We start from the raw sequence: 56,797 nt of genomic DNA, 5'->3' as shown, positions 1-56,797 counted from the left end.
ATATCTTGATTGAGGGGCTTGATGAGCCGGAATGTTAGCAGCATTGAACTCTGGAAGAAAAGCGTTTACCTACACGAATTATGACCTTCAATCGTGTCTTTATACACCAAAAATCTTCTTTCTCTAGATAGATGAATCATTCATAAAAAGCAACCTAGTATTGTGAATATCAGTTGTTAATCGTGGTTTAAGAACAAGTTTTGTTGACGTTTTGTTAGCTACTTATCAGACTTCCATTCCGAAATCTGCGAAGGTTTCTAATAAGGCTCTCAGTTATCTTCTCTATACTTCGCGGCATCAGACCTGCCACCAGTAAAGGGACAAGGTATTTAGTTTTGTAAAGTTTAACACAATAATTAGGTGGCACTGTATGGATTTTTTAACGAGAACTATCAAGTTTCCTGCATCGATCGACGATGGCTCGATCGCTCAATTCCATCACCAAACCGAGTTGGCGCTTCAGGCGGATGCTGATGTCGTGCTAATCGATTTTAGCCGAGTAGAATTCACGAGCAGCCCCGGATTGATGGCTTTAGTAATGAGTTATAAGCGAGTCCGTGAGGCAAACAAGCGACTCTTTCTCTGCTCGGTGAGTGAGCAGGTCAGAATGCTATTGGAACTGACCGGAATGAATGAGGTTTTTGAGGTTCTCCCCAGATCTGAGGAGACAGACAGCCCTGCGATCGCTCTAGCTGCATAACAGAGTATTTGTGAATGTGATAGATCTGCATACGGACACGGCAGTGCCATGTCCGTACGGTAGGGGCACGAGATGCCGTGCCCTTTTACCGCAGTCTATTTTGACAAAAACTCGCGGATGTATTGATTGACGAGCTGTGGCTGTTCTTGTTGCACCCAGTGGCTACAGTTGGGAATGTATTTGATCTGAAAGTCTCGTACGTAAGCTTCTGTGCCGTAGGTCAATTCTTTACCTAGAGCGGTGTCACTTTCGCCCCAAATCATTAGAGTCGGAACGTCTAACACGCTCCAGTCTTGGCTTGTCAGCCCTTGCTTGAAGATATTGCGGTAATAGTTGAGGGCTGCTGTCAATGCGCCGCGCTTGGCAAACGCATCCTTATAGGCATCAATATCTTGTTGAGTAAAAGCGGCTTTATTGACTGCCATTCCTAAAAATGCAGATTCTAGAGCCTTGTAGTCACCGAGTTGAATCAGCACTTCTGGCACGATCGGAAGCTGAAACAAAAACATATAGGAACTGCGAAGCAACTGCTGAGGTGTGCGAAGCCCTTCGGCAAACTTTGCGGGATGGGGCAAGTTGAGAATGATCAGTTTTTCGACCAGATTGGGATAGGCGTAGGCAAAGTTCCAAGCGATCGCGCCGCCCCAATCATGCCCGACTAGAACGCAGCGATCGTATCCCAATTCCTCAATCACGCCTTTCACATCTGCTACAAACTCAGCCATCACATAGGCTTCTTTGTCGGCAGGTTTGTCGCTGTCGTTGTAGCCGCGGAGGTCGATCGCAACCACTTTGTGATCTTTGGCAAATTCGGGAATCTGCTTGCGCCAGGAATACCAAAATTCAGGAAATCCATGCAGCATCAGCATTAGTGGCCCTTCACCCTGGGTCACATAATGCAAGTTAATGCCATTGGTGTGAATGCACTCGTGTTGCCAAGTTTCTTCCATGAGAAGTGCGTAATAGGGACTAGATGAAGTTTAGCGACTAATCCCAATTAGCTCCCCCGTCTTAAGCCATAACTGGAGTCACAGGATACTGCTCTAAAACATGTTTGAGATATTGCCCTGTGTAGGAAGCGGGATTTTTTGCCACCTCTTCAGGGGTGCCGATCGCCACAATTTCGCCGCCCAAATTGCCGCCTTCAGGGCCTAGATCAATAATCCAGTCTGAGCAGCGAATCACATCCATGTTGTGTTCAATCACAAGCACAGAGTTGCCTTTGTCTACTAGCCGTTGCACCACGTCTAGCAGTTTGTGAACGTCGTAGAACGATAAACCTGTCGTCGGCTCGTCAATCAGGTAGAGGGTTTTGCCCGTAGCGCGGCGAGAGAGTTCGGTTGCCAGTTTGACTCGTTGAGCTTCGCCGCCAGAGAGCGTTGGGGCAGTTTGTCCGAGTCGCATATAGCCTAAACCAACATCGGCTAAGGTTTGCAGCCGAGCCGACGCTTGCGGAATGTTTTTAAAGAACTCTGCCGCTTCTTCGACGGTCATCGCTAAAACATCAGCGATCGACTTGCTTTTAAACTTGACTTGCAAGGTGTCTCGGTTATATCTTGCCCCTTTGCAGACCTCGCACTGCACATAGACATCGGGCAAGAAGTTCATCTCAATCACGTTCACGCCCTGACCACTGCAAGCTTCACAGCGTCCGCCTTTGACGTTAAACGAAAACTGTCCCGGTTTATAGCCTCTGGCTTTTGCCTCGATCGTCCCGGTAAAAATATCTCGAATCACGTCAAAAACGCCCGTGTAGGTCGCAGGATTTGATCGCGGAGTGCGCCCGATCGGGGATTGGTCAATCACGATCGCTTTATCGAGTCCGTTTAGCCCTTCGACGGGCTGCATCTCTCTCGGCTGCGGAATTTTTTGCCCAAAGTGATGCTGAATCGCGGGATAGAGTAGCTCATTGATCAGCGTCGATTTACCAGAACCCGAAACCCCCGTAATAGAAACCAGCTTACCTAGCGGAATATCGACATCAATATCTTTTAAGTTATTGCGGGCAGCACTGCGAATCTTCAGCGATCGCCCGTTTCCTTCTCGGCGATCGGCAGGTGTATGAATGCTTTTCCGTTTAGATAGGTAGGCTCCAGTCAACGATTCTTCAGTGTTAAGCAGCGTTTCTAAGTCGCCCTGAGACACAATTCGTCCACCGTGAACGCCCGCACCGGGGCCAATATCCACCAAATAATCAGCCGCTCGAATCGTTTCTTCATCGTGTTCGACCACGATCAGCGTGTTGCCCAGATCGCGCAGTTTGGTGAGTGTGTTGAGCAGACGAGTGTTATCACGCTGGTGCAGCCCGATACTGGGTTCGTCTAGAACGTAGAGTACCCCAGTTAACCCTGCGCCGATTTGAGTAGCCAGACGAATGCGTTGCGCTTCGCCGCCTGAGAGCGTCATGGCAGTACGATCGATCGTCAAATAGTCCAATCCCACATCGAGCAGGAATTGCAGCCGCGCTTTGATTTCTCGCAGCACGAGATCACCGATCTGAGCTTGACGATCGGTCAACTTTAAACTGTTGACTCGATGCAGACAGTCACGAATCGAAACGCTCGTTAAATCAGTGATCCGAAACTGTCCGAGCCGCACGGCAATGGCTTCTGGCTTAAGTCGTTTGCCCTGACAGTCGTCGCAAGGCTGATCGATCAAATATTGTTCTAACTTTTGCTTATAGAGGTCAGAAGAACTTTCTTGATATTGCCGTTCTAATAGTGGCAAAGCCCCTTCATAGCGGCGGTTATAGCCTTTGCTTTCTCGATAGCGAGAGTCTGCCTCGATCCAAATTGGGTCTTTAGAGCCGTGCAGCAAGACCTGCTGATGCTCAGGGGCGAGTTTTTCCCACGGGGTCTGAATGTCAAACTTAAAGGCATCTGCTACGCTGCAAATCAGCGACAGATAGTAGGTGTTGTCTTTGTCTGACCAAGGCGCGATCGCGGCATATACAGGCAATTTCGGATTCGGGATCACCAGATCGGGCGAGAACTTGCGGTGACTGCCCAAGCCGTGACAGTTGGGACACGCGCCATAAGGTGAGTTAAACGAAAACAGACGCGGCGATAGCTCCTCCATGACTGCGCCGTGTTCAGGACAGGCGAAGTTTTCTGAAAAGACGAGTTCGGTAGGGTGATCCGGTTTTTGCTCCTCGGTTTGATAGGCTCCTCCTTTTTCAGCCGCTTTGAGACTTTGTTGTGATTTGATATCGACGACGTTGCTCGGTTCCTCTTTCATCAAGTCGATGATGGCGATGCCGTTGGAGTGCTTTAAGCAGGTTGTGAGCGAATCGACGAGGCGTTCTTCAATGCCTTCTTTTTTGACGAGCCGATCGACCACAATTTCGATCGTGTGCAGTTGATTTTTGTCTAGCTCGATCGAGTCGCTTAACTCTCGCACTTCTCCATCGACTCGAATTCGCACAAATCCTTCAGCGCTGAGGCTAGAAATCGTTTTGCGATGGGTGCCTTTTTTGCCGCGCACTACTGGAGCCAACACTTGAAATCGAGTCCGATCTAGCAATTCCATGACGCGATCGACCATCTGATCGACGGTTTGCGGTGTAATCGAACGATCGCAGTGAGGACAGTGCGGCTCTCCAGCGCGTCCGTAAAGCAGTCGCAAATAGTCGTAGATTTCGGTGACAGTGCCGACGGTCGATCGCGGGTTGTGAGAGGTGGACTTTTGATCGATCGAAATCGCGGGGCTGAGTCCTTCGATCGCATCGACATCAGGTTTATCGACCTGTCCCAAAAATTGCCGCGCGTAAGCACTTAGCGATTCTACATAGCGCCGTTGCCCCTCTGCAAAAATGGTGTCAAACGCCAGCGATGACTTGCCAGAACCCGACACGCCCGTGAAGACAATTAGACGATCACGAGGCAACTCTATGTCAATATTTTTTAAATTATGCTGTCTGGCACCTCGCACCCGAATCGTATTCAGGGATGCCGGGCTTGAGGGTTTGGCGATCGAGTCTAAGTCGTCACTTAGAGTCTTCACGTCGGGGCTGTTAGATTTGCTGACACGCTTTGGCATTGAGGACGCGATGAAATAGTCCTTAATGATTCTATCGCTCCAGCTAGCAATCTAGTTGCTGCGTACTAAATTTAGGGGTCAGAACTAATTGTCTTCTCGTCCATTGCTCATTTCGCCCAGAGCCGCCACGATCGTTTCAGCTTCCCCACTAATCCGCCACAGGGTGCGACTGGCTTCTTTGCTCACCAGTTCATATTCTCCTTTAAAGGCTTCGATCAGGGCGGGAATCGCAGACTTGGCATCGGGCCCAATGCAGCCCAAGGCGTAGGCAGCCACCCATCTCACTTGCCAATCTTCATCTTTGAGAGCGTGTGTCAAAGCGGGAACTGCCGATCGCGCAAAATGATTGAAGCTAGAAAGCACCCAAGCCGCCGTGCTGCGAACGTGAGCAGGTTTGGCTTCTAGCGCTGCAATTAAAGCCGGAACTGCCCCGACTCCTAATTTGCCCAAACTCGCGATCGCTTCTCCACTGACGCGGCGATCGTCATCTCCTAGACGCTCTACTAGCGCCGGAATTGCGGTGCGGGCTTCGGGTCCAATCTGTCCGATCGCTCTAGCAACTTCGCGACGAATCTGCCAATCACGGGCTTGAAACTCTCGAATCAGCGCCGGAAGAACCGCTTTAGCAGCCGAGCCAAGTTCTCCAAGCTCACAGATAGCGTCTAGCCGCACTTGCAAATCACCGTTTGCCAAACTAGGAGCAAGGCGACGAATTCGCTGTTCCACCTGGGTGCGTCGGAGAGTCTCTGCACTCAAGCCGACTCGTTTGCCCAATTCTTCTAAAACCATGTCGGGCACATTAATCTCGGCGCTGCGGGTGAGGCAACAGTCTCTCATTGCCAGCAAAAAGCCTTGAATGCTCTCAGGGGCACCGGGCATTGCATCGGCTTGAATCAGCCACTCTTCCCAGAGTTTTTTCTGATCGCGATACAGCTCCACCAGATAGAGCGCTGCCAAACATTCGGCTAACGGATCGAGGGCAAAGCAGATTTGATCTTGGGCAGGCCCGATCGCTTGCACAATTCGCAGCCGCTTTTCTAAATGTTTGAGCCGCGCTTTCACAACTTCACTTTCTGCGCCCGATCGCGCTGCCATTTCTGCCAGAATTGCCTCTCGTTTAGCCGGGGCGGGATGGTAAGACTGCCTCAAACACTCCCAGGCGATGATTTGAGCATCTTTGTGAATGGTGGAATTGTCAGGCTCGTCTTCTGCGGCATCGCGATTGAGTTCGTTGAGATAACTCAGCATCAGGTCTGGAATGTTGTCAGGCAGGTTATCTTCGCTAATTCCTTCTTCTTTGGCGATCATCTGCTCGGCGTAAAGTTTTGCCAGCAGAACGGTAATATTACGCTGACCAACCAGTTTGGAAAGTTGACTACAGGCATCAAAATATTCGGAGTCGGTGAAGAGTTCGCGCTTGCTGCGTTGAGTCAGATAGGCCTCTAAGAACGATGAAAGGCGATTGCCCTCAATCCGCAACGGTTTGACCGTCGTTTTAGGCACTTCGTCTAGGGTTTCTTCAACTCGCGACGTGACGATCAGCGCGTTTGCCGGGAAGTCAGGATGTCCGGGACGAATTTGTTCGCGAGTGGCTTCGCTGAGTTCAGAAAGCCGATCGACGATCACTAAAATTCGTCGCTGTCTCAGCAATTTTTCTAAGAACTCATCTGAAATCGGTTCGGCAGCATCAATCAGCGCTTGCAACTGCCCCCGAATCGCTTCGCGAAACGGTTGTTTATCGGCGGGCAGTTTAAAGTCGAGTTCTTGCTCGATCAAGACAGGCAACATCTGATGCCGACACAGACGCGAGGCGCGATCGTCTGCCATTGCCCATTTTGCTAGGTTACATGCCAAGCTGGTTTTGCCGATGCCACCTTCGCCCCAGATCAGTAGACATTGCCGTCCATCCCAAAAGGTTGAGTGCAAATCTTGGCTCGCTAATTCTGCGATCGTGTTGCCATCGAGTACTACGGGAATGGGAATATAAACTTTACAATCGCTCACCGTATTTTTACGAATAAAAGCTTCACGGGCGACTTCAATCTGTTCTGCGACCCACGCATCGAGTACGCGAGGATGGTAGTGAAACATCGCCAAAAACAACACGGATCGTAGAGGCACTTTGATGCTGCCGCCTAAAGGACTGGGAACCTCAAAATCGGTATAGGGCTTGAGCAGATGGTTGAGTTTCAGTAACCACAGAGGGCGAATCAGCAGCAGCAGACCCCAGAGAGACGGCATCGCCCCTAGGTAGAGCAACACGCCTGCGATCGCCGGATTTGAGCGACTCCACTCAAAAAAGCGCTCAAACAGCCGTGAATCTTTTTGGGTTTTGAGCACACTCAGCGATCGTCGCACCGACGCTAAAACGTCAACATTTTTGGATTGTTCTAAGATCGGCTGGGCAGATTCTAGAGCGGCATAAGCCGATACCAATTCGCTAGTGGTTAGAGACGATGCTGTGTCTTGCAAACTACCTGAGATGTGATCGATCGCGCTGGCTGAACTTAACCGCACGTCAAAATTTTCGTCTTTGAGCGTCTTAACCAGTTCTGAAAGGGCTGATTGAGCTTCAATTCTGCCCAGGGAAGAAGCGGCTTTCGATCGCACATCTTTTTCGGGATCGGACAGTGCTTTCGTCAATTCTGGAACCGCCGATTTAGCGTTGGTGCCAATTTGACCCAGTGCCATTGCTGCCAAAAAGCGTGTGGTGCGATCGCTGTTGGCAAGTGCCTTGGTCAATTCTGGAACGGCTGCACTGGCATCGGCTCCGATTCTACTCAGGGTGCTTGCAGTGGCTACGCGAATTTGGCGATCGGGATCTGACAGCAGTTGAGCCAGGGGCTGCACCACAGGTTTAGCGTCTTGACCAAATCGAGCCAGGGCTTCGATCGCAGTGAGCCGCACCAATTGAGACGGATCTGACAGAGCGGGAATCAGTTCTGGGATCGCCGTTTTTGCATCTGATCCTAAATTGGGAAGCGCATTGATGGTTTGCACTCGCACCAATTTACTAGGATCGTTTAAGGCATTGATCAGATCGGGAACGGCTGCTTTGGCATTGACCCCGATGCTTCCCAGCGCTTTTGCCGCCGCCTGACGCACTTGCTCATCTGAATCTTTGAGGGCATTTCGCAGGTCAGGAACCGCCGCTTTTGCATCGGTTCCCATTTCTCCGATCGCGCTGATCGCAAACAATCGCACTTTTGGCGGCTCTTTGCGGTCTTTGACGACGTAGATCAGTGTCTTGATCGCGGGTGCGCCTTGCTTTTTGAGGGTAGCGATCGCCGAGTCAGACGATGGGCTGTTAGCGAGTTTGTGAATTTGAGCCGCGAGTCCAGCGGTGCTTTGCCCCCGCGCCTTTTGAGGGGTTGCGACCCCTGAAAAGCACAGAAGACTCAACTGAAGCGCTAGAAAAAACGAAGATCGGTTGCGCGTTGCCATGCCGAAACGCCTGCAAGGGGATGAAGGGTACTCATTGCAGGACTGCTGGCAAGCTATTAAATGGAATTTACAGACGCAAGATCACTCTGTCGATGCCGTTGATTAGTCTCGATCGCAGCCCTGATTGGCTCAGTGTTCCCCCAGGAGGCGGATTGATCTCGCAATCTTCACACAGCTATGGGCAAGGTGTGGAATCTACGGAGACAACTGCGATGAATTCCTTAAAAATCTTTGGCAATTTTAGCGCTCGCCTAACTGATCGATTGCATACCGCGCGATCGCCAAACTCATTCGTGCTTGTTCGGTTTCGGACAGATCACTCCAGGCGATCGCCCGAACACTGTTGACCGTCGCATCGACCACATCTGCCCCATCGCTTCGCATCGCATAGGCTAAAGGACGCGCCAACACTTGCAGATCGTCTTCTGCCCAGGTAGGAAGAACGTCTTGAACACACTCAATCAACTGATCAGCGAGGGAATTAGAAGTCTCAACGACTTTTTGAGCTTGCCGCGCAATTGCTGCCAATAGAGCCTGAGGCACCGATACAAATTTTTGAGCCAGGGTAGTCTTTAAGTCTGTTGCTGACCACCGGGCATCTAGATGGCTGAAGAACGACTGCGATCGTTGAGCAATCTCACCGTCATCCCAGTCATCTAAGGAAAATTCTCGTTCGAGTTCTGAAAGAAATGACTCTGCGCTCGGATCGCTCGGATTCCAGGGATAGGATATTTTGCTGGTGGGGGTTTCTGCCACCTCAATCTCAGCCGTATCGATGGATTCGTTCGGATTCCACCGTAGGGTCACATCTTCGGTTTGAAGAAGTGCATTTGCCAAGTCTTGCTCGGTTTGAAGACCTACGATCGAACGAGAACGATTTACTTCACTTGCCATACTGTAATACCCGCATCCACTGAGTCACTGCTGTTGGTGATATCTACAAGTTGCCCGTTACCAATTCCGTAACGATGAATAAATTAGCCCGATCGGGTGATTGATTTGGCTGCGTTTATGCCGAGTCAGGCATTACGGGAGCCGTGATCAAAAATTCTAGCGTAGAATTCTGCGATCCCCCAAATTTTAACTGCACACCTGACTGAAGCAACACCTCTTGGTGATGAACTTTTTGCCACCCGCCACCCGTAAAAACCCAGGTGCCATAGCGAGAAAAGTCACGTAAAAAGTAGGTGGGTTGCCCCGTATCTTGAGAAGCGTTGCGATAAAAAATCTCAGCGTGTTTGCGAGAAATGCCCGGTTCTCCTGGCAAAACCAGGTCATTATCCTCACTCATCCCGACGCGCATCAGCCCACCGCGCACCGTCCAGACTTTTGTTGTCACCAACGATCGCAGAGACGCGATCGCCGATCGTTGTCCAAACTGGCTAGGGTTGGGCGGAAACTGAGTCGCTCCTTCATCCAACGGCTTCAGTAGCTCGCCGTCAAATTCTGGGTGCATATAAAGAACGGGCAGTGTCCAAGCCTGCTGATTAAACTTAAATAATGTCAGGAGATGCTGTCTTGCCACGGCGACAGCTTGGTCGATCGGCATCCGATCTGCCAGCGCTTGGGCAAATGCTTGAATAAAACTGAGTGCCTCTTGATCAGTAATGGGCTCCCGCATTGCTAACACCGCCGGAACCCCGTGATGCAAAAGCACTTCAGCTAAACTGCTGCGCGGAATCGCCTGATAGTTTTGCTCATCAGGTTGTGCCCCCCAGCAAGAGTTAAACACCGCCAGCTTCACCCGACAGCGCGTCAGCACTTGCGCCAACTCTGTGCCATTGATTGCCATATCAGGACGCAGAAAGAGCAAGCCGCCATCGGGCGCAGGTTCTCCATGCCCTGCGTAGAATAGGACGTTGTAGCGATCGGTTTCTAGCTTCTCGATCAGATCCGCCGGAGTAGGTTGGAGTAAAACATCCACCTGACAGGAAGCCGCATATTGGTAAGCGTTGCGATCGGAAGGGTCGCCCAACTTTCCCGGATTTTGCAAGATTTGAGACAGGGCAGAAGCTTCTTGCTCTAGCTTGAGTTTTTTGAGCAACGCCTGACGATCGCGCAATGCCCCGGAAGGTGCATCCTCCAGCCCCCCAGAGATAGACGGAATCGCGGGTGCGGCATCCTGTCCCAACACGAGCAAAATATTCAAACTCTGATCGGTTCTCAGATGCGGCAGGGCATCGACATCGCTGGTGGTGCGACTAAACAAAACTTGTTGACTCAGAGAGATGGCTTGCCTACCTGCCTGACTCTGCATAATCTCCCACGGAATCGCAATCAAATCGGGGTCACGAATATCGAGACGCAGGCGCAGAGATTTGGTTTGTCCGAGCGCAATGCCCTGACTCTGATCAAAACTGCTCTGAATCGACCCTCCCAGTAACCATGCCCACAGATCAATCCCCAGAGTCTGCATCAGTCGGACACCGCGCGAGACGGGCTGCCCCAAAGGAGCGATCGCTTCAGCCGCAGGCAGTGATGGCACCTTAACTTCAGAAACGTGAGGCACTGGCGGCAAGCTGCGGGCAGAAAACAATTCTCTCCAGGCGTGCCAGGTTTGCATCAGTGACTCAGACCAAATGCAGTCACGCAAAACATAGCCACCTTTATAGGGAGCCTCGATCACATGAATCGCAAAGTGACTGGCCTCAGTGGCCCGAAGCCGTTCGATCGCCAGACTTAAACAAGGAATTTCAGACAAAGCCATTCACAACCACAACCCATTCCAACTTATTAAATGGTAGTTGAATCACTCGTTTCGTGAAGACAGCGAACCATGACACCCAATGTTTCATTAGTTTACCGAGCTTCGCCGAAGTTTGCGCCTTAAATCCTACGAGTGGCTCAAGGCGTAGGTGCAGGACTGGCTGACGCAGCGGGAGGAGCACATCGACCTAACTGAGCAGGTTTGAGACTCAGATTTTGGGTGACAAAAGGCCCGACCGTGCGTTCTTCTTGCCAACCAAAGTCTCCGGGCTTCACCGCATTAGCAACTTTACTGCCTCCGGGCACAGAGCAGACTTCAAGCCTCACCCACGAGATGCGATCTTCGGTCGCCTGCTGGTTCACCACCCGCGCGATCGTCCCTGGCACCACGCTGCCGATCGTTTGGTCTGACGCAGGCGGCACCACAGCGTTAGGTTGACGAACCAGTGAGAACAACACAGGAGGTTGAGGGCTGCCAGTAGTAGGACGGTCAAGCAGAATTACCATTCTTGCTTCTAGAGCAGAACTGGTTGAATTGAATGGGGTTGGCGGATCGGGTGAAAGGCTGACGGTCGGAATCGGGGTCGGAAACGAACTTGTCGGCGGCAGACTAACTGGATTTAACGCCACCCGAATTTCGGGCACCAGCAAAACTAGCAGACCCCCGATACCAAACAGCGCCAACAGCATCACCAATAGGGGCAAAAATCGGAAAGACGATCGCGGTCGTTGAATAATTTGGGTCTTCAAAGTAGAGGGTTCAGACGGTAACTCTTCTAAAGACTCGGCAGACCGCGATCGTGGAGATAAAGACGAGGGTTCAGAACTTTGTGAAGTAGCGCGATCCCAATCGATCTGAAGCGGCGCGATCGCCGTCTGATTCAGCGTCACCTGACAGTAAACCAAGCCAACCGTGACGTTATCATGCCCGTTTCGAGTGTTGGCAATCTCGACTAATCGACGGCTTGCGGTTGCTAAAGCAGTGGTGCCATCCAAAATTGGGACAATTTCCTCTTCCCAGCATTCATCGACGCGATCGTGGTCACTTAACCCATCTGAGCAGAGCAAAAAGACACAATCCTCGTCCAAAACAAATCGTTGCACTGTCGGATGGAGAAAGTTAGAACTACTCATGCCCAACGCCTGCACAAGAGCGCCAGAAGAGGGCTGTTGCAGAGCATTTCGATAAAGGGCATACCCTAACCTGACTTCTCTCGACGCGACATCATCATCTAAAGTGACCTGATAGCAGCCAGTTCGGGTAATTCGATAAGCGCGGCTGTCTCCAACGTGATTGATCAAAAGCTCATGGGCGTGGGCAAGTGCCATGACGACGGTCGTTCCCATTCGCTGGCGTTCTTGACGATGTTCTTGATCGTTACGTTGCGAAATTACGTCGTTTGCGGACAGGGCAGCTTGTTCTAGCCCACTGACGAGGGTAGCTGCATCGGGGTCTGTTTCTGAGAGTAGCGTTTCAGCTTGAGTTTGCAGGGTGGCGATCGCTAACCCCGATGCCACTTCTCCGCCTTCGTGTCCGCCAATTCCGTCACAGACAATCACTACAGGGTTTGAAGCTGCGTCTCCGATCTTGAAGGAAAGATGACTTCCACTCGCGGGATAGCATGCGTCTTCGTTACTCTGGCGACTCGGGCCCTGGTCAGTAAAGGTGGCAATTTGAATCGTTCTAGTTTGACCCTGACCATAATGAGTCATTCCCTGATCCAGCCGATCTAATAATTGATCAGCAGTTCTAATCTGCCCCTGGATCATTTGCTGACAGAGTTGAGTCAAAAAGTCTGAGATCGGATCAGCAGGGTTTTGTTGCCACTGTGCCCAAAACTGTCCCAACTGGGTTAAATCAGGAGTTCCTTGAGTGTCGGGCTGCAAGTCTAACAATCGGACAAAAGAGGCATCCACCCGCAGCAAATCCGAGGTCAGCAATGTAGAAGCCACGTTCTCTCGGCAAAACGGCTCCCACAACTGGGCGATTTGCCAGAGCCAGTTAAGCTGCCGTAACGGGTCGCTCTCTGTCCAGAGACTCGTCAATTTTGGCATCAGACTGCCTGCAAGCTCATTTCCTGACTTTAGCTTTGCCCCATCTGGATAGATTGCAGCATCTTCTAGCAAAAGCAGCGTAGAGGTCGATCGCGGTGCTGTCACCATTCCATAAATCTGCGGCACATGCAGTCGAGATGGCGACAACCGCAAATAGACTTCCCAGCTAACCGGAATTTCGACTGGACTTTCAGGCGGAAACCCTGGTTTGGTATCCAGTAAAACTTGACCCGTTTTGAGCAGATAGCGATCGCCCACCAACTCCCTAGGCTTAAATATTTCTAACCCAGACCCTACTGCCCACAAATACCGTTTAATCAGCGGCGATCGACACTTATGACAAAACTGATGGCTTTCTGAATTGAGAGCCTGACAGAAAAAATTAGAACACTGAAGAATGGGCGGGTCGTTTTGCATTGAGGTTGATGGGTGTTGTCTTGCAATTTGGCTCGACGGTTCACCTAAAGACGGTTCTTGACACCCTCTATGTTAAACGCAAGCCTTTCGCGCTTGACCAACAACCCTCTAGAATTAAGTCACAATAAGTACATATACACAGTCTAGGAACAAATTATATGGCGCAGAGCGAATCTCAAGCGCAGGCACCGCTCTCCGATCGGGAACTGCAAGTCATTGAGTTAGTAGCTGCTGGCTTAACTAACCAAGATATTGCTGAAAAGCTAGAAATTAGCAAGCGCACGGTTGACAACCATATCAGCAATATCTTAACCAAGACTGAAACAGACAATCGGGTGGCGCTCGTGCGCTGGGCGTTGCAGTGGGGCAAAGTCTGTCTTGACGAAGTAAACTGCTGCGTTTTGCCTCCTTACCGAGAAAACGGCACTGCTCTCTAGATGAGACAATTTTGAAGAAGTGTCTAAACTAGGAGCGTTGGAGTTGAAATATCAGGTTCAGTGTTTAGGGTTGCCGTTGGCAGTTTATCGAGAAGTGGCAGCGCATTTGTCTCAGGTTGATGGAGTAAAGACTGGTTTGGTATCGCAGCGATCGTCACAGTTTGACTACAACCAGAGTCAGATCGAAAGTTTGTGGATTCAGGTTTTAGACTCTGCAACGTCGGCTTCTCAAGCGCGAGTCGAGCAAATTTTGGCTTACTATGGCGATCGCTATGGTGCCTGGAAAGACACTCAGACTGAGTAAAGTTTTCACTATTTTTTCAACTAAGGTTCATGAGTTCAATTCAAGCAAGCCGGGGAACGCGAGACATCTTGCCCGATGAGGTGAGTTATTGGCAACGAGTCGAAACGATCGTGCGTGAAATTCTGGTGCGGGCTGCCTATCAAGAAATTCGCACCCCGATCTTTGAGCAAACCGCTTTGTTTGAGCGCGGCATGGGCGAGGCGACTGATGTCGTCAACAAAGAAATGTACACCTTTAAAGATCGCGGCGATCGCTCCCTAACCATTCGGCCTGAAGGCACGGCCGGAGTAGCGCGATCCTATATCGAGCATAATCTCCATGCCCAAGGAGGAGTGCAGCGCCTCTGGTATGCCGGGGCGATGTTTCGCTATGAGCGCCCTCAAGCGGGTCGGCAGCGACAGTTTCATCAATTGGGTGTTGAGGTATTGGGAAGTGGAGACGTGCGGGCAGATGCCGAAGCGATCGCTCTTGCTACCGAGATTTTGCAAACGCTGGGCTTAAAAGATTTGCGGTTAGATCTGAACTCGATCGGAGATGCAAACGATCGTCAAACTTATCGAGAAGCGTTGGTCAATTATCTGACTCCCTTTAAAGAAGAGTTAGACGCTGACTCTCAAGATCGTCTGACTCGCAATCCTCTACGAATTCTTGACAGTAAAGATCCCCGCACTCAAACCATTCTGGATCAGGCACCGAGCATTTTAGACTATCTCGGTTCCGATTCTCAGCGACGGTTCGATCGGGTTCAACAGCTATTGAGTGATTTAGGCATCGCCTGCAACATCAATTCCCGTCTCGTTCGCGGCTTAGACTACTACACCCACACCGTTTTTGAGATTCAGTCTGATGATTTGGGCGCACAGGCGACGGTTTGCGCGGGGGGGCGCTATGACGGACTCGTTTCAGAACTTGGTGGGCCTGAAACCCCGGCGATCGGTTGGGCAATGGGACTAGAGCGCTTGATTTTGCTCCTGCAACAGATTCAGCCAGTCAGCCCTTCTAAAGTAGACTTTTATGTCGTGTCTAGAGGCGAGAAGGCAGAGTCTCAGGCGCTCATATTGGCACAATTACTGCGACGATCGGGCTTCACAATCGAACTCGATTTAAGCGGTAGTGCCTTTGGTAAACAGTTTAAGCGGGCCGATCGCAGTGGTGCCGTTGCCTGTCTAATTTTGGGCGATAGTGAAGCAGAAACCAAAACCGTACAGCTAAAGTGGCTGAAAAGTGGCGAACAAACGGCGATCGAGCAGTCTGCTCTTTTAGAGACGATTGCTGACCTTCGCACTAAGATCTCTCACCTGAAAGACGAAAACTAGCAAAGATTAGTGAATTTTTCTAACGCTCATGACTCGTTTTTAAGAATGCGTCCCCCTGCCTGCTTAAAATGAGTGTCAAATTCTTCTGTCACTTTTCAAAGTGTTAGGAAATATTAAACTATGACTGAGCAGCTCATTAAACCTTACAACGGCGATCCATTTACAGGGCATCTTTCAACCCCTATCAGTGACTCTCCCTTTACTCGCACATTTATTGGTAACCTGCCTGCCTATCGCAAAGGGCTATCTCCCCTGCTGCGTGGGCTAGAAATCGGTTTAGCTCACGGCTACTTCGTGATCGGCCCTTGGGTGAAGCTAGGCCCCCTGCGTGACTCTGATGTCGCCAATGTGGGTGGGCTGATCTCTGGTGAGGCGCTTGTCTTGATCGCCACTCTTTGCCTCTCAGCTTATGGTCTCGTGACCTTTCAGGGAGATCACGATCACACCTCTAAAGATTCTCTACAGTCTGCTGATGGCTGGAGCCATTTTACTGGCGGGTTTTTCGTCGGCGCAACGAGTAGCGCGTTTGTTGCCTACTTGCTGTTGACCAACTTCTCGATCATCGATGGCATCTTCCGAGGCGGATTTAACTAATCTCACCTCGACACTTAATCTGATCTGAGAGCCTGTTTGCTGACAACATTCAGGCTCTTTTTCAGTGTTTGGGCTGAGACTCAGGTAGAATGCCTGTCATGAGGCAGGTTAAATAACAGCCTAGAACCACTAAATGCGGGGTAGAAAGCTCCTCGAATATGCCTGAGATGGAGTATTGGGAATTTCTCTTACAAAAAGAAGGCGATCGCTCTTGGTTGCCCCTCGAATCTCCTGATGTGGAAATTCTAGAAGGTCGCTATCGCGTGGTGGCTCGATCGAGCCGCAAAAATAGCAATGTCGAAGTTCGGATTATTCATCAAGCGACGGTCGAAGTTCCGCCAAAACGCCGCACTCAGCAGCGATCGAATCGCACCAATGTAGATGGACTGGTGGTGGTGATTCCCTACACGACGCTTAAACCCGGCACCTGGGAACTCAATTGCTCTGGCGATTTGATGTCGGAGCTAATGGGCAATAGCTGGCAATATTCTGTGCAGCTTCATGTGGTGGCGATCGAAGCTGAAGAAGAGTGGGAACCCGATTGGCAAACGCCCTCTGAGCCAGTCGAATCGACGATCGACGTTACAGATCCGATCCCAGAATCAGCGACTTCTGATCTGCCTGAAATCCCTATTGAGCCAGACGCTGCAACGGGATCGTCAGTCGATCGCTTGCTACAAATCACAGAGCAACTCGCCCAAGAAACTCAACGAGTAGCGCAACTGCCGCCGCTGCAAATTGTCCTCACTCAAGAAACTTATATTGCTCGTCGTGGGCAACCCTTGACGCTTTCAGGTCAGATTATTCCTGTGACTGAGGCAGAAGCGTCTGTCGTGCTTGCCCAGGCTGAAATCAAAATTTGCTTTCGCGACCCCCAAAGCGCTCAAGTTTTGCTAGAAACTCGCGAATCGATTCTGAATCAACCGATTCCGACTCCGATCACCTGTCGCTTGACGCTACCTTCTGAATTTAAAACTCAGTTGATTCTAGGTGAAGTGACTCTCTATGACTTGACCTCAGACCCGCCGATCGCACTTGCCAATCAGTCTTTCACGTTGACGGCTGATGCTGATGAGTTGTTAGAGACGATCGCTAACCACCCGATCGCTGACGAAGAAGAACTAGAGCAATCCTTAGAGTCTGCTGCCAACCCCGAACCTCCGCCTGCGTCTCCTAGCCTGAATCTGACATTCTTAAATCTTGTCTCGGCTCCCAAAGAGACTCCCAGTTTCAAATACGCATCTGATCAGCCGCTTCCGCCTCAACTCCATCAGTCAGCCTCGGCTCCAGAAGGCAAAAGAGGTCTGGATCTACCATCGTTTGCTGCGCCTATTATTGAATCTGCCAGTGCTGAAGCCGCGATCGTTCCCGAAGTTGAGAATGCTGATGCGATCGCTACCCCAACTCAGCCCCAATTAACTGATGTATCCGAATTAGAAGCGCTGCCTGAAGCCCAAACCCCTGGCGCAATTTCTAAAGTGTCTCCCGTTCAATCCGCTTTTCAGGCGTTAAATATTCAGGGTCGATTCCTCGATCGTCTCAACTCGCTGGCATCAGACACAGAGTTATCTGAAGAATTAAGAGAGGCAGCTCCTCAGCCAGAAAGCGCAGTTTTAGTTGAAGAATCCGCTTCTGATGGGGCGGCTGTTCCTTCAGATAACTCTGAAGTGGCAATGTTGCCCTCGTCTCTAGAAGAAGACTTATTGAATCAAGAAGTTTTAGTTGATGAATATGAGGAGCGTGAAGAATTGCTCGTCGAAGATATCCCGACTCTTCAAAGACCGCTTCAGACATCGGCACCTCAGATTTCAAATCCCTTACTGTTACCAACCGACGAAGACGTTCCAACGCCCAGTTTAGATGTAGCGAGTGAAGAACTGATTGCGGGTCAAGCGATCGTAGTTCGGGCAAAACTCCCTAATCTGCGGCCCCGCTTCTACGTCAAGTTTTGGATCAATGACCGCCAAACCCGCGCGTTGTTAGATGGCCCCCGCTGGCTTGTCGATTTTGCACCCAACGGTTTAGGCGACTTAGAAGCCAGCACTCAGCTCACGGTGCCGTTTGGTAGTTTAGAGATTCAACTCGAAGCGATCGCCGTTGAAGTGGCAACTCAGCGCGAAAGTCATAAAGTGGTGCTCGATCGCGCCGTGATTCCTCCCGACTTACCTAATCTCTCGCTCGACGAATTTGAGGCGTGACAAAAAATAAATGTGTTAAGAATTCTAAGAACCTCGAATCTGAGACACCCTTCGCAGGTAACTTCAAAGATGGACTCATCTAACAACTAGTAGGAAAATACTTTATGACAGGTTCATACGCAGCATCATATCTGCCCTGGATTCTGATCCCCGTTGTTACCTGGCTCTTGCCGATCGTCGTCATGGGCTTGCTGTTCTTATACATTGAGCGCGAAGATCCCACTGGCATCTAAGCCAGCATCAAAACAAAAGCCGCTTATCCCTTAAGGTTAGGCGGCTTTCTTTTTGTTAAACAGATTGCTTAAACTAAGCTCAGGTCATCCTACATAGAGGAGCCTAACCCTGCATAAGCGCCGTAGAAGAAAAGACCCAAAATACCTATAATCCCTGTCCCTGCTACAGTTGCAACAATCCAAAGGGGAATTCTTCCACCAGTACCCACAGTTTTTACCTCCTAACAAGCAAGCGATTTGTAGATGACTTTAGACAGATTTGATTGTCTAAAACTTTTGATTAATTGAAGAAATAGCTAGAGAAAAGAATCCCCAGCGAAAAGATTGCCAATAAACCCAAATAGAGTGATGTTCTATTTAGCTCAACAGGCTGTTTGTTGGGGTTGGAAGATTTGACTGCCATTGCTTTTACCTATCGTTGAATAAACTGCATGGACGCGATCGCACCCAAAAAGAACACGGAAGGAATGGCTAGCGTGTGAACGGCTATCCATCTCACCGTAAAAATGGGATAGACCACGGGTTGATTGGGAGAATTGCTGGTCATAGTGTTTAAACCAATTGAGTGAAAAACTACTTCTTGTCTTTTTCGTTTATGAACTGGTCAACTTGCTGCTTTGCCTCAAAGCGGTTGTTGACGATCGGCACTTCTTGGCGGGCCGCAGGAAAATATTCGTTAGGGCGAGGCGTGCCAAACGCGTCATATGCCAAGCCTGTGCTGACAAACAACCAACCTGCCACAAACAAAGCCGGAATGGTGATGCTATGAATCACCCAATAACGAATACTTGTAACAATGTCACCAAACGGACGCTCTCCGGTAGTACCAGCCATTTAGATTCCTCCACTGACAACAATCAAAAGCCTTATAAATATCATAAGGGACGATAGAAATCCCCACAAGCAAACCTTCTAAATTTGCAATTTGTAACCGCTGATTTTCTTCAAAACTAAGCGTTAAAAAGCACCATTAACGCGCTACAAATTGCAATGGGGATCAGGCAGCTTGTGTGCTTCCTTGATATCTCAATAGCGTGCCTCGCTGACCAATGATAAAGCCTTGCTCAGGGCTAAGAAACACGATTCGATAAAGGTTAGCTGGGACGTTTTCAACCTCCTTGTCTTTCTGCCAGGTTTTGCCGCCGTCAAAACTGCCTAGCAAGTTGCCGCTGCCGCCCACAACCCAAAGCTCATCAGGGGTGCGGTAAGCCAAATCCAACAGACCCCAACTTGTGCCAAACTCAGGGTTTTGAACTTCTTGCCAGTCTTCTGGGTCACTAGAACTCGTAAACTGCACCTGTCCGCCCCGCGCCAACATCCACAGGCGACCATCTTTGGTAAAGCCCATGCTCTGCACACGCCGAGAGCTATTGCGGTTGTAGGGGTGCCAAGCTTGATCGCCCGGTTCCCAGACTGAAAAGAAGTTTCCTCTCGAAGACACTGCGACATATTTGCCGTCATCGGCCCGATCGAGACTCCGAACCACGCCAAACGCTTCAGCCACCATTGCCTTCCAGTTGCGACCGCCATCGGCTGTCTGATAAATGGCACCTAGATCGGTCGTCATTTCAGCACTATTTGCGCCCCTTGCCAGAATGGTGCTAGGTGCCCCCGGAAGCTTCTCGCTCAGAGGAATTTGCGCCCAAGATTTGCCACCATCGTTGGTATGCAATAGAAGGGAGGGCTGTCCAGTCACCCAGCCTTCTTGACCCGAAAAGCTCACCGAACTCAATCGATAATTCTGTTCACCGAGATCGAGCTTGCGCGGTTCCCAAGTCTTTCCACCGTCGTTAGTTTCTAAAAGCGATGAATTCGTGCCCACGAGCCAACCGTGGTTTGTGTCACCTGTAAAGCCGATATCTAAAAGATTTTCTTCAACTGGGAGGGAAATGATTTCCCAGGGGTTATCGCTCAAAGTCGGCAAAAAAGTTTTACAGCCAGTCGTTAGCAATGCGATCGCTAATAAGATGACAAGTTGTTTCCAGGCTCTCATAATCCACTGCATCGCTTCTAATCTCTGATACACAATTTACGTTTTTCTGTAGCGAGGATCTCAACTACTGCAACCCATAGAGGCTGAGGAATAGTAAGAAGACTAAGATCAACCCACCAAAAATCAGGAGATTCTTTTGCCCTGGCGTTAGTGTGTTGACCCCAAAGCCATACCCTAAATTCTCTTTAAACCCAGACGGGCTGTTGAGCGGACCGACATTCTGAAACTTAGAGGTGGGCACCCCGCAAACCGGGCAGCGCCAGCTAGGGGGCAAATCCTCAAAGGGAGTTCCCGCAGGAATATTGCGGCGATCGTCTCCCTTGATCGGTTCATAGACATAGCCGCAGGCTGAACACTCGTGACGATCGAGCGATTTTGGATCAATAACTTCGGTACTCATAGATTTAGGAGAGGGTAGAGGACTAGAATGCCAATCTTAAAATCTCCGTTAATTATTATGACATTATGACCTCCCCTTTTTAAGATCCAATTAAGAGAAATGATCCGGGATGGGTTTATAGAAAATTCTCGATTGATGGTGAGTGAGATTTCTTGGCTTGCAGGTGTTTCAATATACGTCAGAAGGTCACGCCCATCTATAATGTGAAATGTGAAGAAGAAGTAACACAAGCGTTTTGATTCACCCTACGAGAGGCGGCTATCACTGTGTTTGTCCTGACTGGCTACGAATATTTTCTGGGCTTCCTACTCATCTGTAGTTTGGTGCCCGTCCTAGCATTGACGGCTTCTAAGCTGGTTCGTCCGAGTCGTCGTGGCCCCGAACGCCGCACGACCTATGAATCCGGCATGGAGCCGATCGGAGGAGCTTGGATTCAGTTCAACATTCGCTACTATATGTTTGCGCTGGTTTTCGTGATCTTCGATGTTGAAACGGTCTTTCTCTATCCGTGGGCAGTCGCCTTTAGTCGATTGGGGCTATTAGCGTTCATCGAGGCCCTGATTTTTATCGGAATTCTCATCGTCGGTTTGGTCTACGCTTGGCGCAAAGGAGCGTTGGAATGGTCATGAACTCGGAACTCACTGCAAAAAATGGCTCTGCTGAGGGTTTGATTAACCCGATCGAGCGTCCTAACATTACTCAAGAACTGTCTGAAAATGTAGTTCTGACGAGCGTCGATGACCTCTATAACTGGGCAAAGCTTTCTAGCTTGTGGCCGTTGCTGTTTGGAACTGCCTGCTGCTTTATCGAATTTGCGGCGTTGATTGGTTCGCGGTTTGACTTCGATCGCTTTGGTTTAGTGCCGCGATCGTCGCCTCGTCAAGCGGATCTGATCATCACCGCAGGCACGATCACGATGAAGATGGCTCCCGCACTCGTTCGTCTCTATGAGCAGATGCCAGAGCCTAAATACGTCATTGCGATGGGTGCTTGCACGATCACAGGCGGAATGTTCAGTGTCGATTCTCCGACAGCGGTTCGAGGTGTGGACAAACTGATCCCGGTTGATATTTATCTGCCTGGTTGTCCGCCCCGCCCTGAAGCGATCGTGGATGCGATCATTAAATTACGGAAGAAAATCTCCAACGAGTCGATCCAAGAGCGAGGTGCTTTACGCCAAACTCACCGCTACTACAGCACGACTCACAGCATGAAAGCGGTTGCCGAGATTAATGACGGCAAATATCTTGCAGTCGCCGATCGACAAACGCCTGCCGCCGAACTGAGAGAAGCAATGGGTCTGCCGATCGCCCCCGCACTCAAAGCAACCGAAAAGGAGGGTCTCGATCGTGGCTGAAGAAACCAAACCTACCGCGCCTGAAACCGAAGCGGCGATCGTCGAAGCGGGCAAAACTTCAAAGTGGCTGACTCAAAACGGCTTTGAACACGAGTTTCTAGGAAGAGATGCCAGTGGTACTGAAATGATCAAGGTCGATGCGGAACTTCTGATTCCTTTTTCGACCGCGCTCCTAGCTTATGGGTTTAACTACCTTCAGTGCCAAGGTGCTTATGATTCCGGCCCTGGTCAGGAGCTGGTCAGTTTTTATCATTTGGCAAAGTTGAGTGATAACGCCGATCGACCCGATGAAGTGCGGCTCAAGGTCTTTCTGCCCCGCGAAAATCCTATAGTGCCGTCGGTTTATTGGATTTGGAAAGCAGCAGACTGGCAAGAACGCGAGTCGTTTGATATGTATGGCATCATTTATGAAGGGCATCCCAGTTTAAAGCGTCTCTTAATGCCTGCCGATTGGGTGGGCTACCCGCTCCGCAAAGACTATATCGCTCACGACTTTTTTGAGCTGCAAGACGCATACTAGCCTTTAAACCGCCGAGTCGCGTCACTCAAATCAAGCTCCTCGCTAAAGTGGGGGGCTTTTGATCTGAAGGGGAGCCAGAGAGAAGGTCTGCGTCGATTCCAACCCAAAATCTGCTTAATCATCTGTAACCCCTCAGTGATAAGCTGAGAAATGGCGGATAACACGCAAAGTTTTAGTTTTTAATTGTTTGTAATAGCTGAACCACACACTAGGGCGTAAGCATGGTCACAACCGCAGAGAAGACGAATATCGGTCACATTACTCAAATTATTGGTCCCGTTCTAGACGTTAAGTTCTCGAATGGCAACATGCCACAGATCTATAACGCCCTGACCATCAAAGGCACCAACGAAGCCGGACAAGAAGTGTCAGTCACCTGCGAAGTGCAGCAACTTCTGGGCGACAACCAGGTTCGTGCTGTTGCGATGAGCACCACCGATGGTCTAGTGCGCGGTATGGAAGTAGTGGACACAGGCGCAGCGATTAGCGTGCCCGTCGGTGCTGCTACCCTGGGTCGAATTTTTAACGTGCTGGGTGAGCCTGTTGACAACAAAGGTCCTGTAGGCACTCAAGACTCCATGCCGATTCACCGCGATGCTCCTAAGCTAGTCGAGCTAGAAACCACGCCCTCTGTGTTTGAGACGGGCATTAAAGTGATTGATTTACTGACTCCCTACCGTCGCGGTGGCAAGATTGGTTTGTTTGGCGGCGCAGGTGTAGGAAAAACCGTCATCATGATGGAGTTGATCAACAACATCGCCACCAATCACGGTGGAGTGTCTGTATTTGCAGGTGTCGGTGAGCGCACCCGCGAAGGCAATGACCTCTACAACGAAATGATGGAATCGGGCGTGATTAATAAGGACAACTTGAGTGAGTCCAAAATCGCGCTAGTTTATGGTCAGATGAACGAGCCACCTGGTGCTAGAATGCGCGTCGGTCTGTCGGGTCTGACGATGGCAGAATATTTCCGCGATGTGAACAAGCAAGACGTGTTGCTGTTTGTTGATAACATCTTCCGGTTTGTGCAAGCGGGGTCGGAAGTGTCGGCACTACTCGGACGGATGCCTTCTGCGGTTGGATATCAGCCCACTCTCGGCACTGATATGGGAGACCTGCAAGAGCGAATCACCTCGACTACCGAAGGCTCTATCACCTCGATTCAAGCGGTCTATGTCCCGGCGGATGACTTGACTGATCCTGCTCCGGCAACCACCTTTGCTCACTTAGATGGAACGACCGTTCTGTCTCGTGGCTTGGCATCGAAAGGCATTTACCCCGCAGTTGATCCGTTAGATTCGACTTCGACGATGCTGCAACCCGCGATCGTCGGTGACGACCACTACGATACGGCTCGTGCGGTGCAATCGACGCTCCAGCGCTACAAAGAGCTACAAGACATCATCGCCATCTTGGGTTTAGATGAATTGTCAGAAGACGATCGGACGATCGTGGCTCGTGCCCGTCGAATTGAGCGCTTCCTGTCTCAGCCTTTCTTTGTGGCAGAAGTGTTTACTGGATCTCCTGGCAAGTATGTCTCGCTAGAGAAGACCATCCAAGGCTTCAAGCGCATTCTTGCAGGTGAGTTAGATGACCTACCAGAGCAGGCATTCTACCTCGTTGGTGATATCGACGAAGCCGTTGCTAAAGCCGCAAAAATGAAGGCAGAAGCTAAGTAGAAACGGAATGAGTTTTGAGTTGATTTCCGACGGCTCAAAACTCACCCCTATCGACTGCTTTTATTTTGGAGAAAATTATGGTTTTAACCGTTCGTGTGATTGCACCAGACAAAACCGTCTGGGATTCTAGCGCTGAGGAAGTGATTCTCCCTAGCACGACAGGACAACTGGGTATTTTGAGCGGTCACGCGCCTTTGCTTACGGCTCTAGAAACGGGCGTGATGCGCGTTCGTTCAGCCGATAAAACTTGGGTGCCGATCGCGCTCATGGGTGGCTTCGCTGAAGTCGAAAACAACGAAGTGACTATTCTAGTCAACGGGGCTGAACGGGGTGACAGCATCGATCGTGATGCAGCCCGTGCTGCCTACACCGAAGCTGAATCTCGCTACAGCCAACTTCAGCAAAGTACAAACAAACAAGAACAAATTCAAGCAACCCAAGCCTTAAAGCGCGCTCGTGCTCGTCTTCAAGCGGCAGGTGGTGGAGTCTAATCGCTTTTAATTTGTCTACAGAAAAAGGGGAGGACTGATAATGTCCTCCCCTTTTTTAGAATCGTTTGGAGTTTAAGGATGCGAGCGATCGTTACACCCGACCCCTCAGCATCTGTGCCATTTCATTAATCTTAGGCGACATCTCCAGCGCCACTTCTTCTGTAATCCGTCCTTCTTCATAGAGTTTGTAGAGAGACTGATTCATGGTACACATGCCGTCAAACGTACATTTGGGAATGATGGCTTCAATCTCATCGATCTCACCTTTGCGAATGTAGTCTCTAATCGCATCGGTATTGATCAAAATGTCGTGGAAGGCGGCACGTTTGCCATCGGTAGTGCGGCACAAACCCTGAGCGATGACACTAATTAGAGATTCTGCGAGAGAAACCCGCATCGGTTCTTGCTCACTGGGATTGTATAGGCTGAGAATTCGCTCGATCGTTTTGACAGCGCTATTGGTGTGCAGCGTTCCCATCACTAAGTGTCCAGTTTGGGCAGCTTTCAGGGCGGTGTTGACGGTTTCTTTATCGCGCATTTCACCCACCAAAATTAGATCCGGGTCTTCCCGCAGAGCCGCTTTGAGAGCGCTGTCAAACTTGTGAGTGTGGATTCCCACTTCTCGGTGCTTGATCAAGGCTTTTCGGCTTTTGTGAACGAACTCGATCGGGTCTTCAATCGTGATGATGTGCTTAGGCATCTCCTTATTGATGTAGTCAATCATTGCCGCCATCGTCGTGGACTTACCCGAACCTGTCGGCCCCGTCACCAGCACTAAACCCTTGTGATAGTGACAAATATCTCTCAGGACGGGAGGCAGGTTTAATTGCTCCATCGTCAAAATGGTTAGCGGAATCAGACGCATGACCATCGCAGGGCCGTGCAGCGAGTCGAAAATGTTGATCCGAACCCGTGCAAACTCGTATTGAGTCGCGCCATCAAAGTCTAGAGTTTCTTCAAACTTTTGAATCTCTGCATCCGTTAAGACTTCTCTCAACCAGCCGAAGAAGGTTTCGCGATCGGTCACCGGCCAGTCGGTCGTATCAATCTCCCCTCGATTTCGATAGCGTGGCACCTCGCCAACTCCAATATGAACGTCTGAAAACCCCTTGTCATAAGCATTGCGAACTAGCTGCTCTAACGTGGGAGAACCCGAACTATTGGCATTGCGGGCAGTGCTAGGAAGGTTTGGTGGCGACGCTGGGCGATGCCCTCCCATTGCAGAGGTTGAAGGCACCGCCCCGGCAGGCGTTCCAGAGGTGCGCGGAAATGAGCTGACGGCGGTAGGAGAAGAATGGTTTGTCGTCATCGGTGTAGCAGGCATCACCATTGTTTCCATCGATGCGTTCCCTATCTTTGCGATCGTGAGGTCAGCCGCCTCGATCGTAGTGTTGTAAGCAGAAACCCGCATAAGTGGGGGCGGCGCAGGTGGGACACGAGGCGCGGGGGGAGGCGTAATAGACGGACGCTGGGGTTCTGGTGTCATATCCTATGTGGGTATAAAAAAGCCCTAAATATCATCTTTGGGGTCTTGGTCGAAGCGGATGTAATCACCTGAGTGAGTGTTACGAAGACATTTAGAAGCTTCACTGGGGGCAGGACGCAACTAGAATTAGAGGGGGCTTGATGTTATAGAGCGGTTCAGGGAATTTTTACAGTTTTGCTAAAAAGCTAGACCCCTCAACAAAAGGTTTCCCAAAACTTAAAGGCAAGTATCAAACTCGCCGTCCTCAGAGATTTGTCAACAATTGTTTAGATCGTTAATCAATGAGCAATCCAAACGCTTGGTATGTGGTCAGACAAGAAGATGGCTCGTGCAAAGTTGTGCCAGCCGATGAGGTGGTGATTGGGGAGACATCGACTCAACGCGAACAGTGGGGACCTTTTGAGTCACAAGGAGTCGCGATCGCTCGTCGAGTCGGCTTAATTCGCGCAGGCAAGTGCAAGCCCGTCTAACTATAATTATTTTTTAGCAGAGATTTGCTGATTTAACACTTGTAACGCTTTGGCAAACTGAGGATCTTCGGACGTGCCAATCTTGTCGCGATCTCGTCCGAGCGCCTGACGCTGTTGGTCACTCAACTCGATGACGACATCGGGGTCAATTCCATGCTTGTTAATATCGCGACCCTTAGGAGTTAGATATTTGGCGATCGTCACCGCTAACCCTGAGCCATCTCCTAGCCCGCGCACTGATTGCACTAGCCCTTTGCCAAAAGTTTTGGTGCCGACGATCGTGCCGCGATTGTTGTCTTGCAAAGCGCCTGAAAGAATTTCGCTGGCACTCGCCGATCCGCCATCGACCAGAACGACTAGAGGTTTATCGGTCAGGGCACGACGATTAGCGTCTTCGCGATCGGATTCACCCTGACGATCAACCGTTGAGACAATTCCGCCTTCTTGAATCCACATCCGGGCAATGTCTACACTGGAATATAGTAAGCCACCTGGGTTCGATCGCAGATCTAAGACATACCCGGTTACTTGCTGCTTCTCTAAATTTTGGATGGCTTCCCGCATTTCGGGCGCAGCATTGGCGCTAAACTGCACCAGACGAATGTAGCCAATATTGCCATCTGGGGTCTTTTTGCCACTATAGCGAACCGGATGAATCTCAATTTTGGCGCGATTAAGCTGATATTTAAACTCCTGATTGTTACGCATCACGGTTAGCTGCACCTGAGAGCCAACCGGCCCCCGAATTAGCGTCACCGCTTTGTTAACATCCATCCCATCGGTGCTTGTGTTGTCAATTTTGGTAATGATGTCTTTGGCGATAATTCCCGCAGTCGCAGCCGGGCTACCTTCTATTGGCGAAATCACCGTCAGCTTCTTGGTCTTCTCGTCTGCTGCAAGCTGAATGCCTACCCCTGTCAATTCTCCAGAGGTGTCAATCTGCATGTTCTTAAACTCTTCTGGATCCATAAACCGGGTGTAGGGGTCACCCAATTTTTTGAGCATCTCGCGAATTGCGTCGTAAGCTTCTTTTTTGCTGGCGTAATCGCGATTGAGATATTGAGTGCGAACGGCTTTCCAATCGACTTGATGAAAGGTGCCATCGACAAAGCTGCGATCGATGATGTTCCAGACTTCATCGACTACTTCTTTCGGATTTTCACGAAAAAATGCCTGAACCTTCGATCGCTGGATTCCAAACCCTGTAATGGTTACCGCCGTGACTGCGGCGGCTGTTGCGCCGAGAACAATCGCTCTTTTCGTGATCGCCATACCACTAAGCCGCAAGAAAGAACTGCAAGATTATGATCAATTTAACACAGGCTGAGAAGTGCTGTCCGGGTTGAATGCCAGAGTTTCTGGACTTCTACTTTGCCTGATTTCGCACCTGACGCGCAGTTTCTAGGAGGGCTGCCCACCGCTTTTGCAGTTGTTTTGCAGTCCACTTCAGGGTTTGAGTGATCTCGTGGTCACTCGTGGCGGTTCGCTTCAGGTTGAGAAGCTGGGTTTGATCAGGCGTAAGTTGAGCTAAAAATGCGTCCCATTCTTGAGGAGGAAGTCCTAGATTTTGGTCGAGATCGGCCCCTAACCACTCGTGGACAAGCTTCCAGCTTTGGGAGATGGCAAACTTTTCAACATGGTATTTAAATCGTTGCTGAAGATAATCGCGCTGACGCGGAGACATGGATAAAATATCGTCGATTTCAGGAACGGACAGGTCTTGAAGTTTTAGGGTTAAATAATTGACGCAATCGGTCTGTCCTTGTGATTCGAGATATTGAATTAGCTCACCCACTACGCGATCGCGCAACGCCGATTCTGAGGGGTCAACTTTGTCAGCGACCATTTGCTCTCGAATCATTTTTAGAATCGGCGATCGCCCATAAGCTTCGGCTTCGTCTCCTTTTGCCGATTCCATTGCCGTTTCAATATCAACCGCGATTTCGTGGGGTTGGCGATTCGCAAACCGTTGAGCGCGCAAAATCACTAACTGCTGATTGTGTTGACTAGGAAGGGTAATTCTTCGCTTGGCATACTGTTCAGTAAATGCCATATATTCAGCCAGTTGCAGCCGGGTGCGGGGCTGATAGGTTTCTGCTAGTTTATTTTCTCGTCGGAAGGCTCTGAGTGACTCAGTGTAAAAGCCTTGCAGAAAGTCTTCGATCAGGCTGTAGCGGGCTTGAAAGCTCAGTTGTAGGTGAGCAGGCGCGATCGGGCGATAGACCATCGTGCTGAGAATGCTGTGTAGCTCGACGCGACCTTGCTGCGAATTGAGACGATAGTAAGTGACACACTTTTGCAGCCGATAACGCGCCAGCGTCAGCCGCCAAGAGCTGATTTCGCCCGAAGTCTGAATGCGATCGCTTTTAAGACAAATGCGCTCAACTTCGGTCGCGATGCGATCGGTGATGGCTTGAATCGCTTGACCCGTGATCTGAAGGTCTGCTTCTAGCTCAGTGGCTAAAAGACGGGCTAATTTTTGAGTTTCGGGAGAGAGTTCTTCAACTTTGGACTCAATCTTTGATGCGTCTAATGGAGAATCGGACTCGATCGCGGCAGGAAAGGTTGCTTCATGCGGGAGCGACTTTGCGGATTTGGTGTTCATAGCGGAACTCAGACTTTGGTAATGCACACCAGTGGCTACACGATGCTTCCCGGTCTTCCGGTAAGTTTAGCGATCGGTAGGTCAGTTCTTCAGTTGGTCACTTTAAGCGACGCAACCTCTAATTGGCACGAGGTCTAATCGAGTCAGCGCAAATCGGTGCAGGGTCTACAATCTAAGCGCCTCCGTATAGGCGATCGTCCAAACCTGTCAAACAATATACTACTGTGTTTCCGTGGACGATCGGCAAAGTGGCAGCTAGACAAAAACTTAATAGGACTTACGCAAACCTCGGTGGTTTTAACCCAGAATCAAGCATTGTGACCGACAGAGTGGCTTAAACCTCCGAGGTTTTGGTCACTACCGCCAAGTCTGCGATCGCTTCCCATCCCAACCCTCGCCGAACTACAGTGGGTTCGTCGCTCGTTAAATCTAAGATGGTGGAAACTTGATCAGAAGGTTCTTCTCCAGTGTCTACAATTACATCGACTAGACCGTCCATGGCATCAAACAGTTCCGCTAGCGATAAATTTTCAGAATTGCGTTTGGCTGGTACGGGTTGATCATTCGTGGAAATGTGGGCAGAGGTGGAAATGATCGGGTTTCCGAGTGACTCTAACAGAGCTTGACACAAGCGATGATCGGGGACGCGAATGCCTGTAGTTTTGCGTTTGGGGTGCATCACCAATTTCGGCACCAGCTTGGTTGCTGGCAGCAAAAACGTGTAGGAACCCGGAACCAGACCTTTCATAATCCGATAAGCCTGATCACTCACGACTGCATATTGAGCAATGTTAGACAGCGACGGACACAAGAAGGTGAGCGGCTTATCGTTAGACATTTGCTTGAGTTGTCGAACTCGCTGCACGGCTGATTTAGAGTTGAGGTCGCAGCCGATCGCATAAGCTGTGTCAGTCGGGTAGAGCATCACAGCACCGCTCCGCAGAGCACTAACCACTTGATCAACGCCTCGACGCTGCGGATTGACAGGATGAATTTTATAAACGGTTGCCATAAAGTTAAGACGAAGTATCAGGTGTAGGGTGTAGGGACTATCTGAGTTGCTATGGCGATGCAAAAAGTTGCTTATCTAGAGTGCCCAACTGGAATTGCAGGGGATATGTGTTTAGGAGCGCTGGTGAGTGCAGGCGTTCCTTTAGACTACCTGACTGCGAAGCTCGATCGATTGGGCATTGCCGAGGAGTATCGCTTGCGGGCAGATCTAGTTCATCGAAACGGGCAGCAGGCGACGAAGGTTTGGGTTGACTTGCTGGATGCTCATTCTCACACTGGTCACGCTCATGCAGGACATCATCATCATCACGCCCATGATCATGCTCATCACCAGCCGAAAGAGCAGCAGAAAACAGGGTCGCGACTGCGGCACCTGCCCGAAATTGAGCAGATGATCCAACGGGCAGAGTTGCCTCGACGGGCTGAAGCCTGGAGTCTCAAGATCTTTCGGCAACTGGCAGACGCAGAGGGGGCGGTGCATGGAGTTCCGGCAGAACAGGTGCATTTTCACGAAGTCGGAGCGATCGACGCGATCGTCGATGTAGTGGGCACCTGTTTAGGACTCGACTGGCTGGATCTCGATCTCATTTACTGTTCGTCACTGCCGACGGGAGGGGGAACGATTCGCGCAGCGCATGGTCGGTTGCCAGTGCCAGTGCCAGCCGTGCTAAAGCTCTATGAGTTGCGAAACGTACCCATTTATAGCAATGGCATCGATCGAGAGCTAGTCACCCCGACCGGGGCAGCGATCGTCACCACTCTAGCAACTCAGTTTGGTGCGCCCCCGGCGATGACGTTGCAGAAGATTGGACTGGGTGCCGGATCGCGTGATTTGCCAATTCCCAACATTTTGCGACTGTGGATTGGCGGGGCGAAAGATATCCACGAGAATTCGGTTCATCACACCCATTCTTTGTCCGATGCGATCGTTCCTCAATTGGTTGCCAATTCTGAAACCATTTCGGTTCTCGAAACTCAGATTGATGACCTGAACCCACAGGCGATCGGGTATGTGTTTGATGCATTGTTTGCGGTCGGTGCAGTGGATGTGTTTACTCAAGCGATCGGCATGAAGAAATCGCGTCCGGGGGTCTTGCTGACGGTAATTTGCCCAACCGAAAAAGAGCTTGCCTGTGAAACAGTTTTGTTTCGAGAGACTAGCACTTTGGGAATTCGTCACACGGTTCAGCGGCGATCATGGCTCGATCGGGCATTTCACCCCGTCGAAACCGAGTATGGAACCGTTCAGATCAAAGTAGCGCGGCAAAAAGACGGCACGATCGTCAACGTGCAGCCAGAATATGAAGACTGTGCCCAGCTTGCCCGTCAGCACAATGTCGCTTGGCGAGAAATCCATCGAATTGCTCTACAGACCTGGTATCTTCGGCAGTCATGAAAAAAGCCAGGATGATCTCCTAGCTTTTTTCGTCTTAACAATCGTGTGGTCTACAAGTACGATCGCTGTGGATTAGTCTGCGTGTTGAACCCTGCGATTGGTGCTTTTGACAGCATCTTCAGTGGCTTGTGCAGCCTCTTTAGCAACACCCTTAGCGCTACGAGCAGCATCCTTCGCAGCATATTCAGTATTGTCTTTGATATTTCCAGCCGCGTTCTTTGCGCCTTTTAGTGTGTTTTCACTAGCATTAGAGGCTCGATCGCCGATCGCTTTTGCATCATCTGCCGTGTTCTTAGCTGCTCCTTTTACGTTGTCTGTCAGCTTTTTCGTTCTCTCACCGAGTGGGGCACCAGAGCGGTAATTGTCAACATATTGATCAACACTATCAATCCCCTTGGTGTTGATGTCGCGCTCTGCTCGATCGACAAGCGCTTTAGTTTTTCCAGCAGTTCCTTTAGCGGCTTGACCCGGAGCCGTGTCGCTAAAGTTATTCATGCCGCCCTCATAGGGTTGGTTTTGTCCAACTGGGTTAGAGCCTGCACCTCTAGACACTTCGCTCTGGGGCACTCTCGCTTGGGCGTTTCCTGCACAAGCCGTGCTAACGAACAATAAAATCCCAGCCAGAAAAGCAGTCAAAACCTGACCTAAACGAATTGATTTAATGACAGAAACAAGTTTATTCATAAATACTCCTTTTTGCTTCAAACCGATAGGCTTGAAATCTTTACTACAAGGGTTGATGAAGTCTCATAAGATTTAGACTCTCATCAATTTAAATCGCCTATCAACATTACAAATCTATGCTCTCCGATCGCCTCTAGCGAAAGGCTCATTCATCATTAAACCGATGTTAGAGCTTCTCTAACTCTAGAGAGATTGCAATCGTTTCGCTGTTCAGCGCCATTACGAGCCGCAGATTGAACTAAATTGAACTGAAGGAAAAAACTAATTTCAGTTTATGCAAGCAGTTCGATCGCGCTTCAAAGCTTCTTTACGTTGGCTCATTTTGGGTCTAGTGCTGTTCTTTTTGATCAAGACTCTCAAAGATCATTGGCAAGAAGTTGTCGCGATTCGGATCGATGCCGCTGGATATGCCTGTCTCGCGATCGCGCTCGGCATGACGCTCTTAGCTCACATTTTTGCGGGCTGGGTCTGGAGTTGGATTTTGCAAACGCTTAACCACTCTGTCCCCGGAGCTTGGAGCATAAAAGTCTATCTGCAAACTAACATTGCCAAATATTTACCGGGCAACATTTGGCATTTTTATGGGCGCATCTCAGCCGCAACAAAAAGAGGAATTCCGACAGAAATCGCGATCGTCAGCGTCTTGCTAGAACCGTTGCTCATGGCGATTGCCGCCTTGTTATTGGCTCTAATTGGCGTACAGCAAATCTTATCGGCTTATGGCTGGCTTGCTCAACTGATCCCGATCGTCGGTTTGGGTTTAGGTTTAGCGATCGTGCATCCCCGGTTTCTCAATCCACTGATCGGTTATCTTGCTAAACTCAAGCAGAAAGCGGTGGGTGCATCTCAGCCTATGACTTTGCCCATGAAGCGCTATCCGATCAAACCTCTCTTGGGTGAGATTGGGTTTTTAGGACTGAGAAGCCTCGGATTTATCCTGACATTTCTGGCGATCGCGCCTCTTCCTGCTAGTCAGTTTGCGATCGTGATAGCAGCGTTTGGGTTAGCTTGGCTGACCGGATTTGTGATTCCGGGGCTACCGGGTGGAATTGGAGTCTTTGAGGCGGTTATGGTCGCATTGCTCTCTAGCGGAAGTGCCCCGCTAGAACAGGATTTTTCGACAGGCGAACTGTTGAGTGTGGTCGCGCTCTATCGGTTTGTGAATACTCTGGCTGAACTTGCAGGAGCCGGATTGGTCACTCTGGACGATCGTCGCTAAAAAATTATTCAAATGTTTCGGTTAACTCAACTTCGTCAGAGAGTTTGGGCATAACCTCGCGCTTAAGCTGCGAAAAAACGCGGTAAGCATCCAGATTTTGCAACGCTTTGGGAATATGGAGCGGTTCTTGAGTTTTATCCATTTTAATCAAGTTGTATTGCACGTTTTCGGCATAGATCGCAAACGTGACATTAAAGATCTCTAAAAAGTTAACGACCCACCGACACTCATCTTCTGGAAAGTTTTTATAATAGCGAATCAGTTCAGCGATTTGTGCTTCTAAATGAGTTCGTGCATTTCTACAAATCAAGATTAACTTAAGCAGCACAATCACTAAAGTCAGCGGGCTTCCTTGAGACACGAGCAGCACAAACAAAGGCGAGGGATCTTGCCGATTTTCGGTGGTGAGATGTTCAATAATGCGATTACACGTTCTCAAGATCAACGCTTCATTGAGCGTCTCATGGTCGTAGTCTAGATAGAGAGGGTCTAGTTTTTCGGTGAACCTTGCTTGGAGAGTTTCAGTCAATTCATTGCCATCGATTGACACAATTAAATATCGTTTTAGCTCACGTTTAAACTCTTTATAGCTCAACTGATGCGTCTGATTGATGAAAATATTGGCTAAGTTTGCATAGCTAAATTGACCGCGTTTTGCCACGATCGTTTTAATCAACTGCAAGACGTTATCGCCTAACACGGTCGGGTTTTCGGGCAATCTTTCTGGCGAGGTTGCAGACTGAGATTTAGCAATATACATCGCTAACCTAAACTTAAATTTATCTTTAAGCTGCATTGATAAAGCTCTTGCGGCTTCTCGCTGCTCGATCGGGTTTGCCGAATTAATATATTGAGGAACGAGCAAATAAGAAGTGTAGCGATTTGACCACGGTGCTTCGGGAGACTCGTCATATCTCGACGCAAAAAGCTTTAGCTCTTCATAGTCTTTGCCCCTCCTAAAGGTGTCGATCCAGACTCTTAATCGCTTCAGCGTCGGAGAAATTGTTTGTCGATCGAGACTGCTGTCTTCAAAGACTTTGATTAATTCTTGAATGGGCTTAAAGTTACGACTCGCATCCCAATTGTTGACGAGAATATAGCACGATCGCTTGAGCGTATTTCTAAATTCTTCTTCGTTATTGCTAAAGACAATTTCGTAGACCGCATGAATGGCTCCAGCGCTAGTGGTCTCAACGTGATAGAGAAAGAGATGCTTAAACTCCAATAGCACTTCTTCGGGAGGCCAGGTTTTAACGATGTCTAGCAGAAATCGATAAACCGTTTCTTGAGCCTGGTGAAGGTTTCGCCCTGAGCGAGAAACCTGCTTAGACGGTTCTGAAGGGTGCCCACTCATCTGAACTTCTCCGATCGTTCCATTAGTCAGAGTGCCCAAAGATGGGACAGAAAGACGATCTGAGAGGGGTTGCATTCCAACGGATTCTGACTGAAGCTTGCTCAAATCCCGATTGGGCGTTCCGTTCATGGGTATCAACACCAAGTTGGTGAAGCAGGGTAGCTTTTAAAGAAAATATAGTCCTTAAGAGATGATACTGATGCAATTACAAATTTTATCGGAACTCATCAAACTTTTATCTGATTCTTCCTGACGATCAAGACCCGTCATCGTCTATTAGTCGGAATTTTTGATTAAGGACTTCGTAGAATGCACTTTTCAGAAGGTTCAAGAAATCCTCTTACCAAAGGAATCATACTAATGTACCAAAAACGATGATCTGCTACAAGAAGCGCCCCAAACTTTGTCTCGTTCGGAGCGCTCAGAGCTAAATCTCGACTAATGGGGGCAGAGGGACTTGAACCCTCACGACCTTGCAGTCAACGGATTTTAAGTCCGTTGCGTCTACCATTCCGCCATGCCCCCGCGATCGGTTAATCTCAGACCTCTATTCCATCATTAATTGACCCGATGTGCAACTCTCTTTTGCCCTGGCTGAAATAACGGTACGATAGTAGGGTAGTCCGATCCTCATTATTCCTGTAACCCTATGGAAGTTGCACTCTTATATTCAGTTCTGGGCGGAGCCTATCTAGTGGTAATGCCATTTGCGCTATATCTCTATCTGCAAAAACGCTGGTATGTGGTTAGCTCGATCGAGCGCACCTTTATGTATTTTCTGGTGTTTCTCTTCTTCCCCGGAATGCTGTTGCTTGCGCCGTTTCTAAACTTTAGACCGAAGCGCCGAGAAATTGAAGCCTGAATTGTTCATGAATGGGTTGGTGGATGCGACGAATTGACGCGATCGGAATAAGTCTAGGCGTTTTTGCGGCTGGCGGACTGGTCTATCTGGTTTTGCAACTCGTTGGGCTAGACAGTATGAACGCCGGGATCTGGAGTCAGGTGTTCTTGATCAGTGCCCTGGTCGTCTGGGTTTTTAGCTACCTAACGCGGGTGCTGTCTAAAGATATGACCTATGACAAGCAGCTAAGAGACTACGAAGAAGCCGTTCTGCAAAAGCGTCTAGAAGAGTTGACCCCCGAAGAACTGGCAACCCTGCAAGCCGAAATTGAGCAGGAAAATCAACGAGCAAAAGGTTAAAGATCGTAAATTAAATAAAGCCAAAGGTTCTGTAGCGGCATGGCACTGCCGTGCCCAGTGCCTTTGCAAGTAACAGACACTATTTAATTCACGACCCTAAGCATCAAATTAGCGATCGCCTGCCTGCACACCCTGCCCTCGATCGGCTTAAACTAATTATTTGCATTCCCTTATTTTTACTTCACCGTTAAGGACAGAAATGACTTCAGTTTCCCAATGCTTTGAGCATCTGCGGGATCATGCTCGATGCGCCTTGATTCCCTTCATTACCGCAGGCGATCCTGATTTAGAGACGACGGCTGAAGCATTGCGCGTTCTCGATCGCTCTGGTGCCGATTTAATCGAATTGGGAGTCCCTTACTCTGATCCGTTAGCAGACGGCCCAGTAATTCAAGCTGCCGCAACACGGGCACTCGCACGAGGAACTCGACTAGACGACGTGTTGAAAATGGTTAAAGAGGTTGCACCGACGCTGCGATCGCCCTTGATTCTTTTCATGTACTACAATCCGATTATTAACCGTGGCATCGATCAATTTTTGCAAGACATCGCCGACGCAGGAATTAAGGGTCTAGTTGTCCCTGATTTGCCCCTAGAAGAGTCTGACAGCCTGTTAAAGCCTGCGGCGGTTCGCGGAATTGAAGTGATTCTGCTAGTCGCGCCTACAAGCCCTCAAGAGCGCATTGCCGCGATCGCGCTTCAGTCTCAAGGGTTTATCTACTTAGTCAGCACTACGGGCGTAACAGGCGTAAGGACTCAGATTCAAGCACGAGTCAAAGATTTAGTCGTGGAACTGCGAAACGTCACCGATAAGCCGATCGGAGTTGGGTTTGGCATTTCTCAGCCCGAACACGCCCGCCAAGTAATGGATTGGGGTGCGGATGCTGTGATTGTCGGCAGTGCTTTTGTGAAGCGTCTAGCAGAAGGAACTCCGGCTGAGGGGTTGAAGTCGATCGAGGAGTTTTGCAAAAGTCTAAGAGCCGCAATCTCACCTGAATAAAGGGTTCTCCCTAATCTCGTCTCAGCGATCGAGAAAAAACTAGGGAGAATCCTCAAGGTGTGAATAAAAGGGAATTTGCTAGCAGCGACTACTTGAGAATCCCAAAGTAGTAAGCGGCTACCACAAAGTTAATGCCCAAAAGCAATAATGCCCAGCCTGTACGGAACGGGTAGGGCGGTTTACTCGTTTTAACGGTTGCCCCCGTCGGATTTTTTGCTGTTTGAGTTGCCATAAGCGATTCTCCAGATTTAGTGACCTTCTTAAGGGATACCAAAACAAGGGCACCTCTAAAGGTAAATTTCGATTAAGCAGTTTGTAAACGAGGCTTATTCTTCGGCCCCAGCATGATAAGAACTGCGGACTAACGGAGCCGAGCGAACGTGAGAAAATCCCATTTCACGGGCGATCGCCCCCAAGTGATCAAACTCATCGGGGTGCCAATATTTCTGAACAGGCAAATGTTCTAGCGATGGACGCATATACTGCCCGATCGTCAGGCGATCGCAGTTCACCGCTCTTAAAGCAGCCAGCGTTTCGATCACTTCGGCTTCCGTTTCGCCGTGCCCTAGCATCAAGCCCGACTTTGTGGGAATAGCCGGGTTCAAATCCTTGACGATTTGCAGAACTTTGAGAGAGCGATCGTATTTTGCCCCGCGTCGCACAGGCGCTTGTAAACGGCGCACCGTCTCAACATTGTGGTTATAACAAGCAGGGTGGGCAGCTACGATCGTGGCAATTCGCTGAGACTGCAACGCTTCAGGAGTCAAATTGTCTTCGCGTCCGCCCCAAAAATCAGGAGTCAGCACCTCAATTTGGGTCGAGGGGTTAACTCGACGAATTTCATTCATCGTTGCTGCAAACCAGCCAGAACCCTGATCAGGCAAATCATCTCGCGCCACTGAGGTGAGAACGACATATCGCAACCCTAACAGTCGCACTGATTCGGCAACCTTTTGCGGTTCTTCAGCATCTAACGGCATTGGGGCGTGTCCTTTATCCACTTGGCAAAAGCCGCAAGCGCGAGTGCAAACCGGGCCCATGAGTAAAAACGTGGCAGTGCCTTGGGCATAGCACTCTCCTCGGTTAGGGCAGCGCCCCTCTTCACAAATCGTGTGAATTTGACGCTGCTTAATAATGCGCTGCACTGTCGAAATCTCGCTAGCTTTCCCGATCGGGCGGCGCAGCCAGTCTGGCATTACTGTTATGTCCGATCGGTTGAGCGATCGCGACGATTCAGATTCAGAACTTAAGTTTCGATTCGTTTCAGTCGGCATAGAAGTGGGAATACTGGGTCTAGTGCAGGTTCGGGGTAGAAAGAGGTAAGCGACGATAGAAATCGTTCTGTAAAGCGGCTTTTCTTAGATGATCAGAGTCACCGCAATTTATTAATCATAGAGGGTACACTAGGGCATGTTATTTTGACGTTCAGCCAAGTAAGTCACGCTCAAGTTCATCTGACTTCGTAACGCGAAGCCACAATGGGTTGACTCCCACTCCTCGAATCGGTCAGCTATGACGTTCAGGATCTCTACCTTCTGTTTAGATTAAGCCTCTAAAACCCTTGTGATATTCGTCTCCGTTCACTTCCTTCGTTTTTCGTCACTCTAGAGGAGTTCAGTTGTGGCAAGTCATAAAATCGTCGTCATTGATGACAGCGCTGTTATCCGCAACATGGTGCGTGATATGTTGCCGAAGGGCAATTTTGAGGTTCTAGAAGCCAAAGACGGCATTCAGGGCATCAATCTGATTCGGCAAGAGCGCCCCAACCTGATCATGCTCGATTTCTTGTTGCCGCGCATGAGTGGTTGGGAAGTTTTTCAGCAGATTCAGCTTCAGCCAGAGTTGCAGAGCATTCCGCTGGTGCTGATGTCTGGGCGCAAAGAGGAAGTCGCTGAAAAGCTGCAAGAGCCGTTTGAATATTTTGAGTTTGTGCAGAAGCCCTTTGATCAGAAGATTTTGATCACTGCGATTAAAATGGCGATGACTAAGGCAAAACGCCGTCCGGCTGGTGGTGTCCCTGCTGCTCCTGCTGCGATCGACACGACGGGCAACGCAGATGTTCAACAACTCAATGCCAAAATTGCCAAAATGCAGGCTGAGATCGATGCGTTGAAGAAGCAACAGGGGCAGATTATGGCGTTTATCAAACAAAAGCTGAAGTAATTTCAAATCTGCTTTAGTTGGGCAGACGGGAAGCCCCACATCCATAATCTCTAATTTTCGTGGGATGAGATCTATACCAGGTTTAGTGTTCAAAAATGCCCTGATACTGCATCAGATCCAAAGCGCTAAACACGGGTAGACACTGAAAACACTGCTCGGCGAGTTCTAAGCGGTCTTCTCGCTCTAGCATCGCCATCAATTTTTGACGAGCGCTAATCAAATAGCGAACATCATTTGCGGCGTATCGAAGTTGTGCTTCTGACAGATTTGCGGCGTTTCCCCAGTCAGAACTTCCAGCGCTTTTGTCTAACTCCACCCCTTCTAATTCTTGAATCAGATCTTTTAAACCGTGTTTGGGGCTGTAAGTCCGGGCTAGTTTGCTGGCGATTTTGGTGCAGAATAGCGGCGTGACGCGAATTCCTAAATAGTGACGCAGGGTTGTGATGTCAAACCGCGCAAAGTGAAAAATCTTGGTGATCGCGGCGGCTTCTAGCAGCTTTTTGAGATTGGGCGCTGCGGTCTGTTTTTGAGCAATTCGCACGACGGCAACCCGATCGTCACCATCGCACAACTGCACCAAACACAGACGATCGCGCTGAGGCAATAAGCCCATCGTTTCGGTGTCAACTGCGATCGCGTCTGTTTGCAAATAACGCTCTAACCAGTCTGTGGGGAGATCACCGTCACAAATCTGAAAATCTTTGGGTTCCATTTAGGGGGTGGGAAGCAGCAAAAAGGATTAGACCGATCCCATATTACCGACTTCCCAGCGCGAAAACTTAGCTGTGACCTGCTATTTACGGATGAAGATCTGCGTAAAGTAGATCTCTCCCCTAGCATTACGGCTGACCCCAATACCCGTTAACCCATAATTTCCTTGAATGTTTTTGAGATGTCCGGGGCTTTTGAGCCAGCCCTGCACCGCTTGAGCAACGGGGTCTTGATAGCCCATGTTATAGGCAACGTTTTCGGCAGCTCCGCGATAAGGCACCGACTTAGCAATTTCTTTAACTCGCTGCTCAAAGCCCTGATGACCAAAAGCGGTCTTTCCAGTGGACATATTTTGGCTGTGTTGCCGAGCCTGCTGAGTCAGACTCGCGGCAAGCTTTAAAGCCGGAAGCCCTTTGCTGGCGCGATATTGATTAATTTTCTGATAGACAGCTTGCTCAAGGGATTGCGTCGTCGAATTTGCTTGAGCGATCAAATTGACCGAAGCTGTAGGCGCTGCTGATGTCGGTTTTGTCAAAGTTGCGTGGCTTCGAGCAGACAAAGAAGATCCTAGACTGCCCACGATCGCTAAACTTGCGATCGTCGCTCCAGACAAAAGAGGTCTTAGCATGGTGAAGCTTTTATACAACACTTCTCGTAGACGGAGATTACGAGTACGGGTTCCCATCTTGTGATTTTAGTCACTCGTTTAACGATCGCATTACAGTGAAGGACGAGGATAGGGTTTTAGCAAATTTTTGCCGCGATAGACGTGAAATTTGTCAACGATGACACCACCCCGTCGTAGCGGCACTTCTCCCAGTTTTTCAAACTGTTGAAAGTAGGGCGCATATTCTGCCGCAGAATCTCCCTCAGTCTGGAACTTATTCGAGGTTAGATATAGCCCATCTTTGCCGACCCATTGTTCAGCCGTTGACCAAAACGCAAAGCCGCGCACATCTTTTTTATCAAAACAAGTGACCGGAATTGGCGCTAAAGGTGTTAATGCCATACCCACATGACCTGCCATGTGAAAGCGATTGCTAAACACAAAATCAGCGTCTTTAAGAGCCGCTAAAAGCTGAGGAGAAGCGGCAAAATTTTGGCGCAGTTGCACGATATCTACCAGGCTGATCGAGGCATCATTTTCAGGCGCTAAAAAACCTCCAAATATTCCATAATGACTCGGTTTTTGGAGCGTTCCTAGAGTGATGTGCGAGAGCGCTGTGAGCAGGAGCATCACGATCGCGATCGCCGATCCCACTAACCATCGCTTCACGAGTTTTGGGTGCCGTTCTTGCCAGAGGGCAGCTTGTTGACCGAGGAGAGGAGTCGCAGCAAAAAATCCGGGCATTGTCCAGGTGGGCAAAATCTGCTGATAGCCACCGATGAGCGTAAACACGAGAAAAGCTGGCACCGAAACCCAAACCACCAGCCATTGACGATCGCGCAGTTCGGACTCGGTGCGGATTCTAGGTTTAAACCAATGTGAATTCGACGACTTCGTTACCAGTCCATCGCGCCCCCTAAATCCCCCAATTCTGGGGGACTTTGAAATTTGTCTCCCCCAGAATTGGGGGTTGGGGGGAGGTTCGCCAAGGTGCATCGAACTCACGTTAAACCACGATCGAACTGTGGATTGTCCAGCTCGAATCCCAGCTGCGAGACTGACCCACCAAAGCGGCAATCCGATAGTCGGAAACAGATAGGCACTGTGAATCAGCGCTGTGTTGATCACATTCACGAAGTTATAGCGCTTTGCAGGAATGCCGCGATTGCTTTGGAATAGAAAAGAAACCCAGTCGTGCTGCCAGTTCCAATACAGCACGGGGGAAACTGCGATCGTAAACAGGGCAACGCTGAGAAGAATCCAGGGCGATCGCAGGGCGGCTCGATGAGACACACTGGTGAGACAAAATCCGAGTAGCCCAACGCCTAAAAGAACGCCGTGATATTTGCTCAGACAGGCTAAACCGACCAGCAAGCCAATCACCGCGACTCGATAGCTAGGGCGATAAGGTACATCATCCTGCGGAAAAAATTCACAGGCAGCAACCCAAAGCGTTAGTGACCAAAACGCCATGAGTGGGGCATCGGGTAGCGTCAAAATGCCAAAGCCGATCTGAAAAATGGGCGCGATCGAGGCGATCGCCAGCGTTAAAATTCCTGCCCGTTGAGAAAATAATTGCGTCGTCGCCCGATATAGAAAATACAACGCTGCCGTAAACAGCAAGAGTGTGCCGAGTCGAATCGTAAACGGCGAGACGTTGCCAGTGAGCCAAACCCCAAACGCCGTAGACAGCGAGACTAGCGGCGGATGGTCAAAATAGCTCCAGGCAGGATGCAGCGTATAGATATAGTAGTAAGCTTCGTCAAACCCAGGCGGCAGCCAGAAAGCAACCATGCTTCTAAACGCCAAGCCGATGCCAAGAATCCAAACGACCGATCGCTGGAGTTGGTGAATTTGGTGGGCTTGACTCCACTTTTTCTGAATTGATTGCATCACTAGCTCGACACCAAAAAACGAATGACCCGATAAACGCCAATTTGTTTCAGCAGTTGATAAGCTTGGGGCGAAATTTTTGCCTCATTTAACGTGCTGAGTGTTGTCACCATGAGGATCGATCGCTGTGTCTTTTGTTGACGAACTTGTTCTAAATAAGGTTTAATTTTTGCAGAGCGATTAAAAAAAGTAATCGGCTGTTGGGTGTAAAAAACCAGACTTGGCTTCTCAAAAGAATCGGTTGCCATCACGATCGGTTCGTTTGCCTGTCTGACCTGAATTACCGTCTGAGCCACTTCTCTCAAGGGAAGTTGACGTTCTGTGTCTAGAACTCCCACAAATGGCGTGATGAAAAACAGAATAAACGCGGCATAAGTCGCCAGATTGACTGCCCAAAACCAACGCATCTTGCGCCCAAAAATCAAAAAAGTGCCAGCGATCGCGCCACCTAGCCAAATCAAAAAGCCGATTTGCGGCAGTCCAGCTTCTTGCATTCGCAGCCCTAAACGAGGCATCGAAGGGTCGCCATTTAACCAATGAGGACTGTAGAACGTCACCGCCGCCAGCGTGATGCACAACCCAAGGCTGACATACACACTCAGCTTTAAGTCCCATTTTGGTGCGTCTTGCTGCATCTGATGGTGCCACCACAGTGCCACGAGGATAGCCGCCGCCGGAACTAAAGGCAGCGTGTAAGTGATGTATTTTGTTGCCGCGATCGTAAAAAACCCCAGCACAACTGCAAACCAGATCAGCGCAAATAACCCTAAATGGCTCGATCGTGGTGACTGTCGCCACGATCGGGGTTGGAAGCTATGAACGATCGCAGCAGGCAAATAAATCGACCACGGAAAGAAGCCGACTAGCACAATCAAAATGTGAAAATACCAGGCACCTTGATGTTGGTTGACTACATGAGTGAATCGCTCTAAATTATGGTAGCCAAAAAACGAATTAACAAAACTTTCTCCATTTCGTAGATATGCCAGCACATACCACGGCACACTGAGAGCCAAGAAAATCGCAATTCCTGGCACGAGCTTGATTTCTCGTAAAACCTCCCGGACTTTGCCGACGCAGACTAAGAAGATCAGCACGATCGTCCCCGGCAACACTACGCCCACTGGCCCTTTGGTCAACACTGCCAGCGCTAACAATCCATAAAATGCCAGATAAAAACGAGTCTGAACTTTAGGATTCTCAGGTTGGGCATACCCCAAAAAAAAGCTAAACAATGCTCCACCAAAGCACACACTCAGTAGCATATCTGAGTAGCCTAATCGGCCAAAAAATAGCGTTTGCAAATTTAGGGAAAAAATGGCAGAACCCAGAAAGGGCAGGATTTTGAGATGTACGGTGTGCGGTTTGAGTTGATTCTCAAAAAACCTCAAAGTGTAGAAGCAGAACCCGATTAATAGCGTTCCTGAAATGGCCGAGGGCAATCGCGCCGCCCACTCGTTGACCCCGATCGTGTGATAAGCGATCGCCATCAACCAATAGATCAACGGAGGTTTGTCAAATCGAGTCACTCCATTGAAGTAGGGCGTGATCCAGTCTCCCGTCACCTGCATTTGACGAGCGGCTTCTGCAAACAGAGGCTCGGTTTCGTCGAGTAGCCCCGTGCTGCCCAAGTGGTTAAACAAAACTAGCCAACTCAGCAGCAAGATCCACAAAATCGGCAGAAAATGGGCAACTTGCCGCGATCGTCCAGACTTAACGATGGCTGCGATCGAGCGCTCAAACCTCCCCTTCATGCCCTTCACCCTTAAGGATTAGTCGAATCCGATCGGCAACCTCACCGGGCTGCTCAACCATCGCCATGTGTCCACAGTCAGCAATTTCTAACACGTTGTCGCCGCAGCACCCAAATAAGTGATGGAAACTGGCGAGATGCTGAACATACTTAGGCTCCATGATCGGATCTTGAGACCCAGCAATAAAATAGACGGGCTGCTTGAGTCGAGCCACCACTTGAGGCAGCAAATGCACCTCGGCTTCGGTTGTAGAGTCTAGTAATGAACCTAGTGCCGCCTTTGTATCTGCCGCGACAAAATCGATTAAACGCTGTCTTGCCCAAGTGTGATCGAGCGTCTTGACCACACTTGCCCGCCCAAACAACCGATCGAGCCACGGCACCTGAGTTAACCAGCCAGGGCGCAATCTGACAATTTGCCTGCCAGCATTGCGAAAGCGCTCAAATTGCTCTTTGAGATAAATTCCGCCCCCCGCATTCACGCAGATTACCCCTTTGACGCGATCGGGCAGTAGATCGGCTCCCCACAGTGCCACACTCCCCCCTAGAGAGTGACCGACTAACCAGGCGGTTTCAACACCTAGACGATCGAGCAACTCGCCCAGATCTTGCGCGTATGCCTGCAAACTATAGCCCGCCTCACTCTGGCAGGGCTGCGAATCACCAAACCCGCGCAGATCGTAAGCGAGACACTGATGCTCGATCGCCAATTGCTCAATCAAAGGCTGCCAATAATTGCGGCTCAACAGCCAGCCATGAATGAAAACCAAAACCTCAGATGAATTTGTGGGAGCCGTCAAGTCATAAGTGTGCGGCGAACCCATTACGTGAATAGTAGGCATGATTTTATCCTACCCTGAAGCAGATTCGCTTTTTGTCCTGAGTCATTTGCCCTATGCTGACCCGACTTCAGAATCCTGATCCTAGAACCCTAAAATCTCCTTCCCAATAGTCGCTGCTTCACCCCTTCTGCAATTTTTTGCCCCAAATATTCAGGGATCAAACTTTCATTCGGGCCCAGAAGATAAAGAATTAATCGCGTTCGCCCTCGCCAAACCAATAAATTTGCGTTAACGACTAGTAAGTCTTCTTGCCAAATCGCATACATCACCTTATAAAATAGCCCTGGCTGGTTGTCAGCCTCGATCAATAACGCAGGCAAATGAAACACGGGATCGACGTAAAATTCGGCTTCGACTTGCTCTAATCCAGCATCTAGGTTAAACTCGACTGCTAACATTTCTTCCACCTCAAACCGCCCCGCTAACGCCTCTCGAACTGCTCGACAGACGTTTTCAGCAGTTTTATCGGTCAGGGCTTTGCCACTTCGAGACACAATTAGCTTGATAAAAACCAGCATGGGCGGGTAGATTTGCCCATATAAACTCAAGCTGTGAATCGTCAAACCATAAGCAGCTAACACCCCGAAAATATCGCTCAACAAAAAAGATTGATTGCGATAGGCAAAGTGTAGGGCGCTTTTGCTTCCTTCTGCTTTTAACTCAATGACAGCTTGACGCGTCTTATAGAGATGGTAGGCGAGCCGAAGATTTTGTAGTTGAATTTCGCTACTGACAAATTGCTCATAAAACTGGGGGAACGCCCGATTGAAGCGCTTTAACAGTTCTAGAGTGGTTGGTTTTAAGCCCGGAGCCATAGGGTGCAGGGAGACTTCGCTATAAGAGAATAGAGGAAAGAAAAGAAAGCCGCGGGTTATCAGAGCAACTTAGCGTCAAATTGTTACAAATCGGAATGAATGCCTTTGTTTTTATAAGCATGTGTTTAACTGAAATCATTTGCTGCCTTTGAGGAAGCGGTCGTGAGAGAGTCCGAGCGATATACTATCTAGTACTGCTTCATATTTACTACCTTCACCACACGCTTGCATGGGTTTCTGGAAGAGCTTATTTAGTGGTACTGATGCCCCTGCTGCCTCAAAAGCAGCCCCAATGGATCGCTATGTCGGCGATGAGACCGACGATCGCACCACCAACCGCATTTTCTTTAGCACCGAACGGGATCTTGATCTGTATGAGCTAGAAGAGTTGTGTGATGCGGTCGGCTGGTCGCGTCGCCCCCTGCGAAAGGTCAAAAAAGCCATTCAGCATAGTTTTCTCGTCGTCACAATGTGGGAACAGCGAGGCGCACAAAGGCGACTGATTGGGTTTTCTCGTGCTACGTCTGACCACGCATTCAACGCCACGATTTGGGATGTCGTCATCCATCCAGATTTCCAAGGGAAGGGGATGGGTAAAGCTCTGATGAAATACATGATTAAGAAGTTGCGCGGCGAAGACATTAGCAACATTACGCTTTTTGCCGATCCTCAAGTCGTTAATTTTTATCGTAATCTAGGTTTTATGTCTGACCCAGAGGGAATCAAAGGAATGTTTTGGTATCCAGACTAACTAAAGGTTCCCTATTTTGGATCGCAGGAATACGTAGTGGAGAAGAATTTTGAGCTAGGACAGCACCCGTGCCTGTTGGCTCCACTGTTCGACCTCGCCGATCGCAGGGCATAAATCTCGACGTTGTAGCGTTGCGACTTGCAGCTTGAGCATTTGGCGATGCAGGCGATCGAGCGGCGTTCTGGCAAGTTGTGTCGGTGATGCCACCCCTGCGTGTAGCAACAAGCCACAATACTGACAGCCCACGCCGGGAATTCTTGCCAGATCTGCGAGCGCCACCCACTTGTTGACATGGCGAATCGGAATTTGTAGCTGACTGGCTAAAATGCCTCGCTTTTCTGGTGTTTTGCCCTGTTGCAGCAGTTGTAGGGTTGTGTGAATGCCACAGGTTATTAAGCGGCTGTGGTCGTCGGTGCTTAAGCCAGGAAGCTGGTCGATCGACCAATCGGCTGAGGTGGTTTTCACAAATATGCCCCAATTTATCTTTGACAGAGTACTAGTCTAGCGGACTTTTCAAGTCGATCTCTTCAGTGGTAAAAAGCAAGCTATACTGATTAGGCGAGTAACGGGATGTAGCGCAGCTTGGTAGCGCGCCTGCTTTGGGAGCAGGATGCCGCAGGTTCGAATCCTGTCATCCCGATTGATTTCAAACAATCCTAAGTGAATTGTGGGATGGGCATCTTGCCCGTACAGGCTGGAAGCCTTTCCCACTCTTACAACTGCAATGAGATTGCTGTAGTGTCACGATCGCGTCGTCAGCTTAACCTCGCTCAAACTCGGTTGAGTCCCATTTCAGTGCGTTTCTATAGAAATTTGTTAAAACAAACAATTGGCTGTGTGGTAACTATATAGAGGCTTAATGTAGATTCTTCCACCTTTCTATACATGACGAATTCCCCTGAGCAAGGTAGCCCGCCTCCTAGCCCACTAAGACGACGATCGCTGCTTTCTCGCGTTGCCATTCCGATAGGGGTTGCTTCTGTGGTGGGCGTTGGGGCAGGAATTTGGTATGCCAACGTTTTCGTCAATCAGCAGTTAGCGCCCCTCGTGCAGACCAATCTAACGGAATTGCTCGATCGTCCGGTTGAGTTGGGCAAGGTTGAACGCTTTTCACTCAACAGTTTGCGGTTTGGCAAAAGTGGCATTCCGGCAACGGCAACAGACCCCGATCATGCCTCGGTTGAAGCCGTTGAGGTTCAGTTTAATCCGATTCAGCTTTTGCTCAGTCGCACTTTAAAGTTAGATGTGACGCTGATTAAACCGACCGCCTACATTGAGCAAGATAAAAATGGGGTCTGGATTTCTACCGCAATTAAAGAGCAAGAAGACACCGGATTTATTAAAACTCAGCTTGATGCACTGCGGTTAAGTGATGCCCAAGTGGAGTTGTCTCCCGCCCCTAAGCGGGGAAACAAACGGATGCCGATCACGCTCAAAGAGGTGGCAGGAGAACTCAGACCGGCGGATAACAATCGTCGTTTTGCCTACGAAGCCAGCGGAATCTCTGCCAATGAAGGCAGTTTTGATCTCAAAGGTGAAACGCTCCGAGATCAGAAATTGCAATCAAATTTACAGATTCAAGGACAGGATTTTCTCGTATCGGAGATCGATCGCTTAGTTAAACTTCCGATCGATCTTGAAAAAGGTCGCGTGAATGGGAACGTTAACGTCAAACTGAGAGGAGACGATCAGCCGTTAGTAACCGGAACGGCAGATTTCAAAGACGTAACGATGAGAGTGCCAGAACTGCCTCAAGTCTTTACTGGCGCTGCCGGAAACCTCCAGCTAGACGGAACGAAAATCACGCTAGAGAAAGTCACGGCTTCCCTCGGCAAAATCCCTTTTTTGGCAAACGGGACGGTTGACACGAAAAAAGGCTTTAATTTGGCCGCGAAAGTCAAAGCCGTCAAAGTTGAAGATTTTCTCAAAACGTTTGCGATTCAGCTTCCGTTTTCTGCGTCGGGTGAAGTTCAGGCAACCGCAAAGATCACGGGCGCGATAGAAAAGCCGATTCTGACTGGAACGGTCACTAACACAAAACCTGCCAAGCTCGATCGCGTCGCTCTCAGCAAGGTTAGCGCTGATTTCAAACTCGATGCCAGTGCGCTGAGTTTAGCGGTCACGAATATTCGAGCAACGCCTACAGTCGGGGGGCAGGTCGTTGGTAAAGGACAAGCCAGTTTGGGTGAACCGCGATCGCTCGACCTAAATTTTCGGGCGACGAACGTGCCGGGTGATGAAATCGCGAAGCTCTATAACAATGGCACCGCACCGCCCATCACCGTCGGACGAGTCAACGCTCAAGCCCGAATTTCTGGCGCGATCGAGAATGTCCAAACCGTTGCCCAGTTTCAAGCTTCCGAAGCCACTTATCCTACGACTGGAGAAGTCGCGATCGTCGGGGAGAAGCGCTTTTTAAGAAACGTGGTGGCTCAAGTCGCAGGCGGCACCGTGACCGCAAACGCTCGAAGTAGCGGCGATCGCTGGCAAGGAACCGTGCAGGCAGTCGGCATTCAAGCCAGTCGATTTTCGTCACAAGTGCAGGGATTGGTGAGCGGCAACTTCAATTTGTCGGGTTCGACGAGTTCGTTTCAGTTAGCCGATATTCAGACCACTGGGAAGGCACAACTCACCCAGGGTAACGGCACTGTCAACGCTCAAATCGCTTCAAATGCTGGGCGCTGGCAAGCTCAGGTGCAGGGAGAAGGCGTTCAACTCGATCGCTTTTCACCCGATTTGCGCGGTTTATTAAGCGGCGATGTTGCCCTAACTGGATCGGTGAATTCCTTTAACCCGTCTGCGATTCGGGCCGCTGGACAGGTGCGATTGTCAGAAGGCATCTCACTGATCACCCAGCCGATCGTCGCTCAACTTCAGTGGGATGGGCGTAAAATCAATCTTCAAAACGCGACGGCTCCTGGGTTTAGCGCCAATGGCTCAATTTTTGCCAACCTGGAAGGAACCCCGGAAATCACGGCGCTGGATCTCAACATCAGAGCTACCGACTATAACCTCGCCGCCTTACCGATTCCTCGTCCTCCGGTGACTGACTTAACGGGTTCCGTCGATTTTGCTGGCAGGCTAACTGGCACCCCGGCTGCTCCTAGCGTAGCCAGTGATGTGACCGTGCGAGGGCTGTCGCTCAATGGCATCACGTTTGACCCCATTCTCGCGGGCGATCTGCGGCTCACCCCGACTCAGGGGTTTAGTATCGACGTGAGGGGAAATCGCGATCGCATCGCCCTCGCGCTCAATCCCAATTTCAAGCCCATTTCGCTCAATGTTATACGGGGAGAAGCAACCATAGTCGGCATAGCGCGCGGCAATGTTTTCAGCCTTGACCTGAAGCAGGTGCCGCTAGACGGCTTGACTATTCCCGGTGTAGAACTGGCGCGGCTGAACCCGCTAGGGGGGCAACTTTCTGGCAACTTAAATATCGACACCGATCGCCTTCAAGTGATTGATGGCAGACTAGCGGTGGCTAACCCGCGCATCGGGGCATTTAAGGGTGAGAGCCTTCAAACCCAGTTTGTGAATGACGGCAAGGTGATTCGGTTTGCGGAGACGAGTTTGCAGAACGGCAACAGTCGATATACTCTGGCAGGCAATTTAGATTTGCGATCGAGTCCCCGGTTTGAAGGCAAAGTCGCGATCGCCCAGGGCAACCTTGAAGATGTTCTCAGAACCCTGCAAATTTTCTACATAAGCGATTTTTCAAGAGGATTTAAGGCACCGACTTATACCAGTGCGGCAGAAGTAACTCCGGTTCCGGTTGGGTTGCCTCAATCTTCGCTTTTGGATCAACTGCGGCGCTTTTCTGAAATCAACGCCCTGCTGGTTCAGGTGGCTAATCAACGCCAAAACCTGACGACTCCAGAGTTAGCAGACGTACGCGGCATCTATAACGGCACCATCAGCTTTGCGGCATCTCTGCAAACCGGAGTCAAAGCCGAATTTGACTTGCAGGGGCAAAACGTCGAATGGCGACCTTTTCCTGCGTTTGCGGAAGTCTATCAAAATCAAGTGAGGCAAAACCCAAATCGAGTCTTGAGCGCCGAACAAGCGATCATCAGAGGCAGCTTTGAAGATGGCGTGATCACTCTGCTGCCGTTGCAGCTTAAGTCGGGGCAGTCATCTATTAGTTTCTCTGGCAGTTTAGGGGGCGAAAAACAATCGGGACAGTTGCAAGTCGTTAACGTGCCGATCGAGCAACTGAATAATTTCTATCCGCTGCCTCTGGGCGTGAGCGGCAACCTTAACGGTACTGCTACGCTGTCAGGCACACCCGATAACCCCTTTGCGATCGGAGAAGTCACGCTGGCAGATGGCGATCTCAACGGCACGCCCATTCAATCAGCGACGGGCAGTTTTAATTATTCCAACGCTCGGCTAAATTTTGGCAGCACCATCAACATTTCGAGTCCTGAACCGCTCCGCATTGCGGGAGACATTCCGATTAAACTGCCCTTTTCCACCGTTTTTCCTGACAGCAATGAGATTAATGTGACCCTTGATGTCAAAAACGAAGGGTTAACGCTGTTAAATCTGCTGACTCCGCAGATCGCGTGGCAAGGCGGCACCGGACAGGTTCAGGTTCAAGTCAACGGCACCTTATTGCAGCCCAAGGTGACTGGGTTTGCCACGATTGCCAACGCCACGATCGCCGCTCAAGCTCTGCCCGAACCGTTGACTGAGGTGAACGGCACGATTCGATTTTTGAACGATCGCATCAATGTTGAATCTCTGCAAGGTCAGTTCAGCAAGGGGCAAGTCGTCGCGCAGGGCGTGTTGCCGATTTTTTCGGCGCTAGAAGCTAACGATCCTGATCTCACTAAACCGCTTGCTGTCTCGCTCGATCAGATTGCGCTCAACCTCAAAGGCATCTATCAAGGGGGCGTAAACGGCAATGTCGCAGTCACCGGAACTGCGCTCAGTCCAAAAATTGGCGGCGAGATTCGCTTAACCGATGGGCAGGTGTTGCTCTCAGATGAAGCTGCTACAGCAGGCGGAACGGCGGCACCGGGCGAAGCTCAAGCAGAGCCATCCGTCGAGTTTAGAAATTTGAAATTAGAATTGGCCGATCGCGTCCGGGTGACTCGTGCCCCAATCATCAATTTCCTCGCCAGAGGCAGCTTAAACGTTAACGGCACGCTCAACAATCTTCAGCCCGAAGGCGTGATTAATCTGACGGCAGGGCAGGTCAACCTATTCACGACTCAGTTTGTGCTGGCAAGAGGCTATCGTCAGACCGCAGAGTTTAGGCGGAGGCAAGGGCTTGATCCCACGCTTAATATTCGTCTCATTGCTTCGGTGCCCGAAGTCACCCGCAACCGCATCTCGACCGGAAATGCGTCGGGTGAAGTGCGCGATGATTCGCTGCTGGCAACCAGTTTAGGGGCCCTGCAAACAGTTCGCGTTCAAGCGGTCGTGACGGGGCCTGCCAGTCAGTTGTTTGACAATTTAGAACTGACGAGCAGCCCTAGTCGAAGTCAAAACGAGATTATCGGGCTAATTGGCGGCGGCTTTGTCAACACTCTGGGTCGAGGCGATAGCACTTTAGGCATCGCCAACCTTGCGGGGTCTGCGCTCTTAACCAATGTGCAAGGGTTTATTGGCAATGCCCTGGGGTTTGGTGAGTTTCGTCTCTTTCCGACGGTGCTGAACAATGAGCGAAGAGGCAGTTCGACTCTGGGTCTTGCAGCCGAATTAGGGGTCGATATCACCCAAAATCTGTCTGCCTCGGTCTTGAGAGTTTTAACGTCTGATCAGCCAACGCAAGTCGGGATTGTCTATCGCATTAATGATCAGTTGCTTTTGCGTAGCTCAACTGACTTCTCTGGAGACAATCGCGCTGTGGTGGAGTATGAAGCGCGGTTTTAGAAACGAGCCAGACTAAACGATCGCTTGCAGTTGTTGAACGAGTTGTTGCGATTTCACAACGCCCTCAATTTTTTTCACGGGTTGTCCTTGCTTAAAGACAACGATTGTGGGCAAGGCGTGAACCTGATATTGACTTGCTAAATCAGGGTAATTATCGACGTTGATCTTGACGATTTTGATCTGCTGCTTCATCTCGTCGTTGACCTGCTCTAAAATCGATGCCATTAACTGGCAGGGGCCACACCAAGGCGCATAGAAATCGACGACTAGCGGCACTTCAGAGGTCGAGAGTAGTTCTTGAAAACTGCCAAATTCCTGTTTAGCGACCATTTTTTGATACCTTCATTTCTAGGGGTTCTCTAAGCCTAGCGCCTAGATAAAATTTCGGAACCAACCGTTAGAAAATTTTGGGTTTTAAAACCTATTTTGTGCTAAATACTCACGACGATGAGATGGGGATGGGCGAAACAAGCGAATGATCAGTGCCAGTACGGAAGAAATGTAAAAAAAAGAACAAGTAAGCTGTAAAAGTATAAAGTTTCACTTGTACTGAGCAATTATGACGCATCTCCATCGTGCATTCCTATTCCTGGGAACGTTCAGTTCACTGGTTCTTTCTGCTGCCGTTTCTCATGGCCAAAGCTGTGCTAATTCAGATCAGGTTCCCTTAACTAAAGTCAAGCTTGAAGAAATCGCCAGTGCAGTAGGCATAGGAACAAACGATGTCGAATTGCGATTTGAGGATTTCGCGCTAGAGACAGTTAGACCAGGTCTCCCAATTCCACACAACAATCGTTTCTTTTTCTCTGCGGACAGACGAGCCAAGGCTGGTATTGCTAACGTAGTGCCGGATGGCGTAATACCCCTGATTACGATTACTGCCATTCCCTTAAAGACTTTTATCCATTCAAATAGTGTGTTCTACGAGTCAAAAGCAGTGCGGCGCACTCGCTTACCGCCGAGCTACCAAAAATATCAAATTTTAGGTTTTTTAGATGCACTTGAACATAGCCCCGCAGGGAGTGAAGGAAGCTTTGTGCCTGCAATTGTTTTCATGACAACATCAGATGTGAAGGCGATCAGCAAGAAAACACGACTCTTAGCCACTGTGCAAGGTGTGGGAATTCTTCACACAATCGCTTGTGAGATCCCTGATGTCCTACCCACGGAAAATAATCTTCAGATGGGTGCAGCTATTGTGGTAAACCCTGAGGTATACATCTTAAACATAAGCTTTCCTTTCCCGTCTCCACCGGGTTCTCCCGGAAGAGTCAGACCTTGATTAGATTGTCACTATGAGCATTTTCTTGATGAAACCTGATAACTCCTCCTTGGAAGTCAGCAGAGGTATTGAGTCTATTGATATTAATATCGTGCTGATTCTAGTAAAAGCGGACGTTGAGGAAGTCGCTCAAGCTCTGACTCAGCTAAAACCGTGGGATGGTTGGATACCCAATGCTTATGGTCAATCAGTTCCATCCAATGAAGGCACTCTCATCTTCAAGCTTCGAGGGCATTCTTGGAGTTATGTATGCCAGCCGTTTGGTCACACTCATCCTATGCGGTTATCAGAAGCCGATGCCCTGTCACTTTCAGATCTGCTGTCTGCTGCCGTGATTGATTATGTAGGAAGCAATACAGGCGGCTGGTTTCGATACTTGTTTTGCAATCAAGGCAGGCTAGACGAAAGACTTCGCTTTGAAGAATATGACAGAGATGGCAATCTTGAATTTCAATCACAACGTGGATTTACAGCTAAAGACATTAAGGATGCTTACACCTTCACACTAAACTTTATTCGTGAGCAAGATGCCTATATTCCTGCTCTCAAAATGCGTTACAGCGCTTTGAAGGTTCAACAAGTAACCCTGCATATTGAGAATCTCATGCCAACTGAAATTGAACGCATGGATTATCTCTACAAAACACTGTCTTAAACTAAATTAGGAATGAAATCAGATGAAGTTGACTTGCAGATTTCTACGTTCAATCGCTACATTAGCTTATGTAACTGCTATCTGTTCATCAGCAGTCCCTTACAGGGCTGCCGATGCTCAAGATTTGTACAGCCAAAATTTACCATCTATGAACGCTCAAGATCTTGTAGAACGTGGACGCAAGTTGACAGGAGTAGATCAAGACAATACAGAGGCAATTGCTGCATTCACCGAGGCGATTGAGTTGAATCCTGACTACTTTGAGGCTTACTGCTATCGGGGGACTGCTTTCGGTTTGAGCAATCAGCCCCTAAAAGCGATCGAAGATATAAAGAAAGCTGCGGATTTGCTTAATGCTAGAGGAGAACCTGACAAAGCTCAGGTTATGTTGAGGTTTGCAGAGGATATTCGAGAGGGCATCAAAGCGGGAGACTTCGACCAGTAGTACATTCTGGAAGCGACCCATAAATACTTTTTGGCAAAGGGCACAACACGATCGCCATGCCCTCCGTTTGCGGTTGTCTAACTTCCAGAATCGGTCTTTAGTTCACCGATTAGCTGAGTCAACTGATTGCTATCCGCTTTATAGACTTCGCCGCAGAAGTGACAGATTGCCTCCGCTCCTTCGTCTTTTTCGATCATGTCTTGCAGTTCTACTTCGCCTAACAGCTTTAAGGCTCCTAACACGCGATCGACTGAGCATCCACAGTGAAACCGCACCATCTGTATTTCTGGCAGAATTTCTAACCCTAAGTCTCCTAACAAATCTTCAAAGATCATCGGCAAAGTTTTACCCGCTTGCAGCAGTGGCGTAAACCCTTGTAGAGACTCGATTCGAGATTCGAGTAAGGCAACTAGCTCATCGTCGATCGCCGCTTTTGGCATCACCTGAATTAAGATTCCCCCGGCTGCCGTCACGCCATTTGCCCCCACAAACACGCCCAGCACTAGCGCCGATGGGGTTTGCTCAGAGTTCACTAAATAATTGGTCAGATCGTCGCCAATTTCACCCGACACTAGCTCGACAGTGCTGGAGTAAGGATAGCCATAGCCCACATCTCGGACGACGTAGACATAGCCATCTTGCCCGATCGCGCCGCCGACATCCAGTTTGCCTTTAGCATTGGGTGGCAACTCAACCTCTGGGCGATCGACATAGCCGCGCACCGTGCCATCTAGCCCCGCGTCTGCCAAAACCCCGCCTAACAGACCATCGCCTCGAATCCGAATATTCACCCGCGATTCTGCCCGCTTCATGCTCGATGCTAACAGCAGCCCACCTGCCATCGTTCGACCTAACGCTGCCGTCGCGACATAGGAAAGCTTGTGCCGTTGTCGCGCTTCCTCGGTGAGACGAGTCGTAATTACTCCCACAGCCCGGATGCCTCCGTCAGCCGCAGTTGCTCTGATTAACTGATCAGCCATGAAAAAACCTTACATTTCTTAACGAGTTCTGTCTCTATTCTAGAAGGCTTGCTGCTTCCTCCGCAGGTAATGAGGAAGAGCTATCGTGACTGACCTGCACGAGGGCGTTAACAAAGCGCTATCATAACGTTTGTCACAACAGGTTTCAGTATGGCAAGGCAGCGTTCATTACTACTGTTCATCCTGGCTTTGGTTGCCGTCGCGATCTTCGTAATCGTCAAGGTGCCAGTGCGGCTAGGATTGGATTTGCAAGGGGGTTCACAGTTAACGATTCAGGTGAAGCCCACCGCAGAGATTAAAAAAATTACATCGCGTGAACTCGAAGCCGTTCAGCGCGTCATTGAAGGACGAATTAATGGCTTGGGCGTGTCTGAGCCTGTTGTGCAAACGGTGGGTGACGACCAAATTTTGGTGCAGTTGCCCGGAGTCAGCGATCCGCAGCAAGCCGAGCGGGTTCTTGGCGGCACGGCTCAACTCGAATTTAAAGCTCAAAAGCCTGGAACTGAAGCAGGGCTGGGGATCGAGCAGCAATATCGTCAAGAATTGGTTGCCAAACAAGCTGAATTGAGAAAAGCAGGCGATCAGGCGGCGATCGACGATAACCAAGCCAAACTCAAAGCCACCGATCAAAAAATTGGCACTCTGTTTGAGTCGTCGGGCATCACAGGTAAGAATCTCAAAGATGCCTTTCCCGAAACGTCGCCAAACTCAAA

54 protein-coding genes and 2 tRNA genes (1 of these 56 cut by a window edge) are annotated in these 56,797 nt (G+C 49.7%); 26 read left to right on the top strand and 30 right to left on the bottom strand.

Features of this window, described 5'->3' with window-relative positions; genetic code table 11:
- Window positions 1-370: 370 nt before the first annotated feature.
- Window positions 371-700, top strand: coding sequence for an STAS domain-containing protein (locus C7B65_RS01535; RefSeq protein ID WP_073069136.1), 330 nt, complete (start codon window positions 371-373; stop codon window positions 698-700).
- Window positions 701-795: 95 nt separating this feature from the next.
- Here the strand turns inward: C7B65_RS01535 and C7B65_RS01530 are convergent, their stop codons facing one another.
- The 6 genes from C7B65_RS01530 to C7B65_RS01505 all read right to left on the bottom strand — a co-directional run bounded on the left by C7B65_RS01530 (window position 796) and on the right by C7B65_RS01505 (window position 13,360).
- Window positions 796-1,650, bottom strand: coding sequence for an alpha/beta fold hydrolase (locus tag C7B65_RS01530; protein WP_073069135.1), 855 nt, complete (start codon window positions 1,648-1,650; stop codon window positions 796-798).
- A gap of 61 nt (window positions 1,651-1,711) precedes the next feature.
- Window positions 1,712-4,738 carry an excinuclease ABC subunit UvrA gene (gene uvrA, locus C7B65_RS01525; protein ID WP_083582615.1) on the bottom strand — a complete coding sequence of 1,009 codons (3,027 nt, stop codon included), beginning with the start codon at window positions 4,736-4,738 and terminating at the stop codon, window positions 1,712-1,714.
- Window positions 4,739-4,822: 84 nt separating this feature from the next.
- Window positions 4,823-8,182 carry a HEAT repeat domain-containing protein gene (locus C7B65_RS01520; protein WP_073069134.1) on the bottom strand — a complete coding sequence of 1,120 codons (3,360 nt, stop codon included), beginning with the start codon at window positions 8,180-8,182 and terminating at the stop codon, window positions 4,823-4,825.
- A gap of 240 nt (window positions 8,183-8,422) precedes the next feature.
- Window positions 8,423-9,076 (bottom strand): hypothetical protein, encoded by a 654-nt coding sequence (locus C7B65_RS01515; protein ID WP_219898275.1) that lies wholly within the window; start codon window positions 9,074-9,076, stop codon window positions 8,423-8,425.
- A 115-nt stretch (window positions 9,077-9,191) separates the two neighbouring features.
- Window positions 9,192-10,889, bottom strand: coding sequence for a CHAT domain-containing protein (locus tag C7B65_RS01510; protein ID WP_073069133.1), 1,698 nt, complete (start codon window positions 10,887-10,889; stop codon window positions 9,192-9,194).
- A 137-nt stretch (window positions 10,890-11,026) separates the two neighbouring features.
- Window positions 11,027-13,360 carry a PP2C family protein-serine/threonine phosphatase gene (locus C7B65_RS01505; RefSeq protein WP_083582614.1) on the bottom strand — a complete coding sequence of 778 codons (2,334 nt, stop codon included), beginning with the start codon at window positions 13,358-13,360 and terminating at the stop codon, window positions 11,027-11,029.
- Window positions 13,361-13,518: 158 nt separating this feature from the next.
- Between C7B65_RS01505 and pedR the strand changes: the two genes are divergently transcribed.
- The 6 genes from pedR (at window position 13,519) to C7B65_RS01475 (ending at window position 18,442) form a co-directional block, all read left to right on the top strand.
- Window positions 13,519-13,797, top strand: a complete 279-nt coding sequence (gene pedR, locus C7B65_RS01500; protein WP_073069132.1) for a photosynthetic electron transport-dependent transcriptional regulator PedR — start codon at window positions 13,519-13,521, stop codon at window positions 13,795-13,797.
- A gap of 19 nt (window positions 13,798-13,816) precedes the next feature.
- Window positions 13,817-14,101 carry a hypothetical protein gene (locus C7B65_RS01495; RefSeq protein WP_073069131.1) on the top strand — a complete coding sequence of 95 codons (285 nt, stop codon included), beginning with the start codon at window positions 13,817-13,819 and terminating at the stop codon, window positions 14,099-14,101.
- 29 nt (window positions 14,102-14,130) lie between these two features.
- The gene (gene hisS / locus C7B65_RS01490; RefSeq protein ID WP_073069130.1) at window positions 14,131-15,417 is read left to right on the top strand and encodes a histidine--tRNA ligase; all 1,287 of its coding nucleotides are present in this window, start codon (window positions 14,131-14,133) and stop codon (window positions 15,415-15,417) included.
- A 120-nt stretch (window positions 15,418-15,537) separates the two neighbouring features.
- Window positions 15,538-16,011 carry a photosystem I reaction center protein subunit XI gene (locus C7B65_RS01485; RefSeq protein ID WP_073069129.1) on the top strand — a complete coding sequence of 158 codons (474 nt, stop codon included), beginning with the start codon at window positions 15,538-15,540 and terminating at the stop codon, window positions 16,009-16,011.
- A 158-nt stretch (window positions 16,012-16,169) separates the two neighbouring features.
- Window positions 16,170-18,209: a hypothetical protein gene (locus C7B65_RS01480; protein ID WP_106253883.1), complete on the top strand. Its 2,040-nt coding sequence runs from the start codon at window positions 16,170-16,172 to the stop codon at window positions 18,207-18,209.
- 104 nt (window positions 18,210-18,313) lie between these two features.
- On the top strand, window positions 18,314-18,442 hold the full coding sequence (locus C7B65_RS01475) for a photosystem I reaction center subunit VIII (RefSeq protein WP_073069127.1): 129 nt from the start codon (window positions 18,314-18,316) through the stop codon (window positions 18,440-18,442).
- Between the two features lie 89 nt (window positions 18,443-18,531).
- Here C7B65_RS01475 and C7B65_RS01470 read toward each other — a convergent pair whose 3' ends face one another.
- The 6 genes from C7B65_RS01470 to C7B65_RS01445 all read right to left on the bottom strand — a co-directional run bounded on the left by C7B65_RS01470 (window position 18,532) and on the right by C7B65_RS01445 (window position 20,835).
- Entirely contained in the window at window positions 18,532-18,651 is a 120-nt protein-coding gene (locus tag C7B65_RS01470) for a photosystem II reaction center protein J (RefSeq protein ID WP_073069126.1), read from the bottom strand.
- Window positions 18,652-18,722: 71 nt separating this feature from the next.
- A complete protein-coding gene (gene psbL, locus C7B65_RS01465) occupies window positions 18,723-18,845 on the bottom strand; it encodes a photosystem II reaction center protein PsbL (protein WP_073069125.1) in 123 nt (40 codons plus the stop codon).
- A gap of 9 nt (window positions 18,846-18,854) precedes the next feature.
- Window positions 18,855-18,989, bottom strand: coding sequence for a cytochrome b559 subunit beta (psbF, locus tag C7B65_RS01460; protein ID WP_073069124.1), 135 nt, complete (start codon window positions 18,987-18,989; stop codon window positions 18,855-18,857).
- Window positions 18,990-19,015: 26 nt separating this feature from the next.
- A complete protein-coding gene (psbE, locus tag C7B65_RS01455) occupies window positions 19,016-19,276 on the bottom strand; it encodes a cytochrome b559 subunit alpha (RefSeq protein WP_073069123.1) in 261 nt (86 codons plus the stop codon).
- A 163-nt stretch (window positions 19,277-19,439) separates the two neighbouring features.
- Window positions 19,440-20,447, bottom strand: coding sequence for a photosynthesis system II assembly factor Ycf48 (locus C7B65_RS01450; RefSeq protein ID WP_219898273.1), 1,008 nt, complete (start codon window positions 20,445-20,447; stop codon window positions 19,440-19,442).
- Between the two features lie 52 nt (window positions 20,448-20,499).
- Window positions 20,500-20,835: a rubredoxin gene (locus tag C7B65_RS01445; protein WP_073069122.1), complete on the bottom strand. Its 336-nt coding sequence runs from the start codon at window positions 20,833-20,835 to the stop codon at window positions 20,500-20,502.
- A gap of 266 nt (window positions 20,836-21,101) precedes the next feature.
- On the opposite strand from C7B65_RS01445, the gene ndhC reads away from it, so the two are divergent.
- The 5 genes from ndhC to atpC all read left to right on the top strand — a co-directional run bounded on the left by ndhC (window position 21,102) and on the right by atpC (window position 24,882).
- Window positions 21,102-21,464, top strand: coding sequence for a photosynthetic/respiratory NAD(P)H-quinone oxidoreductase subunit C (gene ndhC, locus C7B65_RS01440; protein WP_073069121.1), 363 nt, complete (start codon window positions 21,102-21,104; stop codon window positions 21,462-21,464).
- Window positions 21,455-22,192, top strand: a complete 738-nt coding sequence (locus tag C7B65_RS01435) for an NADH dehydrogenase subunit K (protein ID WP_073069120.1) — start codon at window positions 21,455-21,457, stop codon at window positions 22,190-22,192. The genes ndhC and C7B65_RS01435 overlap by 10 nt, the downstream gene beginning before the upstream one ends.
- Window positions 22,185-22,712: an NAD(P)H-quinone oxidoreductase subunit J gene (locus C7B65_RS01430; protein WP_083582612.1), complete on the top strand. Its 528-nt coding sequence runs from the start codon at window positions 22,185-22,187 to the stop codon at window positions 22,710-22,712. The genes C7B65_RS01435 and C7B65_RS01430 overlap by 8 nt, the downstream gene beginning before the upstream one ends.
- Window positions 22,713-22,933: 221 nt before the next feature.
- Entirely contained in the window at window positions 22,934-24,391 is a 1,458-nt protein-coding gene (gene atpD / locus C7B65_RS01425; RefSeq protein ID WP_073069118.1) for a F0F1 ATP synthase subunit beta, read from the top strand.
- A gap of 77 nt (window positions 24,392-24,468) precedes the next feature.
- Window positions 24,469-24,882: an ATP synthase F1 subunit epsilon gene (gene atpC, locus C7B65_RS01420; RefSeq protein WP_073069117.1), complete on the top strand. Its 414-nt coding sequence runs from the start codon at window positions 24,469-24,471 to the stop codon at window positions 24,880-24,882.
- A 91-nt stretch (window positions 24,883-24,973) separates the two neighbouring features.
- On the opposite strand, the gene C7B65_RS01415 is transcribed toward atpC, so the two are convergent.
- Entirely contained in the window at window positions 24,974-26,368 is a 1,395-nt protein-coding gene (locus C7B65_RS01415; RefSeq protein WP_073069116.1) for a type IV pilus twitching motility protein PilT, read from the bottom strand.
- A gap of 281 nt (window positions 26,369-26,649) precedes the next feature.
- On the opposite strand from C7B65_RS01415, the gene C7B65_RS01410 reads away from it, so the two are divergent.
- Window positions 26,650-26,838 carry a DDE transposase family protein gene (locus tag C7B65_RS01410; RefSeq protein WP_073069115.1) on the top strand — a complete coding sequence of 63 codons (189 nt, stop codon included), beginning with the start codon at window positions 26,650-26,652 and terminating at the stop codon, window positions 26,836-26,838.
- 6 nt (window positions 26,839-26,844) lie between these two features.
- Here the strand turns inward: C7B65_RS01410 and ctpC are convergent, their stop codons facing one another.
- The 3 genes from ctpC to C7B65_RS01395 all read right to left on the bottom strand — a co-directional run bounded on the left by ctpC (window position 26,845) and on the right by C7B65_RS01395 (window position 30,455).
- On the bottom strand, window positions 26,845-28,110 hold the full coding sequence (ctpC, locus tag C7B65_RS01405; protein WP_073069114.1) for a carboxyl-terminal processing protease CtpC: 1,266 nt from the start codon (window positions 28,108-28,110) through the stop codon (window positions 26,845-26,847).
- A 94-nt stretch (window positions 28,111-28,204) separates the two neighbouring features.
- Complete coding sequence (locus C7B65_RS01400) at window positions 28,205-29,443, bottom strand: hypothetical protein (protein ID WP_073069113.1); 1,239 nt, start codon at window positions 29,441-29,443, stop codon at window positions 28,205-28,207.
- Window positions 29,444-29,777: 334 nt separating this feature from the next.
- Window positions 29,778-30,455: an L-threonylcarbamoyladenylate synthase gene (locus C7B65_RS01395; protein ID WP_073069112.1), complete on the bottom strand. Its 678-nt coding sequence runs from the start codon at window positions 30,453-30,455 to the stop codon at window positions 29,778-29,780.
- 51 nt (window positions 30,456-30,506) lie between these two features.
- Between C7B65_RS01395 and larC the strand changes: the two genes are divergently transcribed.
- Window positions 30,507-31,850, top strand: a complete 1,344-nt coding sequence (gene larC / locus C7B65_RS01390; protein WP_244913140.1) for a nickel pincer cofactor biosynthesis protein LarC — start codon at window positions 30,507-30,509, stop codon at window positions 31,848-31,850.
- A 72-nt stretch (window positions 31,851-31,922) separates the two neighbouring features.
- Here the strand turns inward: larC and C7B65_RS01385 are convergent, their stop codons facing one another.
- Complete coding sequence (locus C7B65_RS01385; RefSeq protein ID WP_073069111.1) at window positions 31,923-32,534, bottom strand: DUF6658 family protein; 612 nt, start codon at window positions 32,532-32,534, stop codon at window positions 31,923-31,925.
- Between the two features lie 274 nt (window positions 32,535-32,808).
- On the opposite strand from C7B65_RS01385, the gene C7B65_RS01380 reads away from it, so the two are divergent.
- On the top strand, window positions 32,809-33,753 hold the full coding sequence (locus C7B65_RS01380) for a lysylphosphatidylglycerol synthase domain-containing protein (RefSeq protein WP_073069110.1): 945 nt from the start codon (window positions 32,809-32,811) through the stop codon (window positions 33,751-33,753).
- Window positions 33,754-33,757: 4 nt separating this feature from the next.
- On the opposite strand, the gene C7B65_RS01375 is transcribed toward C7B65_RS01380, so the two are convergent.
- Both C7B65_RS01375 and C7B65_RS01370 read right to left on the bottom strand, forming a co-directional pair.
- Complete coding sequence (locus C7B65_RS01375) at window positions 33,758-35,236, bottom strand: hypothetical protein (protein WP_244913139.1); 1,479 nt, start codon at window positions 35,234-35,236, stop codon at window positions 33,758-33,760.
- 313 nt (window positions 35,237-35,549) lie between these two features.
- Window positions 35,550-35,632 (bottom strand) — tRNA-Leu (locus tag C7B65_RS01370).
- A gap of 124 nt (window positions 35,633-35,756) precedes the next feature.
- Between C7B65_RS01370 and ndhL the strand changes: the two genes are divergently transcribed.
- The 3 genes from ndhL to trpA all read left to right on the top strand — a co-directional run bounded on the left by ndhL (window position 35,757) and on the right by trpA (window position 37,307).
- On the top strand, window positions 35,757-35,969 hold the full coding sequence (gene ndhL / locus C7B65_RS01365; protein ID WP_073069109.1) for an NAD(P)H-quinone oxidoreductase subunit L: 213 nt from the start codon (window positions 35,757-35,759) through the stop codon (window positions 35,967-35,969).
- A gap of 11 nt (window positions 35,970-35,980) precedes the next feature.
- On the top strand, window positions 35,981-36,307 hold the full coding sequence (locus tag C7B65_RS01360) for a DUF3007 family protein (protein WP_317615776.1): 327 nt from the start codon (window positions 35,981-35,983) through the stop codon (window positions 36,305-36,307).
- 199 nt (window positions 36,308-36,506) lie between these two features.
- Window positions 36,507-37,307 carry a tryptophan synthase subunit alpha gene (trpA, locus tag C7B65_RS01355; protein WP_073069108.1) on the top strand — a complete coding sequence of 267 codons (801 nt, stop codon included), beginning with the start codon at window positions 36,507-36,509 and terminating at the stop codon, window positions 37,305-37,307.
- Between the two features lie 88 nt (window positions 37,308-37,395).
- Here trpA and psaX read toward each other — a convergent pair whose 3' ends face one another.
- Together psaX and lipA are read right to left on the bottom strand one after the other, a co-directional pair.
- Window positions 37,396-37,539: a photosystem I protein PsaX gene (psaX, locus tag C7B65_RS01350; RefSeq protein ID WP_073069107.1), complete on the bottom strand. Its 144-nt coding sequence runs from the start codon at window positions 37,537-37,539 to the stop codon at window positions 37,396-37,398.
- Between the two features lie 94 nt (window positions 37,540-37,633).
- The gene (gene lipA, locus C7B65_RS01345; protein WP_073069106.1) at window positions 37,634-38,581 is read right to left on the bottom strand and encodes a lipoyl synthase; all 948 of its coding nucleotides are present in this window, start codon (window positions 38,579-38,581) and stop codon (window positions 37,634-37,636) included.
- Between the two features lie 346 nt (window positions 38,582-38,927).
- Between lipA and C7B65_RS01340 the strand changes: the two genes are divergently transcribed.
- Complete coding sequence (locus tag C7B65_RS01340) at window positions 38,928-39,470, top strand: response regulator (protein ID WP_073069105.1); 543 nt, start codon at window positions 38,928-38,930, stop codon at window positions 39,468-39,470.
- Between the two features lie 82 nt (window positions 39,471-39,552).
- Here C7B65_RS01340 and C7B65_RS01335 read toward each other — a convergent pair whose 3' ends face one another.
- The 6 genes from C7B65_RS01335 to C7B65_RS01310 all read right to left on the bottom strand — a co-directional run bounded on the left by C7B65_RS01335 (window position 39,553) and on the right by C7B65_RS01310 (window position 46,091).
- Complete coding sequence (locus tag C7B65_RS01335) at window positions 39,553-40,182, bottom strand: ribonuclease H-like domain-containing protein (protein WP_073069104.1); 630 nt, start codon at window positions 40,180-40,182, stop codon at window positions 39,553-39,555.
- An 81-nt stretch (window positions 40,183-40,263) separates the two neighbouring features.
- Complete coding sequence (locus C7B65_RS01330) at window positions 40,264-40,809, bottom strand: CAP domain-containing protein (protein ID WP_073069103.1); 546 nt, start codon at window positions 40,807-40,809, stop codon at window positions 40,264-40,266.
- A gap of 90 nt (window positions 40,810-40,899) precedes the next feature.
- Window positions 40,900-42,681 carry an ArnT family glycosyltransferase gene (locus C7B65_RS28630; protein ID WP_073069102.1) on the bottom strand — a complete coding sequence of 594 codons (1,782 nt, stop codon included), beginning with the start codon at window positions 42,679-42,681 and terminating at the stop codon, window positions 40,900-40,902.
- Between the two features lie 2 nt (window positions 42,682-42,683).
- Window positions 42,684-44,435 (bottom strand): ArnT family glycosyltransferase, encoded by a 1,752-nt coding sequence (locus C7B65_RS01320; protein ID WP_073069101.1) that lies wholly within the window; start codon window positions 44,433-44,435, stop codon window positions 42,684-42,686.
- Window positions 44,419-45,276, bottom strand: a complete 858-nt coding sequence (locus C7B65_RS01315) for an alpha/beta fold hydrolase (protein WP_073069100.1) — start codon at window positions 45,274-45,276, stop codon at window positions 44,419-44,421. Before C7B65_RS01315 ends, C7B65_RS01320 begins: the two co-directional genes overlap by 17 nt.
- 89 nt (window positions 45,277-45,365) lie before the next feature.
- Window positions 45,366-46,091, bottom strand: coding sequence for a hypothetical protein (locus C7B65_RS01310; protein ID WP_073069099.1), 726 nt, complete (start codon window positions 46,089-46,091; stop codon window positions 45,366-45,368).
- 229 nt (window positions 46,092-46,320) lie between these two features.
- On the opposite strand from C7B65_RS01310, the gene C7B65_RS01305 reads away from it, so the two are divergent.
- Window positions 46,321-46,842 carry a GNAT family N-acetyltransferase gene (locus C7B65_RS01305; RefSeq protein ID WP_073069098.1) on the top strand — a complete coding sequence of 174 codons (522 nt, stop codon included), beginning with the start codon at window positions 46,321-46,323 and terminating at the stop codon, window positions 46,840-46,842.
- A 54-nt stretch (window positions 46,843-46,896) separates the two neighbouring features.
- On the opposite strand, the gene C7B65_RS01300 is transcribed toward C7B65_RS01305, so the two are convergent.
- Window positions 46,897-47,307 carry a DUF4332 domain-containing protein gene (locus tag C7B65_RS01300; protein ID WP_219898271.1) on the bottom strand — a complete coding sequence of 137 codons (411 nt, stop codon included), beginning with the start codon at window positions 47,305-47,307 and terminating at the stop codon, window positions 46,897-46,899.
- 101 nt (window positions 47,308-47,408) lie between these two features.
- Between C7B65_RS01300 and C7B65_RS01295 the strand changes: the two genes are divergently transcribed.
- Together C7B65_RS01295 and C7B65_RS01290 are read left to right on the top strand one after the other, a co-directional pair.
- Window positions 47,409-47,482, top strand: a tRNA-Pro gene (locus tag C7B65_RS01295).
- Window positions 47,483-47,727: 245 nt separating this feature from the next.
- Window positions 47,728-52,722, top strand: coding sequence for a translocation/assembly module TamB domain-containing protein (locus tag C7B65_RS01290; protein ID WP_073069096.1), 4,995 nt, complete (start codon window positions 47,728-47,730; stop codon window positions 52,720-52,722).
- A 12-nt stretch (window positions 52,723-52,734) separates the two neighbouring features.
- Here C7B65_RS01290 and trxA read toward each other — a convergent pair whose 3' ends face one another.
- Window positions 52,735-53,052, bottom strand: coding sequence for a thioredoxin (gene trxA / locus C7B65_RS01285; RefSeq protein ID WP_073069095.1), 318 nt, complete (start codon window positions 53,050-53,052; stop codon window positions 52,735-52,737).
- Window positions 53,053-53,281: 229 nt separating this feature from the next.
- Between trxA and C7B65_RS01280 the strand changes: the two genes are divergently transcribed.
- From C7B65_RS01280 to C7B65_RS01270, 3 genes are all read left to right on the top strand, one after another.
- Window positions 53,282-54,004 carry a hypothetical protein gene (locus tag C7B65_RS01280; protein WP_073069094.1) on the top strand — a complete coding sequence of 241 codons (723 nt, stop codon included), beginning with the start codon at window positions 53,282-53,284 and terminating at the stop codon, window positions 54,002-54,004.
- A 13-nt stretch (window positions 54,005-54,017) separates the two neighbouring features.
- The gene (locus tag C7B65_RS01275) at window positions 54,018-54,659 is read left to right on the top strand and encodes a hypothetical protein (protein WP_073069093.1); all 642 of its coding nucleotides are present in this window, start codon (window positions 54,018-54,020) and stop codon (window positions 54,657-54,659) included.
- Window positions 54,660-54,807: 148 nt separating this feature from the next.
- Window positions 54,808-55,104, top strand: a complete 297-nt coding sequence (locus C7B65_RS01270; protein ID WP_073069092.1) for a tetratricopeptide repeat protein — start codon at window positions 54,808-54,810, stop codon at window positions 55,102-55,104.
- Window positions 55,105-55,181: 77 nt separating this feature from the next.
- On the opposite strand, the gene hslO is transcribed toward C7B65_RS01270, so the two are convergent.
- Entirely contained in the window at window positions 55,182-56,084 is a 903-nt protein-coding gene (gene hslO, locus C7B65_RS01265) for an Hsp33 family molecular chaperone HslO (RefSeq protein ID WP_073069091.1), read from the bottom strand.
- Between the two features lie 150 nt (window positions 56,085-56,234).
- Here hslO and secD point away from each other — a divergent pair, with 150 nt between their 5' ends.
- A protein-coding gene (secD, locus tag C7B65_RS01260; protein ID WP_073069090.1) for a protein translocase subunit SecD crosses the window boundary here: on the top strand, window positions 56,235-56,797 show its 5' portion. Its footprint extends 844 nt past the window's final position; the window shows 563 of its 1,407 coding nt (coding positions 1-563); the start codon lies at window positions 56,235-56,237; its stop codon lies off the right edge, out of view.

The organism is Phormidesmis priestleyi ULC007 (assembly GCF_003003695.1).
GTDB lineage: Bacteria > Cyanobacteriota > Cyanobacteriia > Leptolyngbyales > Leptolyngbyaceae > Phormidesmis_A > Phormidesmis_A priestleyi_A.
This window is presented reverse-complemented; position numbering and strand designations above follow the sequence as displayed.

Excerpts from the sequence above, each read along its gene's own strand:
- C7B65_RS01305 (WP_073069098.1), top strand. The coding sequence starts at position 46,321 with ATGGGTTTCTGGAAGAGCTTATTTAGTGGTACTGATGCCCCTGCTGCC.
- C7B65_RS01360 (WP_317615776.1), top strand. The coding sequence starts at position 35,981 with ATGGGTTGGTGGATGCGACGAATTGACGCGATCGGAATAAGTCTAGGC.
- C7B65_RS01310 (WP_073069099.1), bottom strand. The coding sequence starts at position 46,091 with ATGGCTCCGGGCTTAAAACCAACCACTCTAGAACTGTTAAAGCGCTTC.
- atpD (WP_073069118.1), top strand. The coding sequence starts at position 22,934 with ATGGTCACAACCGCAGAGAAGACGAATATCGGTCACATTACTCAAATT.
- C7B65_RS01290 (WP_073069096.1), top strand. The coding sequence starts at position 47,728 with ATGACGAATTCCCCTGAGCAAGGTAGCCCGCCTCCTAGCCCACTAAGA.
- C7B65_RS01335 (WP_073069104.1), bottom strand. The coding sequence starts at position 40,182 with ATGGAACCCAAAGATTTTCAGATTTGTGACGGTGATCTCCCCACAGAC.
- C7B65_RS01450 (WP_219898273.1), bottom strand. The coding sequence starts at position 20,447 with ATGCAGTGGATTATGAGAGCCTGGAAACAACTTGTCATCTTATTAGCG.
- C7B65_RS01505 (WP_083582614.1), bottom strand. The coding sequence starts at position 13,360 with ATGCAAAACGACCCGCCCATTCTTCAGTGTTCTAATTTTTTCTGTCAG.
- ndhL (WP_073069109.1), top strand. The coding sequence starts at position 35,757 with ATGGAAGTTGCACTCTTATATTCAGTTCTGGGCGGAGCCTATCTAGTG.
- C7B65_RS01520 (WP_073069134.1), bottom strand. The coding sequence starts at position 8,182 with ATGGCAACGCGCAACCGATCTTCGTTTTTTCTAGCGCTTCAGTTGAGT.
- C7B65_RS01320 (WP_073069101.1), bottom strand. The coding sequence starts at position 44,435 with ATGAAGGGGAGGTTTGAGCGCTCGATCGCAGCCATCGTTAAGTCTGGA.
- atpC (WP_073069117.1), top strand. The coding sequence starts at position 24,469 with ATGGTTTTAACCGTTCGTGTGATTGCACCAGACAAAACCGTCTGGGAT.
- ctpC (WP_073069114.1), bottom strand. The coding sequence starts at position 28,110 with ATGGCGATCACGAAAAGAGCGATTGTTCTCGGCGCAACAGCCGCCGCA.
- C7B65_RS01330 (WP_073069103.1), bottom strand. The coding sequence starts at position 40,809 with ATGCTAAGACCTCTTTTGTCTGGAGCGACGATCGCAAGTTTAGCGATC.
- C7B65_RS01530 (WP_073069135.1), bottom strand. The coding sequence starts at position 1,650 with ATGGAAGAAACTTGGCAACACGAGTGCATTCACACCAATGGCATTAAC.
- hisS (WP_073069130.1), top strand. The coding sequence starts at position 14,131 with ATGAGTTCAATTCAAGCAAGCCGGGGAACGCGAGACATCTTGCCCGAT.
- C7B65_RS01415 (WP_073069116.1), bottom strand. The coding sequence starts at position 26,368 with ATGACACCAGAACCCCAGCGTCCGTCTATTACGCCTCCCCCCGCGCCT.
- C7B65_RS01510 (WP_073069133.1), bottom strand. The coding sequence starts at position 10,889 with ATGGCTTTGTCTGAAATTCCTTGTTTAAGTCTGGCGATCGAACGGCTT.
- C7B65_RS01400 (WP_073069113.1), bottom strand. The coding sequence starts at position 29,443 with ATGAACACCAAATCCGCAAAGTCGCTCCCGCATGAAGCAACCTTTCCT.
- C7B65_RS01270 (WP_073069092.1), top strand. The coding sequence starts at position 54,808 with ATGAACGCTCAAGATCTTGTAGAACGTGGACGCAAGTTGACAGGAGTA.
- trxA (WP_073069095.1), bottom strand. The coding sequence starts at position 53,052 with ATGGTCGCTAAACAGGAATTTGGCAGTTTTCAAGAACTACTCTCGACC.
- pedR (WP_073069132.1), top strand. The coding sequence starts at position 13,519 with ATGGCGCAGAGCGAATCTCAAGCGCAGGCACCGCTCTCCGATCGGGAA.
- hslO (WP_073069091.1), bottom strand. The coding sequence starts at position 56,084 with ATGGCTGATCAGTTAATCAGAGCAACTGCGGCTGACGGAGGCATCCGG.
- uvrA (WP_083582615.1), bottom strand. The coding sequence starts at position 4,738 with ATGCCAAAGCGTGTCAGCAAATCTAACAGCCCCGACGTGAAGACTCTA.
- psbF (WP_073069124.1), bottom strand. The coding sequence starts at position 18,989 with ATGACCAGCAATTCTCCCAATCAACCCGTGGTCTATCCCATTTTTACG.
- C7B65_RS01445 (WP_073069122.1), bottom strand. The coding sequence starts at position 20,835 with ATGAGTACCGAAGTTATTGATCCAAAATCGCTCGATCGTCACGAGTGT.
- C7B65_RS01380 (WP_073069110.1), top strand. The coding sequence starts at position 32,809 with ATGCAAGCAGTTCGATCGCGCTTCAAAGCTTCTTTACGTTGGCTCATT.
- C7B65_RS01480 (WP_106253883.1), top strand. The coding sequence starts at position 16,170 with ATGCCTGAGATGGAGTATTGGGAATTTCTCTTACAAAAAGAAGGCGAT.
- psbE (WP_073069123.1), bottom strand. The coding sequence starts at position 19,276 with ATGGCTGGTACTACCGGAGAGCGTCCGTTTGGTGACATTGTTACAAGT.
- psbL (WP_073069125.1), bottom strand. The coding sequence starts at position 18,845 with ATGGCAGTCAAATCTTCCAACCCCAACAAACAGCCTGTTGAGCTAAAT.
- trpA (WP_073069108.1), top strand. The coding sequence starts at position 36,507 with ATGACTTCAGTTTCCCAATGCTTTGAGCATCTGCGGGATCATGCTCGA.
- larC (WP_244913140.1), top strand. The coding sequence starts at position 30,507 with ATGGCGATGCAAAAAGTTGCTTATCTAGAGTGCCCAACTGGAATTGCA.
- C7B65_RS28630 (WP_073069102.1), bottom strand. The coding sequence starts at position 42,681 with ATGCAATCAATTCAGAAAAAGTGGAGTCAAGCCCACCAAATTCACCAA.
- C7B65_RS01475 (WP_073069127.1), top strand. The coding sequence starts at position 18,314 with ATGACAGGTTCATACGCAGCATCATATCTGCCCTGGATTCTGATCCCC.
- C7B65_RS01435 (WP_073069120.1), top strand. The coding sequence starts at position 21,455 with ATGGTCATGAACTCGGAACTCACTGCAAAAAATGGCTCTGCTGAGGGT.
- C7B65_RS01410 (WP_073069115.1), top strand. The coding sequence starts at position 26,650 with ATGAGCAATCCAAACGCTTGGTATGTGGTCAGACAAGAAGATGGCTCG.
- C7B65_RS01535 (WP_073069136.1), top strand. The coding sequence starts at position 371 with ATGGATTTTTTAACGAGAACTATCAAGTTTCCTGCATCGATCGACGAT.
- lipA (WP_073069106.1), bottom strand. The coding sequence starts at position 38,581 with ATGCCGACTGAAACGAATCGAAACTTAAGTTCTGAATCTGAATCGTCG.
- C7B65_RS01280 (WP_073069094.1), top strand. The coding sequence starts at position 53,282 with ATGACGCATCTCCATCGTGCATTCCTATTCCTGGGAACGTTCAGTTCA.
- C7B65_RS01515 (WP_219898275.1), bottom strand. The coding sequence starts at position 9,076 with ATGGCAAGTGAAGTAAATCGTTCTCGTTCGATCGTAGGTCTTCAAACC.
- C7B65_RS01385 (WP_073069111.1), bottom strand. The coding sequence starts at position 32,534 with ATGAATAAACTTGTTTCTGTCATTAAATCAATTCGTTTAGGTCAGGTT.
- C7B65_RS01485 (WP_073069129.1), top strand. The coding sequence starts at position 15,538 with ATGACTGAGCAGCTCATTAAACCTTACAACGGCGATCCATTTACAGGG.
- C7B65_RS01375 (WP_244913139.1), bottom strand. The coding sequence starts at position 35,236 with ATGAACGGAACGCCCAATCGGGATTTGAGCAAGCTTCAGTCAGAATCC.
- C7B65_RS01275 (WP_073069093.1), top strand. The coding sequence starts at position 54,018 with ATGAGCATTTTCTTGATGAAACCTGATAACTCCTCCTTGGAAGTCAGC.
- psaX (WP_073069107.1), bottom strand. The coding sequence starts at position 37,539 with ATGGCAACTCAAACAGCAAAAAATCCGACGGGGGCAACCGTTAAAACG.
- C7B65_RS01315 (WP_073069100.1), bottom strand. The coding sequence starts at position 45,276 with ATGCCTACTATTCACGTAATGGGTTCGCCGCACACTTATGACTTGACG.
- C7B65_RS01395 (WP_073069112.1), bottom strand. The coding sequence starts at position 30,455 with ATGGCAACCGTTTATAAAATTCATCCTGTCAATCCGCAGCGTCGAGGC.